We start from the raw sequence: 56287 nt of genomic DNA, 5'->3' as shown, positions 1-56287 counted from the left end.
GACGAAGTGCGCGCGGACCGCATGGAGCTGACGCCTGCTCTGATGTCGGTCTTCTTCCGCTCGGCTGACCAGCTGTCGGACCTCGTCGAAGCCGCTTCGGTTGGCGATTCGGTCGATACCGAACGCATGAACGCGATCATGCTCGAACTCGACGCGCTCATCGATTCCGACGGGTCCGATGCCGGCGAAGTGGAGTTCGAAGCCATTCCGCTCGATTTCTCCATGGATTTCGGCGACGTCGAGGATGACCTGCCCGCGCCTGGCGGCGACAGCTGGACGATCAGCTTCAAGCCGCACGCCACGATTTTCGAGCGCGGGAACGATCCCGTGCTCCTGCTGCGCGCCCTCGCAGAGCTGGGCGAGACCGAGGTGACCTGCAACACCGACGCCCTGCCCGACCTGGCGGACATCGACACCGCCCAATCCTGCCTGTCCTGGGACATCACGCTGAAGGGCGAGACCGTCAGCGAAGACGACATTCGTGAGATCTTCGAGTTCGTCGAAGGCGATTGCGACCTGACGATAAGCTTCGGTGCCGCCGCTGACGCGTTGCCAGAGATCGATCTTCCGCCGCTCGGCGCCCCTGATGAGGGCGAAGAACCCGGCTGGGAACTTGCCACGCCGTCACCAGATGCCGATGAACCGGCCGCCATCCCGGACCTGCCCGAGCTGCCGGAACCGGCTGCGGCAGAGGCCGCGCCAGCCGAAACCGAGAAATCTTCCGGCGCCTCGCCCGCCCGCGCCGAGTCATCGCGCGCCGGGCCGACAGCGACCGTCCGGGTCGAGCTGGACCGCGTTGACCGCCTGATCAACCTGATCGGTGAACTCGTCATCAACCAGTCCATGCTGGCCCAGGCCGTGTCCAATTCCGGTGTACCGCAGGATTCACCGCTGATGGATGGCCTCGATGAGTTCAAGCGCCTGACCCGCGCCATCCAGGAAGGCGTCATGGCGATCCGCGCCCAGCCGGTCAAACCACTGTTCCAGCGCATGTCACGCATTGTGCGCGAAGCGGCCGCCGCCACCGGCAAATCGGTCCGCCTGGTGACCGAGGGTGAAGGCACCGAGGTCGACAAGACCGTCATTGAGCGCCTCTCCGATCCGCTGACGCACATGATCCGCAACGCGGTCGACCATGGCCTCGAGCAGACGGCAGACCGTGCCGCCGCCGGCAAGAGCGAGGAAGGCACGGTTCACCTGACCGCGTCTCACCGCTCCGGACGCGTAATCATTGAAATCGCCGACGATGGCGCCGGCATCAACCGCACGCGCGTGCGCGAAATCGCCGTCGAAAAGGGGCTGATCGACCCTGATGCTGCCCTGAGCGAAGCGGAAATCGACAACCTTCTCTTCATGCCGGGCTTCTCGACCGCCAAGAATGTCTCGAACCTCTCGGGGCGCGGGGTCGGCATGGATGTCGTGAAGAAGGCCATCCAGTCGCTCGGCGGCCGGGTGACCCTGTCCTCGACGCCCGGCAAGGGCACGACCTTCACGATCAGCCTGCCGCTGACGCTTGCCATCCTTGATGGCATGCTGGTCCGCGTCGCCGACCAGACGAAGGTGGTGCCGCTGACCGATGTGGTGGAAACGCTCAAGCTCAATCCTTCACAGGTTCACGGCCTGTCGAATGCCGACCGGGGCATCATGGTCCGCGGCGAATTCGTTCCACTGGTCGATGTTGCCTGCGAGCTGGGTTACCGTCCGCCGCTGGACAAGCTCTCGCACCACGTCGTCGTGCTCACGGAAACCGAAGGCGGTTCACGGACCGCCTTTATCGTCGACCAGATCCTTGATCAGCGCCAGGTCGTCATCAAGGGCCTCGAAGAAAACTATCACTCGGTCCCGGGCATCGCCGCCGCGACCATTCTGGGTAATGGCGAAATCGCACTCATTCTGGATGTTGCCGCCCTGGCAACAGGCCGCAACCGGCTCTCAGACGTCATTCGGGCCGCATAGATCGGAGTATGCAAATGGCTGAACAGCAAAACCAGCGTCGTGAACACGAAGACAAGTTCATCTCCTTCTGGGTCGGCGAACAGGAATTCTGCGTCGACATCATGTCCGTGAAGGAAATTCGCGGCTGGACCGAACCGACGCGCATCCCGCGCGCCCCGGACCATATCTGCGGCGTGATCAATCTGCGCGGTGCCATCCTGCCGATCATCGATTTCGCAGCCCGCGTCGGCATGCCCGTGCGCGAGCCGGACGCGTCGACCGTGATCGTCGTGACCCAGAACGCCGATCAGCTGGTCGGCATGAAGGTCGATGCCGTTTCTGACATCCTGTCCCTGAGCACCGAGAGCATGCAGCCGATCCCGGACATCGCCTCGGAATCCGCCAAGGAGTTCTTCAAGGGCGTCGTGACGCGCGAAGAAGGCATGATCCGGATCGTCGACCTGTCGCGCATCGCGCACGTTGAACCGGAAAACCTTGCCGCATGAGCGCTAGCGTAGCGAACGCCGATCCGTCTGTTTCCGCCACCCGGATCGAAGGGCTGGGCGACAACGAATTCACCCGCATCGCCGACTCGATCAAGACAGAGGCTGGCATCTGCCTGCCGGAGAGCAAGCGAACGCTGGTCCACTCACGCGTGTCCAAGCGGCTTCGCGCGACCGGCATGACAAGCTTTCGCGAGTATTGCGACTTCCTCGACACCCCACAGGGCAAGGCAGAGCGGCTGGAACTCCTCTCGGCGCTGACGACCAATGTCACACGTTTCTTCCGCGAGCCGCACCACTTCGAAATTCTCAAGACAGTGACGCTGCCACCCTTGGTCGAAAAGGCCCGCAAGGGTGGACGGGTGCGCATCTGGTCGGCTGGCTGCTCCAGCGGCGAAGAGCCCTACTCGATCGCCCTGACGCTGCTGTCGCTCCTGCCGGACGCCGGCAAGCTGGATGTCAAGATCCTGGCCACCGATATCGACAAGCATATCCTTCATCAGGGCCGTCAGGGCATCTACGATGCCGAAGACATCGAAATGATCCCGGCCGATATGCGACGCAACGCCTTCAGCGCGGCCCCTGATGGCGACGCATCGAAATACGAAGTTGGCGCCGCGGTCAAACAGCTGGTCGCCTTCAAGCCGCTGAACCTGATCAGTCCGGCCTGGCCCGTCAAAGGCCCGTTCGACATCATTTTCTGCCGGAATACCACGATCTACTTCGATGCCCCGACGCAACACGGTGTCTGGAACGGCTTCGAGCGTGTGCTGGCCCCCGGCGGTTACTTGTTCATCGGACACTCCGAACGCGTGAACGGTCCAGCTGCGGCAAGGTTTTCTACAGCTGGCCTTACAACCTATAGAAAAAACAGCTGAACCGCTGAGTGAAGCGGCAAATCTACACTGTCTGTTTTCCACTATTCTCGCTCTTAGATGGATTACAGTTAGCGCAATACTTGTTTTACGTTTGCTTGCGTAAGGTCAGCAATTAAACGGCTTCTATACCTTTCGAACTGGAGAATAAGCGGTGTCAAACAAGGATTCTCTGAGAGTCTTGGTGGTGGACGACATGTCGACCAGCCGGGGTATTCTTCAAAACACGCTTGAATCCTTTGGCATTCGGAATGTCTTTACCGAGGCGGACGCGAACGCCGGGCTGAATTTCATGCTTCGCACGCCGGTGCACCTTGTCATTTCCGATTACAACATGCCCGGAAAGAACGGGCTGGAATTCCTGAAGGCCATCCGCACCAACAAGCAGACCGCCCGCGTCGGCTTTATCCTCGTCTCCGGATCCAGCAGTCCCGACATCATCCGCGTCGGCCGCTCCTACGGCATGAACAACTTCCTGCCCAAGCCTTTCAACGCGGACTCGCTGCGCAAGACCGTCGAAGCGGTTGTCGGAAAACTATAAGAATGTCCAAGACCGCCACCGCCAGACGCGACCCTGTTTCCTACGGCCACTCTTCCGATTTCTGGCAAGGCGCCGCTCGCCTGCTGACCGATTGCCAGGCGCACTGCCTGCATATCCAGGACACGCTGTCGACCTATATCGCCGACCACTCAATCCTCTCGGTCGAGGAATCGCGTCACATCCAGAATGTCGACCGCCTGACGCAGACGCTTGGCGCCCTCGCCGACGTCATGCGCTCGGCCCATGCCGCCGGCCTTGAAGCGCCCGAAGGGCTCGAGCCGCTGGTCGAGGCCAGTACGCTTGCCGTGGTGCGCGACATGCTGCTCCATCCCGGCGAGCAGCCCGGCATGCCGGACGAGGCCGACACCGTCACTCTTTTCTGACGCGCCCGCGCGTCTCCCCGCTTTTCCATTGTCGAAGGCCTACACGCGCGCCTGCCAGGCCGGCAGGGCGCGTTTTTTGTCTCAGAGAGGGTTGTTGTTGCCGCCGGCATCGCAAGGCGCGCCTTGGCCGCGTTCTGAGCCGGCACAGACCGGATGGAACGCCGCGCGGGGCCTCTAGAAGAGTTCGATATCGTCGCCCGGCACATGACGCGGCGGCGGCGGCGCGACCGGCACTTTCACGGCATCCGGCGCCAGCGCCACGAAGGCATGCTGCACCCGTCCCGTTGCCGGCCAGAAGCGCAGCTTGCGCGCCCGTGTGCCGCCGATGCATTGCGACACGACGGGTATGCCCTCCATCTGCAGGAATTTGAGCGCGAAGCTCGAATTGCGCTCGCCGATATCCGACAGGCCGGCAATCATCCGGGCACCGCCAAAGACCTTGGCCTCCATCCGGATGCGCGAGGCGCCCTGCTTCAACAGGTCGTTGATGAGCAGTTCCATCGAGTTCACGCCGTAGGACAGGTTGGCAGTGTCTGCATTGCCCGTCTCAGGCAGCAGGAAATGGTTCATTCCGCCGACATGGACCGTCAGATCGTACAGACAGACCGCCACACAGGAGCCAAGCAGCGTGGTCAGCATGACACCCGGATCGCCCGACGTCGCGAACTCGCCCTGGATGATGTTGTGCCGGCTCGCCAGTATCGGCTGGGTGGGTTGCAGTGCGGTCATGCTGTGATCCATTCGCCGGCGGCCTTCAAGGTCTCCGCGGCGATCATGTTGAGGGGAAGCTGGATATTCACCGCACCGATTTCGGCGGCAACACGCGGCATGCCATAGACGACACAGGTCGCTTCGGACTGGGCGATCGTATAGCCGCCCCGGTCGCGAATGGCTTTCAGGCCGTCAGCGCCGTCGCGCCCCATACCGGTAAGCAGCACGCCCACAGCCCGAGGCCCAAGCGCTGACGCTGTCATAAAAAGTCTGTCCACTGATGGACTATGCCCGCTCACAGGCGGCCCGTCGACAAGAAGGCAGGTCGGCTCGTGCTTGCCGGACACCTCCAGGTGCCGGTCGCCGCCCGGTGCAATATAAACGTGGCCGGGCCGCAACACGGTGCCATGCGTCGCTTCCCGGACGGTCGGCGCGCAATGATGGTTCAGGCGGGAGGCGAAACTCGCGGTGAACCCGGATGGCATGTGCTGCACGATCAGCGTTGGCGGACAGCTGGCCGGAAATGAACGCAGTATACGGAACAATGCATCCACACCACCCGTCGAGGCGCCGATGAACACAACCTTGTCGGCAGGATTGTAGGCTTCTCGCCGAACCGTTTTCTGCTCAGCATACTGTACATTTGTGGATGCGCGCGCTGCATTCTTGAGGATGGCGGGCAGCTCAAGGAAGGGATTGGGCGTGTCGCCGCCAACAGGCTTGCCGATGCAGTCCACAGCACCAATTGCCAGCGCGTCGATGGCTTTCTCGCTGCCGGCTGCCGTCAGGCTCGATACCATGACAACCGGCATCGGGCGAAGCTGCATGATCTTCTTCAGGAACTCGACGCCCGACATACGCGGCATTTCCACGTCGAGCGTTATCACATCGGGATTGAGGCGCTTGATGGCCTCGCGCGCCTCGTAGGGGTCTCCAGCTTCTCCGATCACTTCGATTTCGGGATCCTGGCGAAGCACCGACTTCATGATCGCCCGAATGACCGGTGAATCATCTACAATGAGAACACGAACGGGCATGGATGCTACTCGATGAAGAGGGAAACGAGACGTGCTGCGTTCCCGGGATGGAACGCAGCAGCGTCAGTCAGATTGATTTAAAAATCGTTCCAGTCCTCATCGTCCACTGATGTGTCCGGCTCGAATTTCAGAGCGCTCGTCCCCCGTGAAGCAGGCTTCGGAGCGGCGGCGGGTGCCTGGCTCAGCTGGGTCTCAGCGAAGGCCTTCACCCGTTGCTGCTGCTCGCTGACCGCATTGACCGGCTTCTTGGTAACGGTCGGTGCCGGTGCGGCCATGGCCGTCTGGCCAGCGCGGTTGAACCGGAAGCGGGCCACGAACTGCATCAGCTTTTCGGCATCCTGGGTCAGCGCATGGCTTGCCGCGGTCGACTCTTCGACCATCGCTGCGTTGGATTGCGTGACCTGGTCGAGCTGGTTGACCGCGGTGTTGATCTCCGCGACGCCCGTCGACTGTTCCTGCGCGGCCGCTGAAATCGAGGCGACGGATTCGCTGACTTTCGCGACAGCCTCGACGATTTCCTTCAGCACCTTGCCGGTCTGGCCGACATTCTCGACGCCGTCCGACACATGGCTCGAACTCTGCGTGATGAGGTCCTTGATCTTCTTGGCGGCTTCCGAAGACCGTTGGGCCAGAGCCCGCACTTCAGATGCGACAACCGCAAACCCGCGGCCTGCATCGCCAGCCCGGGCCGCCTCAACGCCAGCATTCAGCGCCAGGAGGTTGGTCTGGAAGGCGATCTCGTCGATGACGCCGATAATCTGGGCAATCTCATTGGACGAGGATTCGATGTTGCCCATGGCCGCCACGGCATCGTTGACGACCTTGTTGCTCGACTCCGCGCTGTTGCGGGCCGAGGAGACAAGATCGAAAGCCTGCTTGGCGCTCGACGCTGTGGAGGACACGCTCGAGGTGATCTGCTCCAGCGCGGCTGCTGTTTCTTCCAGCGTAGCCGCCTGGCTTTCGGTGCGGCGCGACAGGTCGTCGGCTGCATGGCTGATTTCCCGGGCACTGTCACCGATCTGGTTGGAACTCAACACGACCGAGCTCAACACCTCTTCGAGGTTGATCATGGTCGAGTTGAAGTCGCGGCGCAGCTGCTCATATTTCGGATGGAAGTCATTCTCGATGCGGTAGGTCAGGTCGCCGCCGGACAGTGAGCCGAGCGCCTCGCCGAGCGCCTCAACCGTCTTTGCCGTTTCCTGGTCCATCAGGTCAGCTTCAGCGAGCTTCTCCTTGAACGTATCGAGCGTCTTCGCCATGTCGCCGATCTCATCTTGACGATCCGTATGCGGAATGGCGAGTTCGAACTTCTTGTTGGACACATCTTCCATGGCCTGGCGCACAGCTGTCAGCGGGCGCGTTACGCGGCGGGCCACCATGACCCCAAGCACGCCGAGCACCAGCGCCGTGATCCCTATCTGGATCACCATGTGATTGCGGACCGTTGCCGCCGGTGCGTTGATCTCAGCCTTGGTCTTGCTGGCAAGATAGGCCCAGCGCACACCTTCGAACTCGAAGGAATCGTAGGCTGTGAACGCGGCCCGCCCCGCAAGGTCGGGCGTCGCCATCACGCCGGACTGCCCGGCCAGCGCCTTGCGGACCGCTTCATTGTCGACCCGGGTCGCCAGGATGTCGTCCCCGCTGGTGAGCGGCGTGTCGTTGCGCATCAGGAAATCGCCGCCAACAATGACCGAAGAGCCGGTCTCACCGAGGTCTTCGGTGCGCGACACGAGTTCATTCATCCGGTCGATCGGCATCTGGTAGGCTAGCACGCCGATGAAGTTTCCGGCTTCATCGGTAATCGGCGTGGACAGGAAGCTGGCCGGAGCGCCATCGCTTGGTGCATATGGCTTGAAGTCGAGGAAAGCGAGATCACCACTCGACGCGTTTGAGCGCGCTTTGCTGTAGGCCTGTGACAGATCGGTCTCGGCAGCCGGCCCGGAAAGCGCATTCGATGCAAAATCAGCCTGCTTGGAAACCGAGTAGATGACGTTGCCGCTGCGGTCCATCAGCAGGATATCGTAATAGCCCTTTTCTTCCAGAAGGCCCTGGAAGTAGGGGTGATAGTCGGCGTGCACGTCGCGATAGTTCACCGACTCGCCGGTTTCAGAGACCACAGCCGGCAATCCGGCCCCATCGCTCTCCGCGCTGGAATAGGCGCGCCGGAGGTCTTCGCTGGCACTCGCGCCGAGCCCGGCAAAGGCCTCGCTGAAACCGCCAATCGCTTCGCGGACGGTCGGGTTTTCGCTGTTTGCGCGAATATCGGCCTCGATCGATTCCAGCCACGCACTGAGAGAATGCTCATGTGCTTTCAGGGTATGATGGAGCTGTTCCTTGGCTTGCTCACGGAACGTATTGTCAGCGCTCATATAGCCGAGCGCCGCCGTGATCGCGGCGGTCGAGACGCTGAAGGCGACAATCGTCATTGGAAGCGTTTGCGAGAGCTTCCGGTTAGCAAAAGGGTTCATTGTTGTGGCTCCACGAAACGGAATGTATTTTGATTTTGGCATGCCTGGTTCACGGACGTCCCGACTGCACATCCTGCGGAGACCGTTTCGTTTTCTGGAACCAGATTGGGTTTGATAGCCGACCGAACGGGGGAAATTGGAGTGCCTTCACGTGCCTGAACGCACGCGTTTCCAGCGCCCCTATCACCGGTAGTTGAATTGCCAAGAAAAATCGCGACTAACGGCGTTGCCGCCTTCGGACCTTCTTGTGCGCAGTTCGTGTACATGGTGACGTTTTGCCTCCCCCCGGGTTGGTTTTCCGACTAGTCAGGGCTGGTTAAAAACTTGTTCACAACCAGTGTCTTGTGGCAGTCGCCCGCCCCGACACGCCGGCGCTTCAGGCGCAAGAATCCGTCCGGCCCTTCACCAGCATGCCATCGTGCAGGAGAGCGCAAGAAAGAGAAATTTGCTGTAAGTGCTACAGAAGGCGTCTGCATTCTGCGTGGCACAAATGCGACCGCCAGACGCTCCAGGGGAGCGTCCGCATAATCCGGCACGGCATGTGCAAAAAAATACTTTTCAGCTGCTAAAAAGTTGCGCGGAGTACAGACGTCTCGCGCCCCCGGCAATTCATCCGGCATGCCACCCCCTGTCGACGATACGCGGGATGCAGAACCACGCCTAGAATCTTGAAACCTTATGGATAATTTTTTCTCTACCACTGGCTGATCTTTTCCTGAATTTGTCGTGATTCGAGCGGCACCACGGAGCCTGCAGGACCACCAGACTGGAATCATACCGTGGCCATACTGGAATCAGACTCTTTTCGTACTGCAGCTGGACCTGTCTTTACCGGTCTCAAGCCAGTCCGCCGAAGAAGGCCGGGACGTCAGCGCCATCCCGAGGCAAATCCATTTCAAGGGCCAAACCCTATGAGCCCGCTGCCTGTATTTCTGCCGCGAATGCAGGCACCGCCGCCCCCCGACACTTCGTCCATGCGGCGCAGCCGTTGCAAATGGTTCGGGGAGTCTCTTTATTCAAAGGCGTGCGCACAAGGACCAGCGATGATCAAGAATCCGTTCGCCGACTATCCCGGCTACCTGCTCAGGCATGCCAGCAACGCCAACCTTAATGCGATTTACGACCGGCTGCGTCCCCTGGACCTGCGCCTGGCGGAAGCGTCAGTCCTGCTGCTGATACAGGCCAATCCGGGTGTCACGCAGAGCGAAGCCTGTCAGACGCTCGGCATCGCCCGCGCCAATATGGCGCCGCTGGTCAACCGGCTCGAAAGCAAGGACCTGGTCAGCCGCACACCGGTCGATGGCCGCTCCTACGGGCTCACTGTGTCACCTCAGGGCAAGGAAGTCGCCAAACGCGCGGATGCGGAATTGAAAGCGCACGAGAAAGAGCTGCTCGACGCCGTCCCGAAGGAGCTGAGGCAGTCATTTGTCGAGGCCCTCGGCTATATCGCCGCGTTCAACGCCGCCGAGCAGACCGAATAACGCGGGCGGAGCCGAAGGACTGAAGTGTAGCGACCGGTTCAGGCGCTAGGCCGTCTCGTCGGCGATCTTCTCATGCAGCCAGGCCGCGTGGCGAGGCGCCTTCTTGGTCTGGGACCACTCGTCCAGCATGTCCTGGGCAACCGATTTCAGCTGGGCCATCTGGTCCGGCGTGCCAATGTCGCAGGCCAGCTCCAGCCGGTGGCCGTTGGGGTCGAAGAAGTAGATCGACTTGAAGATGCCGTGATGAGTCGGCCCGACAACGTCGAGCCCCATCTCCTCGGCCCGCGCCTTGGCGTTCATCAGGTCGTCCATCGTGGCAACCTTGAAGGCGATGTGCTGGACCCATTCCGGCGTGTTGCGGTCACGGTCCATCTCCGGCTTGGTCGGCAGCTCGAAGAAGGCGAGCACATTGCCGTTCCCGGCATCGAGAAAGACGTGCATGTACGGGTCCGGCGCGCCGGTGGAGGGCACCTTGTCCTCCGCGATGGCGAGCTGGAAATCCATGCCGAGCACCTTGTTGTAGAACTCGACCGTCTCCTTGGCATCCTTGCAGCGATAGGCGACGTGGTGAACGCCGCCGAGTTTTGGAGCTTCAGTCATCTTGGCCTCTCCCAAGTCTATATCCAGCGGCGAACGCGCTGGCAGTAGTGTTCATAATCGGCACCGAACCGGCTCCTGAGCGCCGCTTCTTCGGGCAGAATCTGGTTCTGATTTATGTACCAGATCGCGAAAGGCAAAAGCGCGATCGTCACGCTCCAGCCCTGGCCGAGCCCGACCCCGAGGACGAACAGGGCCATGCCGAGATACATGGGGTTCCTGCTAATCCTGTAGATGCCATCATCGACAAGCGCACTGGCTTGGCCGGGATCGAGCGGATTGACGGTTGTCTTCTTGAGCCGGAAGCCGGTCACCGCAAGCAGGAGCAGCCCCACACCACAAAGGAGAATGACGGCCGCAATGACGTCCTGCGCAGCGAATGAAAAGCCAGTCACCGGCCAAAGTCTGTCTGCGGCCCATCCGATGAGGACGGGCAAGGCAAAGACGATGACCGGGGGCAGCTTCATGCGTCTTCCTTGTCCTCGACCTTCAGTGCGCCGCGCTTGATCTGGTCACGTTCCATGCTTTCGAACAAGGCCTTGAAGTTGCCTTCGCCGAAGCCCTGCTTGTAGTCGCCCTTGCGCTGGATGAACTCGAAGAAGACCGGGCCGATCTGCGGTTCTGCGAAGATCTGGAAGAGGAGACGCGGTTCGCCGCCCTCGGTCGTTCCGTCGAGCAGGAGGCCGCGCGTGCGGAGCGCATTCTCGTCCTCGCCATGACCCGGCAGGCGCTCGCTCAGCATTTCGTAATAGGTGTCCGGTGGCGGCGTCATCATCGGCACGCCGCGCGCTTTCAGCTTGTCATAGGCTTCGACGAGGTCGTCGCAAATGAGGGCGATGTGCTGAATGCCTTCGCCATTATATTCACGCAGGAATTCCTCAATCTGCCCTTTGCCACCTTCGGCTTCTTCATTGAGCGGGATGCGGATCTTGCCGTCAGGCGCGGTCAGTGCCTGGGAGGTCAGGCCGGTATACTCACCCTTGATATCGAAATAGCGGATCTCACGGAAATTGAAGAGCTTCTCATAGAAGTCCGCCCAGTACTTCATCCGGCCCTTGTAGACATTGTGTGTCAGGTGATCGACGAGCTTGAAGCCACAGCCTTCGGGGAACTTCTCGACGCCCGGCAGGTATTCGAAATCGATGTCATAGATGGAGAGGCCGCCCTCGCCATCATCGTAGCGGTCGATGAGATAAATGAGCGAATGGCCGATGCCGCGGATCGCTGGAAGCTTCAGCTCCATCGGGCCGGCTGGCACATCGCAAGGCTCGGCATCATTCGCGAGGAGATGATCATAGGCCGCCTTCGCGTCGCGCACGCGGAAACCCATCCCGCAGGCGCTGGCGCCATGCTCCTTGGCGAAATAGTAGGCCGGCGAGCCCTTCTCGTAATTGGTGATCAGGTTGATGCCGCCCTGACGCCAAAGCTCGACATCCTTGGAGCGGTGGCGGGCGACCTTCGTGAAGCCCATCGCTTCGAAAACCGGTTCCAGCTGGCCCTTCTCAGGCGCAGAAAACTCGATGAATTCAAAGCCGTCCAGACCGGCCGGATTTTCAAACAGGTCCGCCATGTGCTTAATCCTCCTGTGAATGACCCGACTCATAATAGTTGCATTTGCAACTAAATCAAGTTCCGGAGCGTGGAGACAGCATGACGAAATCGGCCGACCATCCGCAGGAGACCCTCAGACTCGATGGATTCCTGCCCTACCGGCTGTCGGTGCTGTCGAATGCCGTCTCACGCAAGATCGCCGACATGTATGAGCGCGAGTTCGATATATCGATCTGGCAATGGCGGATTATCGCCGTGCTCGGCGAAAGCGACGGGCTGACCTCAACTGAGGTGGCCAATCGTACCCTGATGGACAAGCCCGCCGTCAGCCGGGCCGCCGCCAGCCTGACAGAGCGCAACATCATCTCGCGCAAGTCCGACGATGCCGACCGGCGCAAGGCCGAGTTGCGCCTGACAGACAAGGGCCGCGAAATCTATGCAGCGATCAAGCCCCGTGCCCTGGCCTATGAGCGCGAACTGCTGGCGTCCCTGTCACCCGAAGAATCCCGCATGCTTCACGGCTTGCTAACCCGGCTTTCGCACATTGCCTCACCGGACCGGAACCTCTGGTCCGAGACAGGCGAATAACGCGATTGGCATAAGCCAGGGGACCGATAGCCATGCAGGCCGCGCTCGACATCTATTTCGACAGTATCAGCAGCAAGCGCCCGGAATTCGAGCCGGCCATCGCTGTGTGGCGCGACGTCCTGCAGCCGCAGCTGGAGCGCATGGAGGAAGAGCGCAAGGCGGTGATCGGCAAGGCCATCAAGCGGACGGCCATTGTCGGCTCGATTGCGCTGCTGTCGGTCATCGCGCTGACCTGGGTACTCGGCTTCCAGGTCATGTTCCCGTTCGGCATCTTTGCCGGGATCGTCTTGACCGTACTGGCTTCTGCGGCCGTCTGGATTCCCGTTTTCTCGATGAAGTCCCAGACCAAGCAGCTCGTCGTTGGCGCTGCCTGCGAATGCTTCGGCTTCAACTATGACACCATGCATCCTGACCTTAGCGGAATTTCCGGCTTCTCGAGCCTCGGCAACTGGGTGAAATCGCAGGCGGGCAACCTCAAGGAATTGAACGAACCGCCGACACCAGCCTTCGAGCGGCTGAAAGCCTATGCCCTGCTGCCATCCTATGACAGCCGCAAATTCGAGGACCTGATATCGGGCACGCGCGCCGAAGCCGACTTCACCATGGTCGAGTGCAAGCTCACCGAACAGCAGGGATCGGGCAAGAACCGCCGCACTGTCACCAAGTTCCAGGGGCTTCTTTTCAATATCGACTATCCCGAACCCTTCCTCGGCCGGACAATCATCGCCCGTGACAAGTGGTGGAAGCGCGGCAAGGGAGCCAGTGACCTGCAGCGGGTCGACCTCGTCTCCAAGGAGCTTGAGGACGCCTTCACCGTTCACTCGACCGACCAGGTCGAAGCGCGGACCCTTCTGACGCCCGACCGGATGGAGCGTTTGATCGCGCTGGAGCGCCATTTCCAGGGCGGCAAACTGCGCGGCATTTTCGAAGACGGGCACATGACGATCGCGCTTGAGGCTGGAAACCAGTTCGAGGCGGGTTCGATCTTCAAGCCGCTGGTCGACCCCGACCGGTTCATCCAGACCCTGACCGAAATCGGGCTGGTCTGCGACATGATCGACGGCTTCCTGACCCGAGAGTGGTACAAGGACCGGATCTAGGCAGCACCTTGGCGGCCAATACGCCTGCAAAATCGCCCGTCTGTTGCCATCATTGCCAATCCGGCACACCCGACACGCCCACTCGATCGATGCAGGAACGGCCGATCCATAAAATTTCACCGATCGGCGAAACCCGATATTGAGCCTGTTCTGGCATGAAGCGGGGACGCAACCTCAGGCAGGTCCTTCCCGCATGGCCGATGGGCTTCAACAACTTGGCATCCCGGCGACACCGGAGCGAACCGAAGATATCGGCGGCGCGGTGCCGACCCCCGTCCTTACGAGCCGGGCAAGCCTCAGCGACGCAGCCGAGCGCATCCGGCCACGAAACCGGACGATCAACCGCCCGATGATGCGCGAGGCCTTGAAGCTGGCTGATATCGCCGTCGCGGCCATCGTCTCCTTCTTGTTCCTGAATGCCGGTGGATACAGCTTGCTGCAGTCATCCGTCGCCGCCGTGCTGCCTTTCGTCTTCATCCCGGTCGTGATGAGCTGGGGCCTTCGACGGGCGGATGCCTACAACCTCTCCTTCGCCCGGCCGGTCTCTCAGATGCTACTGCGCAGCAGCATAGGCTCAGGCCTCGCCCTGGCCGGTCTGGTCGTCGTTGTTTCGCTGCTCTATCCGGCGCGCCATACCAGTATCGTACTTGGTGCAGCCTGCCTCGCTTTCACCTTCGCCGTCGCCGTGCATGCGCATGTCATCGTCCTGTTCAAGGTGCTGACACGCAATGGCGTCCTGTCGGAGAACGTCGTGCTCGTCGGCGCAACGCCCAATGCCCGGCGGCTCCTCCAGCGCAACAGTGAATCACGCGAGCTCAACATTGTCGGCGTGTTCGACGACCGCCTGTCGCGCGCGCCCATTGCCATGGGCGGCGTGCCCGTCGTCGGCCGGCTCGATGACCTGATGAACTGGGACCGCCTTCCCGATATCGACCGCATCATCGTCACCGTGACCTCGGACGCCCGGGTCCGCGTGCGCCAGTTGGTCGACCGGCTCCGTGTCCTGCCGCAGCGCGTAGTCCTGCTGCTGGACCTTGAAGGATTCGACCCGGAATCGGAATCGCTTGCCCGCATCGCCCGCTCGCCAGCCGCCTACATGTCCGGCGCTCCGGACAATCTGCGCCGCGTGGTCATCAAGCGTGCGGCGGACATTCTGTTCGGGTCGCTGCTGCTTGTCCTGTTCAGCCCGATCCTGCTCGCGACGGCGATCGCGGTAAAGCTCGACAGCCCTGGCCCCGTCTTCTTCCGGCAGAAGCGTCATGGCTTCAACAACCAGATCATCCGCGTGTGGAAGTTCCGGTCCATGCGGCACGATCCTGAGGCCGAGAACCGGATGGGCCAGCAGACGGTTCATCGCGACCCCCGCGTGACCCGCGTCGGCAAGTTCATTCGCATGACGTCCATCGACGAGCTGCCGCAACTGCTCAACGTCCTGAGCGGGGAGATGTCGCTCGTCGGCCCGCGCCCGCACGCGATCGGCATGACCACCGAAGACGCAGAAGTGCAGGGCCTGGTGAGCGACTACGCCCACCGTCACCGCGTGAAACCCGGCATTACCGGCTGGGCTCAGATCAATGGCTCAAGGGGCCCTGTTCACTCGCGCGAGGAAGTTCGCGAACGCGTCCGGCTGGATATGGAATACGTGAACCGCGCCTCTTTCTGGTTCGACCTCTTCATCATGCTCGCCACAGCACCATGCCTGCTGGGTGACTGGCGGCGGCAGCGATAGGACACATGAAGAAGATGCCGGACTCTGCCTATCCGTCGGAGAGCGAACCACTCACCTATTCCATTGACCGCACCGAAGCTGGCGAAGCAATCCTGTCGAACCAGGTCACGTGTGACACTGCGATTACGATCTGTGTGCCCTGCTATCGCGACCATGCCGCCCCACTCCTGTCGGGCCTGTCGCGCCTTGCCGAAGCGCCGCAAACGGGGTTGCTGCTATTCGATGACGGGTCTGGCGATGAGACGCTGACCAAGCAGCTGGCCGGCCACATCATGAAGTATCCCGGGCCAGCCCGCCTGATCACGGCGCCGCAGAACGCAGGGCGCGCGCATGCACGCAACCGTCTGGTTGCGATGGCCGAGAGCGACTGGATCCTGCTTGTCGATGCGGACATGCGACCCGACACGGACCTGTTTCTCAGCCGCTACGTGAAGTCGATCGAGCAGGCAGATGGTCCGGCGCTGATCGCTGGCGGATTTACGCTGCGCCAGGTCACACCTACCAAGAAGACCCGGCTGCATGCGGCCCAGTCTGCCCTGTCGGAATGCCTGTCGGCCGAAGCCCGTTGCGAGGAGCCGGGACGGTACGTCTTCACATCCAATATCCTCGTCCACAAGCAGATCCTCGAAACCGTCAGATTTGATGACGGCTTCAGCGGCTGGGGCTGGGAGGATGTCGACTGGGGCCTGCGGGTGGCAGAAACGTATCCCGTCCGGCATATCGAGAACACGGCCACGCATCTCGGCCTGGACGATACCGAAACCCTTCTGGCGAAATTCGGCGGCTCCGGAGCAAACTTTGCACGGCTGGCCGAGCGTCATCCGGACGCTGTCCGGCAGATGCAGCTCTGGAAAATAGCCCGGTTGTCGCAACGTCTGCCCTTCAAGGCCACATGGACGGGTCTTTGCCGGTCCGTGGCGAAAACGGAATGGTTGCCGATCAGCCTGCGCCTGCCTGCGCTGAAGCTGTACCGGGCCTTCCGCTATGGCGAGCATCTTGCATAGGTATCGCTAAAAAAATCGGGGGGACGAACCATGAAACCATACCAGCCAGACCGCTCACTACCGGCCAAAATCGCTCGGCGCATGACGCGCTGGTCGGTTGCCCATCCTTTGCCGGCGACGCCAGAGCACACCAAAATCTGCTTCACCTTTGATGATTTTCCAAAATCTGCTGCCGATACAGGCGCCGAAATTCTCGATGAAGTTGGCGCCAGGGGTTGTTTCTATGCCTGCACCGGCATGGTCGGCACGAAGAACCAGACCGGCGAACTGTTCGATGCGCATGATCTTCGCCGCCTGGCTGCCGCCGGGCACGAAATCGGCGCCCATACCGAAACACACCTCGATTGCGCGCGGACCGGCACCGCCGAAGTGCTCGCCGATATCGATACCAATATCGCCAGGCTGGCAGCGCTTGGGCATACCCTGCCCGTCACGCAGTTCGCCTGGCCCTATGGCGAAACCCGCGCCTCGCTGAAGCCGAAGCTGACCTCGCGCTTCATGGCCGCCCGCGGCGTGCTACCCGGCGCCAATGTGCAGGGCAGCGACCTCATGCAACTGTCGGCCTATGAGCTGGACGAAACCGAATCCAGCATCGCACGCGCCGCTGACGCCATCGAAAAGGCTGCCGCCTCACCGGCCCTGCTCTTCATTTTCACACATGACGTTCGCGAGAAGCACAGCGCATGGGGCACCACGCCGGCTCATCTGCGGCGTCTGGTGCGGCTTGCGCGCGACACTGGCGCGGAAATCGTCACGCCGTCTGTGGCGCTTGCCTCCATCCGCGCTAAGGAGGTCGCATGACCGCTGAAACCGTCACCGTCGTTGTTCCGACCTTCAATCGTCCCGAGAGCCTTCACCGCGCTGTCGAAAGCCTTTTCTGGCAGAGCATGCGCAAGGACGGGTTCAAGGTCCTGATCGTCGATAACTCGCGCGAAGCGACGGCCCGGTTTGCCTATGACGCACTGGAGGCGCGAGCACCTGAAGCGATCGCGCTGACCTATCTTCATGCGCCGGAGCCCGGTGTCGCCAATGCTCGCAACGCCGCCATGGACGCGCTGACCACACCGCTTGCCGCCTTCCTTGATGACGACCAGACCGCCCCGATCCATTGGCTTGAAAAGCTTCTGGAAGCCCACGAGCGGTTCGGCGCGGCCGTTACCTTTGGCCCGGTCCTGACAGCGCTGCCCGACTACATCACCGAGCACCGCGCCTATTTCGAGCACTTCTTCGCCCGCGACCCCGGCCATCGCGATGGCTACATCCACAAGCCATGGGGCTGCGGGAACGCATTGCTCGACACTCGCCAGATCCCGGGCACCAAGCCCTGGTTTGACGCTCGAATGAATGAGGTGGGCGGTGAGGACGACGTCCTGTTTGCCCGCATAGCGGAAGCGGGTGGCAAGTTCGCCTGGGCCGCCAGTGCAGGCGTCAACGAACATCCGCTGCCCCAGCGCATCAGCCTCTCCTATACCCTCCGCCGGGCTTTCGCCTACGGTCAGGGCCCCTGCACGCTCGCGCGCAAGGCCAGCCCGCCGCGCATTGGCAGCCTCCTCATGTGGATGGGGATCGGTGCCGGCAAGTTCGTCCTGCACGGCTCGGCCTGGCTCGGCCTTTGGGCAGCTCGCCAGCCGCGGCGTGCCTACCAGCTGGACGAAGCGATCCGCGGTCTCGGCAAGGTTTTCTTCTGGAAGAAGATGCGCTTTTACGGCGCATCGACCGTTCGCCAGGCCGCAAGACCCGACGACGAAACCCAGGCCTCACATGCCGGCACGCCGGGCGGCGGGGCCATGGCGGCCAACCACTGAAGGTCTCGGCGGCTGCGACTGACGGCTTCGAGCAGGCGCTGACACGCTGAGCGCAACTTTGGACGCCACAGATACAAGCGTCACCCAGACGATTGTGTTCTGCTGAAGGGCGATGCTCTCCGACAGGCTGAACAGCAGGAACTGGCCCGCGACACCGAGCGCAAAAAGGCCGGTCCAGTCTCTTACGGCCAGTCGGGCAGCCCGGAACACAAAAAGCAGATAACTCATGATGAGCCCGGCCAGGCCAACAAGGCCAATCGAGAGGGCAGTCTCCAGCCACCCATTGTGCGCGGTGGGAACGGCCCATTCGGTCGCCAGCCGCACCATGTAGGCAGGCTGCGAATCCACGCCCCAGAACGCGCCATAGCCATAGCCGAGCCATGGCCGCGCGGCGATGGCATCCATCAAAGCGGTCCAGATATCCGTTCGCCCTGTCAGCGTCGCGTCCCGGCCGAGCAGCTGAAAGACAAATTCCGGAGCAAGGACGAGCGCCATGGCCGCGCCGGCGACAAGAACAACGCCCGCCCATAGCATGGACAGGGTCGACACAACGCCGCGACGCATCCATGCGCCAGCGACCAGGACACCGATGCCGAACAACAGGCCGATCAGCGCGGTCTTCGATGTCGATAGCAGGACGAGCGCCACGCACATGACCAGGGCCGCCGCCCACAGCTTGCGCCACGGGCGGTCCATCAGGAGCAGGAAGGCCATGAGGAAACTCGCGCGCGCCATGTGTCCGCCGAGCGCATTCTTTTCCCACCACATGCCGCGCCATGCACCCGTGTGGACGTCCTGCATCACGGCAAAACCTGGCGCAACGATGCCGGAGACGATTGATACGACCGCCATGAACAGCCAGACCGCACCGAACAGACGCAACATGGTGCGCCAGTCATAGCGCATCGCCATGAACAGCCCGCCGAGCGTCGTCGCGACAATTGCGATGGCCCGGCGCTCGGTGACCGCGGAGTCGATTGACCAGCTCCACGAAGCACAGGCCAGGACCAGGATGAAGACCAGGAACGGTATCCGGAGCAGCGCCGAGAAGAACCGCATCGGCATGCTCGCACAGCCAAGCAGGATAAAACCGTAGACCGGCAGCCAAAGCATCCGCAGCAGCGTGCTTTCAGGATCGGTCTCGCTTGCGAAGAGGCGCGGCAGGAGGCCCTCCGTGAACATCACCAGGCAGAGGAAGACAACCGCGTACTCAGAAAAGCGGAAGAAGGTTTCCAGCGGCGTTCTAGCCGGCGAGGCGGTCTGCGAAACGCGCATCGCTTCCCATCCTGTTCAGCACCAGTCCTGCAACGCGCCCGCCACTGGCAGCAATCTCGTCGCGCAGCGCAGCGACTTCCTGGGGGCCTGTAGAATCGGCGCGAACGACAATGAACACGCCGTCGGCCTCGGAAACAAAAGACAGGCCGGCAGATGAGCGGGTAACGGCCGGTGCGTCGATCACGACCCAGTCGGCGGCCTGGCGCACCCGCGACCACCATTCAGGCTGCGACTTCAGGCGCACGCGCTGTCCATGGCCCAGCAATTCGTTGCGAAACCGCGAGACCAGCAGCCGCGTGCGATCGATCTCATGAACACTCAGCAGCTTGTTGGCCACGTCGGCACCGCTCTGCCCCTTCACGGGAGAGGAAACGGTGTAGATCGGCTCCGTCCTGAGCGAGGCATCGTAAGCGCGTCCCGGCCGTCCGACGCCGCGCGCAAAGCCATCCTCGAAGGCGGCAAAGGCCGCGTTCCGGCGCAGGTCGAGATCCAGGAGCCAGGCCGATTTCTGGGCTTTGCGAGCGGCCAGCAGCGCAAATGAGGCGGCGACACTGCTGGTGCCCTCACCCTCGCGCGCGGCAATGAACATGACGCAGCATCCGCCACTGCCTGACGACAGCCTGGACGCGGCGTGCCAAACGCCGTCTATCTGATCCCGTAAATCCCGCATCGGCCCACAATCTGATGGAAACTCGGGCTTACATGGGTCTGGTTAACGCTTTTCTTAACCAAGCCCACTCAGACGCGGCCAACCGCTCCGACAACCGGAACGCCGATGGTCCGCTCGAGCGAGCGCGCGGTCGCAAAGCCATCACGCGTCAATGCCCGCAGAAGACCGGCCATGAGCGCAGTGAATCCGGCAAACAGGAAAGCGAGCGCCGCGATGGGCAGCTTCAGGCTCGAGCCCTGGATCGGCACGCGGGCAGGCTCGAGGACACGCACGCTATCGGCTGACTGGTTGGAGATTTCGGCGAGCGCGCGTTCCTCGATTTCACGCGCCGAGAAGTTCTGCACATTCGCCTCCATGAGCGCCTTGCGTCGCTGCAGCTCCTGCCATTCAGGCTGCAATTCATTGAGGCGCTGAAGCCGGGCTTCGATGCTGTTGAGCTGGCGTTCGAGTTCTGCCCGCTGCAGGGCCAGCGACTGGGCTTCGGCTTCGAGGTTGGCCGCGGCCTGCTCGATCTGCTGGTAGACGGGGTTTGGCCCGCGACGCGTCGTTCCAGACAGGCCATCCCGCGAGTTCAGATAATCTCGCAGCTGGTCGATGCGGGTATCGATCGCCTGAACGGCGCGCGAGTCTTCAGTGTAGCGGGACAGAAGCTCCTCACGCTCCATGCGAAGCTCGCTGAGGCGCTGGGCGGAGTTGTCCTCGACATAGAGGTCCTGCTGCGGCTCCATGGTGGCAAGCTGCTGGTTATTGATATCAAGCTGCCCCTCAACGGCGCTTGCGCGAGACTTGTTGGTCAGGAGTTCGCCGGAAATGGTCGCATACAGCTGCTGGGCCGTCTGGCGCTCGCTTTCGAAGTCACCGATCTGGTTGCGCCTCAGAAAGGCGCGGATCTCGCTCTCGACATTGAGCAGCTCGCCTTCGAACTTCTTGCGCTGGTCACGCAGCGAGTCCGATCCGCCGACCGCGAAGACTTCGCTGCGATAGTCGAGATAGGCGCCGATCATCGCATTCAGAAGCTCGGCTGAGAGCTGGGCATCCTCGTGCGACAGCGCGGTTCCGATCACCGGGGTCTTCGGCGCAGACCCGGCCTCAAAGGATTTGCGAAGCGCCGCCACGCCCTTCTGGAACGTCTGTTCAGCGATAGCCTCCCGGCGGGAGTCCGGCGCCTCAGCGATTTGCTTTTCCATCGCTTCGACAAGGTCTGGAAACACGCGCGACAGCGGAAAGCGTGCCAGCGCGCGCTCGGCAACGACCGGGCTGCGCAAGATCTCGATTTCCGCCTGGATCAGCTGCTCCTGCTCCGGAGTGGCGCCAGCGCCTTCGGTTCCGACCTTCGGCCGGTAGACGCTCTCCTCGCCAAGACGGACATAGAGCCGCGACTGGGCTTCATACTTGGTAGGCATCTGCATGGCCGCCACAAGGCCCAGCACAAAGATCGGGAGGAAAATCACCAGCATCAGCCACTTGGCCCGCCACAGCTGCAGGACAAGCTCGGCCGCACCCATCCAGGGGCGCCGGCGCACGACGCCGACCTCGGAACGGCTGTCGCCGCCCGGACCCCAGTCTTGCGATGCTGCCATGCGTGTCAAAGCCCCACTGTTATGGTTAGCACAGTCCTGACCCAAGGCGCTTGATAATTCCTTAAACATTAACGAAGAGCCTTGGCCGCGCTGCAGCATGCATATTTTGAGCGGACGGAAATGAGACGCGCCTGCCTGATCCTTCCCCTGATTGCGCTTGGCGCCTGCCAGAGCGTTGATCCCGAGCCGACGCAATATTTCCCGGTTGCGGACTGGCGCCATGAAGATGGCCAGGACGCCGCTTACCTGCTGGCGCCTGGCGACACGATCCAGCTGATCTTCCACACGGCGCCCGAACTCGACCGCGAGATCAGGATAGCGCCGGATGGCTCACTGAACCTGCCCTATATCGGATCGCTTCGCGCATCGGCCCGCACGGCTGGCGAACTGCGCGGTGCCTTGCTGCAGGCCTATGCGAGCGAGTTGAAGGATCCCGACATCGATGTGATCCCGACTGGATTTGAGAGCCAGAAGATCTTTGTCGGAGGCGAGGTCCGCAATCCCGGCATGGTGGACCTGCCCGGTCAGATCGACCCGCTGCAGGCGATCATCATGGCGGGCGGCTTTTCCGAAAGCGCCAAGCCAACCCAGGTCGCCGTTCTCAGGCGAATGCCGGGCGGCCAGGTCATGTCGGCCGTGTTCGATGTGAACAAGGGCATCAACGATCCGCGCTATGCCGACTTTACGCCGCTGCGCCGGTTTGACGTTGTCTACGTGCCCCGCTCTGCCATCGCAGAGGAAAACCTGCTGATGCAGCAATGGTTCAGGAATGCGCTCCCGATCCAGTTCTCGCTATACTACGACATATCGGGCGATATCCGGCGCTAAGCCGGACACCGGACTAGTTCATCAGGTTCAGCCAGTCGCGGGCCGATTTCAGCGCGCGCTTGATCTCTTCGCTGGACAGCATGTCGGCCATTTGCTGGCGATATTCCTTGGCTTCTTCCGAGCCCTTCAGCACGGCCAGATTGAACCATTTGTGCGCAGCAATCATGTCGGCATCGACACCCACGCCGGTCGAATAGGCCAGGCCCACGCGGCAGAGTTCCTCGCCCGTGGCGTTGGAACCAATTCCCGTTTCCGGGGCGACATCTACTGCCATATCTGAATAAGGCATTTGACTTCTCCATCTACACCCAGACCCGGTTGGCGCTTCATGCGGCCTGATTTTACCGGGTCTCCAAAAACCATCACGTCACGCCTCGGTGACGGGGTTCAGCCTGCCCTCAGAGCTTTGCGACATGGTTAACAGCGAGACGCTCAAATCGTCTGTGTGTTAACGACCAGCAGGCGGAAATTAACCAAAGGGGGGCTGCAGGCCGGATTCTTCAGAAAACCGGTGCATGCCCGGCTGGGCGGCTTATAATCGCGGCCATGATATTTGTTTTCTGGCTGATCCTCTTTACGCTCAATCTTGTCTGCTTCTGGCGAATTTTCGAGAAGGCAGGGTTCAAGGGCGCCTATGCTCTGATGATGGTTGTTCCCATTCTCAACATTGTCGGCCTCGTCCTGCTGGCTTTCGTCGAATGGCCGGTACACAGGCTGGTGAACTATCTCGACGAGCAGCGCCGGCGCTGAGCCGGCCACCCCGCGTCAATCTTGCTCTGACGAAGCGGCTTGGGCATTGCGGGAACGACGCGTATATTGCGCGCGTCATGACAGATCTCTTTGAACCCATCCCCTATCCGCTCTGGAAGAAGGACAAGCAGGCCTTCGCCGACAAGCTTGGCCGTTCCTTCCGCGAGACCGGCTTCGCCGTCATCACGGACCACCCCGTCGATGAGGCCGTCATCGCCCGTGCCAACCAGGCCGCGAAGGATTTCTTCAAGCTGCCGGAGGCGACCAAGGAGAAGTATCACGACGCTGCCAATGGCCGCCAGCGTGGCTACACCCCGTTCGGCACCGAAAATGCCAAGGGCCAGAAAGCGGCGGACCTGAAAGAGTTCTGGCATACCGGACGCAAGCTGCCGGCTGATTCAAAGTATCGCGCCACCATGAAGGAGACACCCGTCGTCGATGAGGTGCCCGGCTTCGACAGCGCGACCTATGCCTTCTATGAGGCGCTCGACGATTTCGGCGGCGACCTCCTGCACGCCGTCGCGCTTCACCTCGACCTGCCGGAGGACTGGTTCGACGACAAGGTCAATTTCGGTAACTCCATCCTGCGGCTGCTGCACTATCCGCCGCAGGAGAACCCGCCACCCAAGGGCACGGTTCGCGCCGCTGCGCATGAGGACATCAACGTCATCACACTCCTGCTGGGCGCAGAAGAGGCGGGGCTGGAAGTGCTGCACCGCTCGGGCCGGTGGCTGTCAGTCAACCCGCCGCCGGGGTCTCTCGTCATCAATTGCGGTGACATGCTGCAACGCCTGACGGGCGGCGTCCTGCCATCGACGACCCACCGCGTCGTCAATCCGGAACCGGAGCGCGCCAAGTTCCCGCGCTATTCGACGCCCTTCTTCCTGCACTTCAATCAGGACTACCTGATCGAGCAGCTGCAGCAGTGTCTTGCGGAAGGTGGCAAGAAACAACCGCCCATCACGGCGCAGGACTACCTCATGGAACGCCTGCGCGAGATCGGCCTTGTGAAGGCTTAGCCACCCGCATTTCCCGAAGCTGGCCTGGGTACGTGGTCTGACCGCCTTCCGCGCGGAGCAGCCCATGGCGCTGGCCCAGTCAATCAAACTTGCGTTGCGCCACCTCTTGCCCCCAGACGCTTTTGCGCTTCGAATAACGATACAGCCCTTCAGAGGCTGACGGATTCGAGGAGGCAAACGCATGTTCGACAATGATGACTGGTTGAACCAACACCGCGAGGAGGTCATCGACCCCGACCGGGAGATCGTCGATCCGCATCACCATCTCTGGCCAAAACCCAATCCGGCCGGGATTGTCTACGACCTCGACGATCTTTGGCGCGACACGGAAGACGGCCACAAGGTCACGCAGACTGTCTTCATGGAATGCCGCGCCGCCTATCGCGAGGATGGACCCGACCATCTGAAGCCTGTGGGCGAGACCGAGTTTGTTGCAGCTGCAGCCGCCCGCTCAGCGCGTGAAGCGGACAAGGCGACCATCGCTGCCATCATCTCGCATGCGGATCTGCGCCTGCCCATCTCGCAGCTCGATGAGGTGCTCGACGCCCATCTTGAAGCCGCCAACGGATTGTTCCGGGGCATCCGGCACTCCGGCCCGTTTGATCCGCACAGCGAGCACTTCCGGATCCGCCCCCGCTCGCCGGAAGGGCTCTACCGCGACCCGGACTTCCGACGGGGCGTCGCGCATCTCGGCGAACGCGGCTTCACCTATGACACCTGGAACTATCACCACCAGATTCTCGACTTCCGCGACCTAGCCGCTGCCGTGCAGGGCACTGTCATGGTCCTTGACCATTTTGGGACCCCACTCGGCGTCGGGCCCTATGAAGGCAAGCGCGACAGCAATTTCAGCAAGTGGAAAGACGATATCGCGGCTGTAGCCGCCCAGCCCAATGTCTATGCCAAGCTCGGCGGGCTCGCCATGCCGGACAATGGCTTTGGCTGGAATGAGCGCGACACGCCGCCGTCATCCGATGAATTCGTGGACGCGCAAGCGAAGTATTATCACCACGCGATCGAGTGCTTCGGCCCGGAGCGGTGCATGCTGGAAAGCAACTTCCCCGTCGACCGCCTTTCAATTTCGTACCGGACACTCTGGAACGGCTTGAAGAAGATCACGGCGGACTATTCGGAATTCGAGAAGGCCGCCCTGTTTGCCGGGACAGCACGGCGCGTCTATCGCGTCAGCCGGCCAGCTTAACGAGGGCGCAGCACCATGTTCGACGAGATCATCTACGAAGCCGAAAATGGCCGGGCCCGGATCACTCTGAACCGCCCCGACAAGCTCAATGCCCTCACCATGAAGATGCAGGCGGAATTGTCCGAGGCGCTCTGGCAGGCCGACAATGACCGCGATGTCCATTGCGTCATCATCAAGGGCGCGGGACGCGGATTCTCCGCCGGCTATGACCTATCCGGGTCCAGCGCCGTGCCAGTCTCACGGCTCGACTCCGAGACCGGAAACAAACGCGGCGCCCGCAGCGTCGATGATGATATCTGGCAGCTCGAAAGGGCCCAGCGCTACCGCATGGCGATCTTCGACCTGCACAAGCCAGTCATTGCCCAGGTCCACGGCCCATGCGTCGCGGGCGGCACAGACATCGCGCTTCTCTGTGACATCGTCATCATCGCCGATGATGCGAAAGTATCCTTCCCGGCCGGTCGAAATCTCGGCGCGCTGCCCAACCAGATGTGGCTCTACAATGTCGGCCCGCAATGGACCAAGCGCCTCATGCTGACGGGCGACTCGATCACAGGAACGGAAGCCGCCCAGCTCGGCTTTGCCATGAAGGCTGTGCCGGCAGACATGCTCGAAGCGGAAGTCGAAGGCCTCGCTGACCGCATGGCGCTGATCGATCCGGACATCCTCGCCGCCAACAAGCGGGCGATCAATCTCGGCATGGAACTGATGGGCGCACGGACCATGCAGCGTCTCGCCGTCGAGAATGATGTACGCGGACACCAGGCTGCCTCCGCCCATGCCTTCGTCAAGCGTGTGGGCGAAGCCGGGCTGAAGCAGGCCCTGAGCGAGCGCGACACCCCCTTCGGCGACGGACGCGCCCGCGTCAACGGGCCGGAAATCCGCGATAGCGAAGGAAAGCTGCGCGACGACTAGGCGGTGCGGCCCAGCCGCTCGAACCAGACCTCGCGAGTCACTTCCCAGACCTGCGAAGCGCGGGTCGTCCCATCCGGGCGGCGGCTCTCGATATCGCCCTTGTATTCACAGCCCGTCTTGCGGAACAGGCTCTGTATACGGACATTGTCGAGGGCTGTCGTATTGCTGATCAGGTCGAGATCGAATGTCTCGAACATCCAGGTGAACATCGCCGCCATACCGCTGCCGCCCTGCCCCTTGTTCTGCAGGTCAGGCCGCATGGCACCCGCGACTTCACCCGCCGCCCATTCCGGCCATATGTGAACTTCGGAAAAGCCCGAAACCCGTCCCTCTTCATCGAAATTGAGCGACAGGAGAACCTCGCCACGTTCTCGCCGCGAAACACATGTCTCGATATAGGCCCGCACGCCTTCAAGGGTCAGCGGACGCGGAAGCGAATAGATCCAGTCGCGGACACCGGGATGATCTAGAAGTTCGAACAGGGCTGGCGCATCTTCGATCGTTGCGAGCCGGCTACTGGCGCCGGAAGACGGCACCTGGTCGGCTCGCCGGACGGCCTCGCGGATCGCTGCCTCCCGCTCAGGGCTTGTCCGGTTTCGAGTAAGGGGCAGTTCGGCCATCGCTCACGCCTTGTCCGCCAGGAAGGCCTCGACCTCGCTGCGCCAGGGCAGGCTCGGCTGAGCCCCTTCCTTTGTCACGGCCAAAGCCGCCGCACCGGACGCAAAACGCAGCGCGGCGCCCTCCTCCATGCCTTCAGCCAGCGCGACGGCGAGCGCGCCGCAAAACGTGTCGCCTGCCCCGGTCGTATCGACCACAGGCACGGCATAAACCGGCATATGGGCGACTTCCTTGCCGGCGCGATACAGGACCGAGCCATCGCGTCCGAGCGTCTTGGCCACGAGACCGTCGCCCCGGAACAAGGCATCTCCGTAGAAGTCAGCCTCCACTTCATTGACGATCAGCAGATCCGCCGTCTCGAGCAGGCCGGCTGGAACCGGCATGGCAGGCGCGAGGTTGAGCGCGAAAAGCTTTGAGGCGATCTGGCTCGCCGCAATGACCGCGGAGATCGGCACTTCGAGCTGACAAAGCACTGCATCGGCTGGCCCGGCGCCTTCGACATCGCGCGCATCAAGCTCGGCGTTTGCGCCGCTCGCGACGATGATGAAGTTTTCTCCTGACGCATCAACACCGATCAGCGCGACACCCGTTTGCGCGGCCTCGTCCTCGACAATCCGCGACAGGTCAACGCCATCTTTCCGCAACAGCGCGAGCGCCAGCTCGGCGTTCGGATCCTTGCCGACCCGCGCGAGCATTGAAACGTCGGCGCCCAGCCGCCGCGCCGCAAGCGCCTGGTTTGCGCCTTTGCCGCCCGGATATTGGGCGAACGTTGCCCCAGTAACGGTTTCGCCGGGCCTTGGCAGCGTCTCGCAAGCCGCGACAAGGTCCAGGTTGACCGAGCCGACTGTGATTATTCTCGGCGCGCTCATTCTCCATACCTCGCCAGCTGGCCGAGCATCTCCGAAAAGACCGCATCAGCATCGACCTTGTTGTACCAGCGGATGTGGCCGTCCTGGCGGTAGTCGGGCACCGTCCTGCCGAAGCGCTCGCCTGCCTGCAGCTCGACGCTGACTGTCGCCATCGGGCCTTCGAAGAGGTCTGGCCGCAGCAGGGCCAGGATCGTCGACGGATCGTGCAGCGGCGCCTTGCGGCCCTTTCCCTGTTCCTCAAGCTGGTTGGACGCGGCCAGAAGGTCAGCCGCCCTGATCGCAACCGGCGAGCCAAGCGCCCGGACGCGGTCGACCTGTTCGTCGCTTGTCAGCATCTGGTGGGTGACATCGAGATTCAGCACGCGCATGGGGATGCCGGACTGGAACACGGCCTGCGCGGCATGCGGATCGGCGAAGATATTGAACTCCGCATGCGGCGTGATGTTGCCGCCTTCAGTGTCGGCACCGCCCATGACCACAATCTCTTTCAGGCCCTCACGAATATCGGGCGCTATGGTCAGCGCCAACGCGACATTCGTCATCGGGCCCGTCACGACCAGCGTCATTGGGAAGCCCTTTGCCGCGCGCAGGGTCCGCACAAGGAAATTCACCGCATTCGCCCGCGAGGCTCTCACGCGCGGCTTTGGAAACGGAATGCCGCCGAGACCGGTGGTGCCGTGAAAGTCTTCGGCGGTGACCGGATCGCGCAACAGGGGCACCGGCGCACCGCCGCAAACTGGGATTTCGCGCCCCTTGCCGGCAAGCTCGCGAATGATGCGGGCATTGCGCAGGGTCAGTGGCGCGGGAACATTGCCGGCCACGGTAGTAATCCCGACCACATCCATCATGTCGGAGGCTGCAAAAGCAACGAGCAAGGCGACGGCGTCGTCGAGACCCGGGTCGCAATCAATAATAATCTGGCGTTTTCTCATGATACTCGAACTAAGAAACCACTCCGTGCGTTCCGGCAAGGGCTGGCCGTAACGGCCTCACACAACTAAGTGTGCATTCAAACACAAGAAGGAGACACAAAGCATGGCCATTTCCACGAAATCGCTCGACTACGAACAGGCAGGACAGGTCTATGAGGGCTTCCTGGCGATGCCCGAAGGGACGCCGAAGGCGGTCGTGGTCATCGCTCACGCCTGGGGCGGGCCGGGCGAATTCGATCAGGGCAAGGCGAAGATGCTTGCCGAGTGGGGTTACGCCGCCTTTGCGATGGACGTCTACGGAAAGGGCAAGCGCGGCGAGACCGTCGAGGAATGCCAGGCGCTGATGAACCCGTTGGCCTCGAACCGGGCGGAACTCCAGAGCCGTCTCCAGTTCGGCCTTGAGACTGCGAAGAAGGAGTCCGGTTGCGACAAGGCCTCCGCGATTGGCTTCTGCTTCGGCGGCCTGTCCGTCCTGGACATGGCCCGCGCCGGCATGGCCGTCGATGGCGTCGCTTCCTTCCATGGCCTGCTTGGCGCACCCGGAAACACCGACGGAAACAAGGTGAAGGCCAAGGTGCTGGTCCTGCACGGCTGGGACGATCCGATGGCCAAGCCGGAAGACGTGCTGACCTTCTCCAAGGAGATGTCTGAAGCCGGCGCTGACTGGCAGCTGCATGCCTATGGCGGCACCATGCACGCCTTCACCAATCCAGGCGCCAACGATCCCGACTTCGGGACCGTCTACAACCCTGCCGCCGAGCGCCGCTCACTCGCTGCGCTCAAGGACTTCCTGTCCGAAATTTACGGCTAGTCTGGCTGGGACGCGGACCGCGAGGCCGCGTCCCTAGTTCAGCACGTCAGGCGATGTCAGCTCAGACGTGCGAGCCTCTTCCGCCGCACGCAAAAGCCGGAGCATGTTGCCGCTCCATATCTTCTGGATGTCTTCTTTCGTGTAGCCAGCATCTATAAGCGCTGCGGTGACCTTGGGCAGGAAGGTGATGTCCGACATGCCGTCGACGCCGCCGCCGCCATCCCAGTCCGCGCCCATGCCGACATGGTCAGGGCCGACCAGTTCCAGGGCATACAGCATGTGTTCCATGAACTTCTCGAAGGTCGAGCGCGGGGGCGGGAACTCGTCATTGAGCGCCCGGCGCGCTTCCCAGTAGCGGGTCATGGTTTCCTTATCCATGTCAGCGGTATCGCCAAATTCGGCGTCGAGTTCCTCCAGCGCCTGCGTGCGCTCGGGACTTGGCTCCAGCGCTTCGAGATATGAACCGTAAGCGTTGATCTGGATGACACCGCCATCCTCCGCGACAGCCAGCAGCAACTCATCGGGAATGTTCCGGAAGTGCTCGTACACGCCATCGACACCGGTATGGGACAGGATGAGCGGCGTCGTCGACAGTTCGATCATGTCGTAAACTGTTGTGTCCGCGGCATGGGACCCGTCGAGGATCATGCCCAGCTCATTGGCCTTTTTCACCAGCTCCTCACCCAGCGGCGAAAGGCCATCGAACTTCTCACCCGTCACGTCGGTTGCGCTGTCGGCGAACTGGTTGTTGCGAAAGTGAACCGGCCCGACCATGCGAAGGCCGCCAATATAGAAGGTTTCCAGCAGCGAGACGTCCGTGCCGAGCGGGTAGGAATTCTCCATGCTCTGATAGACAACGCGCTTGCCTTCGCCTGCGATGCGTTCAGCGTCGTCGGCCGTGAAGGCCAGCTCGACCTCGTCAGCGTATTTCGCCGCCATTTCACGGATCGCCATCTGTCGAAGCAGCGCGCTGTTGCGGGCCGAATGATATGAGGCTTCGTCAAGTGGCCCTTGCGGCGTGAAGATCACCCAGAAGCCACCATCGAGCCCGCCTTCCTTCATCCGCGGCAGGTCGACATGCGTCCCATCGGCCTCGAATGTCTGACGTTTCGAAAAATCATATTTCGCCGAGTGGAAGTAGGCCGGCGTGTCGAGGTGGGTGTCCATGACAAGCATGTCGTTGTGCACCTCGAGAACGTCCTTAGAGACGCCGACGCCGTGGCCGTGTGTGGACATCTGCGCCTCTGACTGCGGAATGATCTCGCTACCGCTTTCCTGGTGAAAATCGTTGCAGGCGGTCAGGGCAAGCAGGCTGGAAGCAGCGAGCAGGCCGGCCAGTGGACGCAAGGTCATGGGAGGGCTCCGATAGTTTTTTGCTGGCTGGATACGAGCAGAGTCTGGCACGAACCGCAATTGCGCCAAATCAGCTCCCTTTCTGGCGGCGCAGCTCTGCCCACTTTTTCAGCCGTTCGGCGATCGGCCCTTCCCGGCCCTCGCCTTTCGGCTGGTAGAACGCTTCCCGTTTCATTCCATCAGGGAAATAGTTCTGCCCCGAAAAGCCCTCTTCGGCATCGTGGTCGTAATTGTAGCCCTTGCCGTAGCCCTCTTCCTTCATGAACGCAGTCGGCGCGTTCAGGATATGCTTCGGCGGCATCAGCGAGCCCGTCTCCTTGGCGGACCGTTGCGCGGACTTCCAGGCGACATAGACAGCATTCGACTTTGGCGCCGTTGCCAGATGCACGACCGCATGCGCGAGCGCCAGTTCGCCCTCGGGGCTGCCAAGGCGTTCATAGGTGCGGGCCGCTTCTGCGGCGATCATGAGACTGGTCGGATCAGCAAGGCCGATATCCTCGCTCGCCATGCGGACAATCCGGCGGGCGAGATAGAGCGGGTCTTCTCCGCCGGTAATCATGCGGGCAAGCCAGTAGAGTGCCGCATCCGGGTCCGACCCGCGCACGGACTTATGCAGGGCGGAGATGAGATTGTAGTGCTCTTCCCGGTCCTTGTCATAGGCCGGTGCGCGCTTCTGGAGCGCATTGGACAGCTGCTCGGCGGTGAGCTGCTTGCCATCGTCGGCCAGCGTGAAAGCCTGCTCGGCGAGGTTCAGCATGTAGCGGCCATCGCCGTCTGCCATGTCGATCAGCGCTTCGCGGGCGCGGGCGTCTAGCGGCAGCTTCCGCTTCTCCAGCGCTTCGGCGCGCTGAAGCAGCTCCTCCAGCGCCTCTGGCGTCAGGCGTTTGAGCGTCAGCACCGCGCACCGCGACAGCAAGGCGCCGTTGATCTCAAAGCTCGGATTCTCCGTCGTCGCGCCGACCAGCGTCACCACGCCCGCCTCCACGAAGGGCAGGAAGCCATCCTGCTGGGCGCGGTTGAAGCGGTGAATCTCGTCGACAAAGAGCAGCGTGCCCTTGCCCATGCCGCGCCGGTTCTCGGCCCGGTCGAAGGCGGCGCGCAGATCCTTCACGCCGGAGAAGACCGCGCTGATCGCCTCGAATTCGAGATCGGTTTCCTTGGCGAGCAGGCGCGCGATCGTCGTCTTGCCGACACCGGGTGGGCCCCAGAAGATGATCGAGCCGAGCCGCCCCGTCTTCAGCATCCGCCCAAGCGCGCCATCGGGGCCGAGCAGATGGTCCTGCCCAACCACTTCCGACAGCGTCTGCGGGCGCAGCCGGTCCGCCAAAGGCCGCGGCGCCTCATCGGCCATACCGGATGCAGAGAAGAGATCGCTCATGGCGCACACCTAGCCGGTTCGAAGCATGGTGATAAGATGTCAGCTGGAGGAAACAGCAATGCCGAAATTCCTAGCCGTCTATACAGGCACCCCACCAGGTCCTGACGCTGGTCCGCCATCGGCGGAAGTTATCGCCAGGGGCATGAAAGCCTGGCAGGACTGGATGGAGCAGCATGCGAGCCAGATTGTCGATGCAGGCGGCCCGCTTGGCGCGACAAAGAAAGCGTCCAAGGCCGGTGTCACTGACACGAAGAATAATCTCTCTGGTTACGTGATCGTAGAAGCAGCTTCACATGATGCCGCCGCGCGCCTGTTCGAGAACCATCCTCACTTCTCGATCTTCCCCGGCGAGGCTGTCGAGATCATGACCTGCCCGCCCATTCCGACAATGGACTAGCGGCCATCCGAACAGGACGAGGAGGAGAAACATTGACACTCACCATCACACCTAGCGGTCAGGCCTGTGGCGCGAGTATCACCGGCCCTGACCTGTCAAAGCCGCTGGATGCCGAGACTATCGCCGGCATCCGCTCGGTCTGGCTGGAACATCACGTCCTCGCCTTCCCGGGCCAGCACCTCACCGACGACGACCTCGAACGCTTCACGCAATACTTCGGACCATTCGGAGACGATCCGTACATCGCGCCGATTGAAGGCCGCGAGCACATCATCGCCGTGAAACGCAACGCCAACGAGACTGGCCCCGTCTTCGCCGAAACCTGGCACACCGACTGGAGCTTCCAGAAGTCCCCACCCGCGGGCACCTGCCTTTATGGCATCACCATACCGCCTGTCGGCGGCGACACCCTCTTCACCAACCAGCACAAGGCGCTCGCCGAAATGCCGGATGATTTGCGCGGTAAGTTGGAAGGCAAGATGGCCGTCCATTCCGCGCGAAACGGCTACGCCAAGGCCGGCATGTATGGCGAAAAAGATACGGGCCGCAGCATGGACATCCGCCCGTCAGACGAGGCGATGGAGACCCAGCTCCACCCGATCATCCGCAAGCATCCGGAGACCGGTCGCGAAGGCCTCTTTGGCTGCGCCGGCTACATCATCGGCATAGACGGCATGAACGAGGAAGAGGGCTGGGCGCTCATCACCGAGCTTTATCGCTGGCAGACGCGGCCAGAATTCCAGTACCGCCACAAATGGCAGCCGAACATGCTGCTCATGTGGGACAACCGCTCCTGCCTGCACATGGCGACCGGCGGCTATCAGGGCCATGACCGCCTGCTCCACCGCACCACGATTGGCGCCCAAGCCGCCTGAACCGCATCAACTATTTGTCCAGAGCCGGCGGATATTGGCTGTGATCTTGGCGAGCGCCAATTGTTCTGGCGCTTCGATGGGCAGGCTCTTTGACAGGTTGGCGCGCAAATTGGCGAGATCGAACAGGATTTCCCGCTGCTCTGCCGTCCGCACCAGGCTCTCCACCCATCCGACACAGACCATGCGCTCACCGCGCGTCACCGTCTCGACCCGGTGCAGGCTGGTCGATGGGTAGAGCAGCAGCGAGCCGGCATCGAGTTTCATCGAATGCACCATGCCGGCCCAGTCAATGGTCAGCTCTCCGCCGTCATAGTCCTGCGGATCGCTGAGAAACAGGGTGAAGGAAATGTCGGTACGGATGCGCGTGTCGCCGCTGCCCATCAGGACATTGTCGACATGTGTGCCATAGCCTTCGCCCTCTCCGGTCCGGCTGACCATGAGCTTTGACAGCTTCCTCGGTTGCGCGGCGGCCTCGAAAATCGCATTGCCGGTAATTGCGTCATAAAGCCGCCGATGCAGTTCAGCGCCAGTTCGGGTCGAGAGGTCAGCCTGCCGATTGGACTTTACGCGCGCAGCCTGAACGCCAGCAGTGATGCGGCCATCGCGCCATCCCACCGTCTCAAGTGAGGTCCGGATTCCAGCCAGGGCATCAGGGTCGAGAAGTCCGGGAATTGTGATCAGCATGGCTTGCACTTGCGAATGGTTTGCAGTTACCGGTATCGCCCATACTCAACTGCGTAAGCCTGAACATTGAAAGTGCGACCAAATGGCGACCTCCTACAAATCCTGGGCCGTTCTCGGCCTGTCGACGACCCTGCTTGGCGGCATAGGCCTCGCAGCGTGCGGCAATGACCAGGGCTCCGTATCGCCTGAACGTGAAGCATCACAGCCGGCCGAAGCGACGCCGTCCAGTGCCGGGCTTGCCGACGAAATCGACGTCACCTCAACACCTGTTCGCGCCGAGGGCGGCGAAGGCGAAGGCGGGGTGAATATCGCACAGGCAGGCGAAGACCCAGCCGTCTATCTGAGCGCCCTGGCCGTAGTCGAGGCGCACATCCGCGCAGGGATAGACGCGCTGGACGCTGGCGAACGCAAGGCCGCCGCCGAAATGTTCGCCCATCCGGTCAGCGAGATCCTCTTCGATCTGGAACCAGTTCTCCGTCAGCAAGGCGTGGCCCCTTTCGAGCAGAAGCTGATTGATGCCTCCCACGGTGTCTTCGGCGGTGAAAGCGATGACGCTTTGCGGGCGCGCGCTAGCGACATCATCGCCACCATCCGCCAGGCCGGCGAGTTTGCGCCCAAGGGCCAGGCTGATGACGTCACGATAAAGGCGCGGGTGATCGCCGACGAGATCGACCGGGCCATCGCACAATACATGTCGGCCCGAAACAGCGACGCTTATGAGCCGTATCTGGACGGCTACGGATTTTACAAGACGGCTGAATCCTTGATGATCGACAATGCCGAGGCGATCGCGGCCGACGCACCCGCCTTTCACCAGCAGGCTGAAACCGTGCTGAGCGCTCTCTCCGAGGCCTATCCCTCAGCCCGCCGCCCCGCTGCGCTGGGCGCCGATGCATCGCACCTGGCGGTCCTGAACTCGGGGCTTCAGCTCGAACTCAGTGGGCTCTAAATCAAAGAAGGCCGGGTTCTGGCCCGGCCTTCCCCAACTCGCCAATCGAAGCGCGTCTATTCCGCCGCATTCCCGGAAGGTGCCGGGTCCTCGTCAGGGGCCTCACCCTTCAGATAGGTATTGAGGAAATCGACATAGGCCTCGGACGCCTTGATGCGGTTTTCACGTTTCTGGAAGCCGTGTCCCTCGTCCGGGAAGAGGACGTACTCGACGGTGGCACCATTGGCGCGGGCGGCCTCGACGAGTTCGTCGCTCTCGACCTGCAACACGCGTGGATCATTGGCGCCCTGAATGACCAGCATTGGCTTGGTGATCTGGTCGGCATGGAAGAGAGGCGAGATGCGGCGCAGCCGCTCAATGTCGGTGGCCGGGTCACCCATCTCGTCATAGAGCGCATCGCGGAACGAGCCCCACCATGGCGGAATACTTTCCAGGGTACGGACCCAGTTGGTCACCCCGAAAATATTGACACCGACATCGAAGACCTCAGGCTCGAATGCGAGGGCGGCTGCAACCATGAAGCCGCCATAGGACCCGCCGAGAACGCCGATCTTCTCGGGGTCTATGCCCTCCACGCCTTCCAGGTATTTCCGCCCATAGACGATGTCCTGCAGGTCCTTCTCGCCATGGTTCTTGTCGTCCATGTGAAAGAAGGTCTTGCCGTAGCCCGACGAGCCGCGATTGTTGGCGGCCAGCACCGCATAGCCGTGATTGACCAGGTGCTGGATGGTCGCCGAATAGCCTCGCGTACTCTGTCCGCCGGGCCCGCCATGGACCCAGACCAGCGCCGGGACAGGATCGTCCGCCGATGCCTGTTTGGGCATGTAGAAGATGGACGGGATTTCAAGGCCGTCGAAGCTCTCATACCGCACGACCTCGGCGGTCACGAGATCATCCTCGTCAATCGCTTCAGGCAGCGCGTTGGTCAGCCGGGTAGCCTCGCCATCATTGAGGCCGGCGACGTAGAGATTGAAAGGTGAGGTGTCGGTGTTCACGCCGAAAGCAATCGTCTCTTCGTCGCGGTCGAAACGGATCTGGCCCAGCTCTCCGTCAGGAATTCCCTTCAGTTCAACCGCTTCGCCGGTTTCATTGTCCATAATCGTCAGATCGGTCATCGCGTCCGCATTGATGGCAGAAACGAGGTAGCGTCCCGTCGGGCTGTCGAACACAAACGAGACATCCCAGTCCGCTTCGATCAGCGGATGCTTTTCTCCGCTGGCGAGATTGTAGGTCCAGGCCTGATTGAATTCGCCATGCTCATTGGTGGCGTAGATCAGCGTTTCGCTGTCTGCCGTGAAATCGTAGACGCCATAAGAGATATCGCCCTCATGTTCGGTGATGAGCTGAGGCTCGGTATCGTCCGCCAGGAAATCCACGAGATAGATATTGGAGTCGGCATTGGTGCGGTCTTTCGACAGGGCCAGCCAGCGCCCGTCCGGTGAGACGTCGGCAATATCCTTGCCATCGTTCTCGAAGATCATTTCCCGTGAATAGTCCGCCGTGCTGTAGGCATAGAGGTCATTGGTCTGCGGATCGCGCTCATTGGTCTGGATGTAGAAGACCTCGCCATCGTCGCGCCAGCCGACAAAACTCGCACGCACCTCCTCACCAGGCGTGAGATCGGTCAGGGTGCCGTCGGTTTCGCGGACGTAAACGTGATAGATTTCGTTGCCGCCGCTGTCGGAGGTGATCAGAACGCGGTCGTCATCGGGGAAGAAGGATTGAGCGTAGACGGCATTGTCGTCAGAGCTGGTCAGCGGCGTGATCGCCCCCGTCTTGTCCATTGCGACTGCGTTGAAAATGCCGGTTTCATCTGTCGAGACCAGGATGGCATCATTGTTGTGAGAGAAAACGTAGCCATTGTTCGACCCCAGCCCGTAACTGGTCGTCTCATGGAAGAGCGACGCCGGATACTGCTGGACCGAGACAGGCTCAACCACCACATCCGCGACCTGCTCAATATCGTTCGCAGGCGTGGACACCGCCTCTTCTGCCGCGTCTTTAGCAGGCGTCTGGGCGCAGGCCGCCAACAGGGCCGATGCGCCAATCAACAGGGTTTGTTTCAAGTACATAAATGCCTCCCGCAACCAAGATTGCGGAAAGCTAGCACTCGCCTTTCAGGATAGCGAGACCGTAAGGCCGGTTTTACAGGGTTACCGTTCCGGCAATCCGGCGGCCATTGCGATCAAGCTCGATCGCCCAGCGCGACGCATCGGTATCGAGGGCCTCGTCCAGCTGCTCCAGGGTCTTGATCGGCGCATTGTTGACCGAGACGATCAGGTCGCCGGGGCGCACAACCCTCCAGGCGTATGCGCCGCGCAGGATCCGGGTCACGAGCACCCCTGTCACGAATGGATCGCGGCCCATCTCCTCAGCGAGGCGGGGGGAAAGCTCGGCAACTTCCGCACCGGAAAACGGATGGCGGCCTTCCAGCAGCTCAAGTTCAGCCTTGGTCGCTCCCGGTGGCGGTGCGAGCGTGACACCGACCGTCTCATAGCGCCCGCCATGCAGGACTTTCAGCTGGGAGACCTCTCCGGGTGAACGCGTCGCGGCCAGGAATTTCAGGCCATTCTCGTCAAAAACCTCGCGGCCATCGATCTCCGTGATCAGGTCGCCGCGCTTCAAGCCCGCCTCGTCGGCCGGGCCGTCATCGAAAACTTCCGTCACCATCACGCCGACCGGCCGGTTCATGCCCTGCGACTTGGCGATGTCATAGGTCACCGATTGCGCCTTCAGGCCGAGCCATGGGCGGACAATACGCCCCTCGTTGACCGCAGCATCGACGACCCGCTTGACCATCTCGGCCGGGATGGCAAATCCAATGCCGTTCGAGCCGCCAGAGCGCGAGAAGATGGCGGAATTGATGCCGACCAGCTCACCCTTCGTATTGACCAGCGCGCCACCGGAATTGCCAGGGTTCACTGCCGCATCGGTCTGCAGGAAGAAGGCGTAGTCGGACACGCCGACATCGGTCCGCGCCGTCGCGGAGATGATGCCGCTGGTGACCGTCTGTCCCACGCCGAACGGGTTACCGATGGCCAGAACGATGTCGCCGACTTCCGTATCACGCGTGTCGCCATACTGTACGGTCGGAAGCGGATCGCCTTCGGTGTCGATGCGCAGCACGGCAAGGTCGGTACGCTCATCAGCAAGGATGAGCTCTGCCTCGTATTCGCGGCGATCCGAGAGGACGACGAGCAACTCGTCGGCGTCGGCCACAACGTGGTTATTGGTGACGATCACGCCGTCATCAGAGACGATCACCCCGGAGCCGAGCGAATTCTGGACACGCTCCTGAGGGGCTCCGAAAAACTCCCGAAAGATCGGGTCATTGGCAAAGGGGGAAACGTTCTGGCGAACGACTTTCTTTGTGTAGACGTTCACCACCGCCGGCGAGACCTTCTTGACGAGTGGCGCATAGGACAGCTCCACCTGCGCGTGGGTCTGAGGCACCTGCTTGTCGGTATCGTTGCCGAAGAAACTGACGCCCTGCGCGCCAGCCTGTCCGGCTGAGAAGAGCGGGCTGATAAGAACTGCAAGCAGGGCGAGCACAGCGACCACACTCACCAGAAGCAGTTTCGAAACATGGCGGGTCATGGTGTTGGTTTGCATCATGAAAATGGCTCTATTGCGGCGCCGCAGGGGGCGCAATCAGGCAATTCATGACAATTCAGAAAGACGTTCCGGCCGCAGCAATCAAGTGGCCTGGTCGCGCTCTGCCAATGCCCGCAGATTATTCTCGTGGTCCTCGCGGCTGATCCGGTAAAAGCTGACGCACACGATCATGATCATCCATAGCGACAACAAGGTCAGCGCATAGCCCCAGCCGAGTGTCCGCACGGCTTCGTCGCTTGCCTGCGAAGCCCGCATGCCGGGCGTGATGGCAGCAACGGCAAGGATGAAGGACGCAGTCAGCACACCCACGCCCTGGGCGAGCTTGCGCATGAAGCTGATGCCCGCGAAGTAGATGCCCTCGGACCGCCGCCCGGTCACGAGTTCGTTCTGCTCGACAATATCAGCCACCATGGACGCGGCGAGCATCTGGTAAGCGATGATCAGGGCCAGGTCGAAGACGGTGATACCAAGCACAATCATGTAGAGTTCGTCTGAGCCATTCGGCGGCAAGAGACCGAACTGGCGTGCGATGACCGGCATAGGCGCTATCGTGAACGCGAGGATGCCGATGGTGATGGCCGCGCGCTTCTTGCCGAAGATGCGGCCGGCGATCGGCGCGAGAACGAGCGCGAGGATCGACGAAACATAGACGGCTGCGGTCAGTCCGGTGATCTGGGTATTCGAGAACTCCCAGAAGAAGCCATTGATGTACTGGTTCAAGGTTGCCGAGACGCCAGATGCCAGCAACCCGAACAGCGTTGCGAGAAACAGGGCCCGGAACGAGGGGTTGGACACCGTCTCCCAGATCTCACCCAGCACTTTCAACGGGGTGAGCTTGCGAGGCGCAGGGGGCGCCTTGAGGTGGGGAATATGCCGGTGCGTCCCGAAGGACGTGACGGTGATCGACGCCAGGATACAACAGGCCCCAAGCAGGCCATAAGTGTGCCAGCCGGTAATATGGAAGAAGCCCGAGGGGTCGCCTTCGCTCGGCTTCAGAAGGAACAGGAACAGGACGATCTGGACGGTCAGGCCGCCAACCCAGGCAAAGAAATAGCGGAACGACATCAGTGATGTGCGCGCGTCGTAATCCTGGGTCAGCTCCGCTGCGAGCGCTGTGCTCGGCACTTCGAACAGGGTGTACATCAGGCGCACAGCGACCGTGAATCCGAGGAGCCAGGCAAACAGGCCGAGCCCGGAAAGGTCTCCGGGCGGATTCCAGACAAAGAAATAGGCGATCGTGACCGGGATCATCGCCGTGTACATGAGCGGGTGGCGGCGGCCCCACTTGGTACGCAGATTGTCCGACCAGTAGCCGACAATCGGGTCGGAAACGGCATCGATCAGCAGCGCAATCCAAAGCGCCGCTGCCACGAGAACCGCCGACAGGCCGAGCACCTGGCTGTAGAATAACAGCAGCACATATTCGAAGCCGTTATTCTTGATGCCACCTGCCGCGCCGCCTACGCCATAGGCGAGGCGGGTGAGAAATCCGGGGGCTTTATGCTCAGCCATTATGCGCGCCGAACCGGCTCAGCGCCTATTCGACGATGTCGAAATATTCGATTTCCGGGCGACCTGCGAGACAGGCGCCCAGTTTGGCGCCGGCAGCCTTGAAGTAGTCGGTCTGGCCGTGTGCCTTGAGTGCATCCTCGGAGGCATACTCCTCCATGAAGATGTAAGTCTGCGGGTCGGATTTCGATTTGTAGAGCTGGTAGGTCAGCGTGCCGGATTCGTTTGCCTTGACCTTTGCCATGAGATCCTTGCCGACCTCTTCAAACTCGGCGTTCTTCCCTTCGGCGATGGTCAGTTTCGCGACAACTCCGATCATGCAGTCCTCCCAGTGATTTTTCTGTTTGTAGAACCATAACCAACTGTTTCGGCCGGGCAAGCCATGACGTCGCGGATGCGGGCGCTCAGCCCCGAAAGGCCGTCACCTCGATTTCGATCTTCATTTCCGACGCAATCAGCCCGGCGACCACCATGGTCGCGGCCGGGCGGATCGTCCCGAGATGCCGGCCGAGTACGGGCGCGATAGCGTCGACCAGGCCTCTGTCGACCACTGTGTACTGGACACGGACGATGTCACTCATTCCGAAGCCCGCTTTATCCAGGACGCGCGAAATGGTGGCAAAACACGCTTCGGCCTGCGCGGCAGCATCTTCTGGCATGGCCATCGTCGCATAGTCGTAGCCGGTCACGCCGGACACGAAACACCAGTCGCCCTGCACCACCGCGCGCGAATAGCCCAAAGTCCCTTCAAAGGGCGAACCGGTAGAAATCAGGCGGCGCGGCGACGGCATGGCGGTCAGGCTATTTGCCTTCAAACTTCGGCGCGCGTTTTTCGAGAATGGCGTTCACGCCTTCCATGTGGTCCTCGGTCTCGTGCATGAGGGCTTGCGAGGCCGCCGACAGCTCCATGATCGTGTCATAGGAGGCGCTCTGGCCGTGACGCAGCAGCGTCTTGGCGAGGCGCAGGGACTGCGGCGGCTGGACAGCCATGCGTTCGGCGAGCTTCATGGTCTCGTCCATCAGCTGGTCACCCGGCACGACATCGGAGACCAGCCCCCATTCCTTGGCCGTCTGTGCGTCGATAACGTCACCGGTAAAAAGCAGCTGCGCCGCGCGCGAGTTGCCGATAATGCGCGGTAGCAGCCAGGCCCCGCCATCGCCGGGAATGAGGCCGAGCTTCAGGAAGGTCACACCAAATTTCGCATGATCGGCGGCGATCCGGACATCGGCCATGCAGGCGACGTCGCAGCCAAGGCCGATTGCGGCACCATTCACCGCAGCAATCAGCGGCACTTCGAGATTGTAGAGCGACTTGACCACCAGGTGGATGTTGCGGCGATAGCCATTGCGGATGTCGTTCGGGCTGCCGCCAAAGGCGCCTTTGCGGTCACGCATGGCCTTGACGTCGCCGCCGGCCGAGAAGGCCTTTCCCTCGCCCGTCAGGATTGCGACACGGATTGCCGGGTCTGCCTCGATCTCGGCGCAGGCCGCGGCCACGGCAGGACCGTCGCCTTCCTGGCCAAGCGCGTTCATCATGTCCGGCCGGGTCAGCGTCAGGGTCGCAATCGGGCCGGATTTTTCAAGTTTGATGACGGACATGGTGCAGCGCTCCCGGATAATCTGATGAAGGTTCCGGGATGGTCTATGGCAGGCTGGCTGCCCTGATGTCGAGCCCTGACCTTACGACTTCCGGTAAGTTCCGATGAACCAGTCGTCCCATTCCTCGGTTTCGGGATTGTACTGCTCGAAGTGCTGCGTGACCGAGCCGTCATCATTGGGGACCCAGCTGCCCCTGAAGGGGAAGGTCGTTCCATTGCGGTACTTGATCTCACCTTCGAGCAACATGTGGCCTCTCTGGTTGATCCCGCCGGAATACTCGATGACCGAGCCGGCGCTGACCCAGAGCTGGTGCCACTTCTTGTCGCCCGGGTCGTAATAATTGTAGCTCTGCCCGGTGCCGCCAGCCGTGTTCGTCCAGTGTTCGACGATCAGACAGCCGCGCTCTTCCTTCGTGATGATATTCGTTCCAGCCGGCTGCTCGGCCAGGTCGGTCACGGTCCATTCGCCGAGCCAGAAGTCAAAAGCCTCGTAGGGCGGCGAGCTGCATGGTTCGGGCTGACCACTGCCCTGTGCATTGGCCCCCGCAGAGAGCCCAATCGCCGCCAGCGCCGTGACGAGAGATTTCCTGTACATGTATCCTCCCGATAAAAAAGACCCGCCCTGCCAGCTTGGGCAGGACGGGTCCTTGCGTCAAATGAAAGCTTTTGGACGGCTTACTCGGCAGCGACCTTCTCGACCTCGCCACTGAGCGCCGTGTAGCGGCGCATATGGTGATCGATATTGCCAAACTCGCTGTCGATCATGGTCAGGCGCTTGAAATAGTGGCCAACAGCCAGTTCGTCCGTCATGCCCATGCCGCCATGGATCTGGATCGCTTCCTGGCCGACAAAACGCCCGCCCTGGCCGATCCGGACCTTGGCACCGGAAACCGCCTTCTTGCGTGTGACTTCATCCTCATCGAGCTTCAGCGTCGCCATATAGGTCATGGAAATCGACTGCTCATGCTCCATGAACATGTCGACCATACGGTGCTGGAGAACCTGGAACTTGCCGATGGCGATGCCAAACTGCTTGCGCTGCTTGGAATACTCAACGGTCATCTGGTGGGCGACGCCCATGGCGCCCATGGCCTCGGCACAGACGGCGACGGTGGCTTCGTCGACAACCCGCTCGATCAGCGGCAGGGCCTTGCCTTCCTCGCCGATGAGGGCATCGGCCGGCACTGTCACATTCTCGAAGTAGACCTCGGATGCACGGCGGCCATCGACTGTCGGGTAGTCACGCGTCGTGACGCCATCGGCGCCTTTCTCGACGATGAAGACGGAAATGCCGTTCTTGTCGCGACGGTCGCCCGATGTGCGGGCGGTCACGATGAGGTGGCTCGCCCACGGCGCGCCAATCACAACGGCCTTGTGACCGCTGATCACATAGCTGCCGCCTTCCTTCTTCGCCGTCGTCTCGAGGTCGTGCAGGTCATAGCGGCCACGCGGCTCAGCATAGGCGAAAGCGAAGACACGCTCACCGCCGATGATCGCCGTGAGGTGCTCTTCCTTCTGGGCCGGCGTGCCCGCGTGCTTCAGGAAACCGCCAGCGCAGACGATCGTCGGGACATAGGGTTCGACGACCAGAGCCTTGCCGAATTCTTCCATGATGACCATGGAGTCGACGGCGCCGCCGCCAAGACCGCCATCGTCTTCTGAAAACGGCGCAGCGAGAAGGCCGAGTTCGGCGAATTGCTGCCACATCTCCGGACGCCAGCCTGCATCACTTTCCGAGACCTTGCGGCGGGTGTCGAAGTCATATTGATCGCGAAGCAGCCGTGCCAGGCTGTCGCGGATCATTGTCTGTTCTTCTGAAAAGTTGAAATCCATCGGTTTCCTCCAAATTCCCTTTGTTCAATATTCGTCGAGTATGGCCGCACAGGCGCCGAGCTGGCTTGCGGTGGGCGGCGTGATCTTGGTCGTTTTGGCACCAGACACCATCATCACGCGGTCCTGGCTGCTATCATCCCAGTCGATAACCACCGTCAGCGGATAGTCATCAAGGACAACAAGTTTCTCATTCAGGTCTTCATCCCCGTAGTCGATCAGGACCTCATGGGCCGGATGCGTCTGCCCCATAAGAAAGTATTCCGTGGCGGCTCCAACCCGCACCACGGGATCGTCTTCCAGCGATGCGAGTTCGACCGTTGCACCTTCGCTGAATGGCCGCAGCGCCTTGATGGCGTCACGTTCGGCTTCGGTCGGCAGCGGCGTGTCAAAGCAGCTGCGATAGTCGATGCCGCCATAGAGCAGGAAAAGGCTGTCGGGTGACATCGCCTCGTCTTCTTCGGTGTCGAAGATGCTCTGGTACAGTACCCAGTCGTCTCCAGTGAGAACCACGCGCTCGCGGAACGTATCCGCGCTGCCGCCGGTGCTGGACGACCAGAAGACAGACGAACCGGCCTCCAGTTCCGGCAAGGCCGGCTCGTCCGCCGAGGCGGGACAAGACAGGCTTGCCAGGACAGCAGCAGCGGCGACCGGAGCAACCGGAAACAACCTGAAGCCCGATGCCGCGCCTTTGGGTATCTCGTTCACTTTCACTCCAGAAGCTCCGAGCAGTATCCAAGGTCCTGGCCAGCCATGTCGGTCGGACTCAAGCCCCCCTGAGGCTCGATCACTTCCAGCACCTGGCCCTTGTCACCCGATGCCCAGACAACCTGAACCGGCATACCGAGAACAGGCGAGACAGCAAGGGTCATCTCGGCCTCGCCATACGCCGTCTGGACCGACAATGCATCACCGGCCCCCTCGATATTGGAAATGAGCTCAACCTTCACAGGCTCTGCAACGCTGTAGGCGCTGTTGACCCCTGTGCGCACGGAGGCCGAAGCACCCGGAATCAGGGGCCAGATCGCCGACAGCGCCGCCCGGTCTTCATCGCCGGGCAGTGGCTGGTCGCACGACTGCGAATGCACCCCCGAAAACTCGACGATGTAGTCCGCCGCTTCACCGCTGGAGCGCTGAATGTCCGGATCGTAAATGATGAAGTCTTCTCCGGAGATGACGACTTCATTCAACCGGATATAGGTCTGGTCGCCGAACTCGTACTTCCAGGTAATCATGGTGCCCGGCTGCGGAGACTGGAATCCCTGCTGGGCGGCACTCACCTGCGCAGATGCAATCGACATGACAAGCAGGATGAGTGCACGCACCATTGGGTCTACAGCCCCAGGATCATCTTGGTGATGATGTTGCGCTGGATCTCGTTCGAGCCGCCATAGATGGACGTCTTGCGCATGTTGAAATAGGTCGGCGCGGCCTGATGGGCATAGTCCGGCCCGATCGGGAATTCGTTCGAGCCGTCCTCGGGGAAGCCGCGGAAATACGGGTGGCCATAATGGCCGACCGCTTCCAGGGTCAGCTCGGTCAGGCGCTGCTGGATTTCCGTGCCCTTCACCTTGAGGATCGAGCTTTCCGGGCCGGGGCCCTTGCCCTGCGCTTCGCCAGCCAGCGTCCGCAGCTCGGTGAACTCGAGCGCTGTCAGGTCGATTTCGAGCTGGCTGATCTTGCGGATGAAATCGTCATCCTTGATCAGCGGCTTGCCGTCGAGCAGCTCCGTCGAGGCGATCGCACGCAGCTTTTCGACGCCGCGCTTGGAACGGGCCACGCCAGCAATGCCGGAGCGCTCATGCGCGAGCAGGAACTTGGCATAGGTCCAGCCTTCATTCTCCTTGCCGACGAGGTTCTCCACCGGCACGCGAACATCGGTCAGCCAGGTCTCGTTGACCTCATGGCCACCATCGATGGTCTTGATCGGCTTCACCTCGATACCCGGCGTATTCATGTCGGCGAGGATGAAGCTGATACCTTCCTGCGGCTTGGCAGCGTTTGGATCGGTGCGGCAGAGGAAGAAGCCCCAGTCTGCGTGCTGGGCGAGCGTCGTCCAGGTCTTCTGGCCGTTGATCACATAGTGGTCACCGTCGCGCACGGCCGTCGTCTTCAGCGAAGCGAGGTCGGAGCCTGCGCCCGGCTCTGAATAGCCCTGGCACCACCAGACCTTGCCGGAACGGATACCCGGAAGGTGCTTGGCCTTCATTTCCTCGGAGCCGAAGGTGTAGATCACCGGGCCGACCATCGAGACGCCAAAAGGCAGCGGCATGATGGTGTCCATGCGGGCATTCTCTTCAGACCAGATGTAGCGCTGGGTCGGGGTCCAGCCCGTGCCGCCATACTTCTCTGGCCAGGCCGGAACAGACCAGCCCTTTTCGCCGAGAATCTGGTGCCAGGCGAGCATGTCGTCCTTGCCGAGATCCTCTCGTGCCCCGACACCGCGCAGGTGCTTGGGGTAGTTTTCTTCGATGAAGGCCCGGACCTCCTTGCGAAACTCGACTTCCTCCGGGGTGAATTCCAGGTTCATACGCTTATCCTCGCGATCGATTTTCTTATTTGGTATTTCGTTCCCTTCTGCCTGCACGATGGAACGAAAGCAAGTTGACGCGGACGTCAACGTAAGCCTTGTCGCACCCGATTTAGCAGTTTCTCCGGACTTAATTCGCCGGCTGCCCCAGAAAAGGCGCGCATGCTGTCTTCAGAACACCGACAGCGGCAGCCGACCCCATGCCCCCGCCAGTATTGAATTCGAACGGCAGGAGCGGCCTCATGGCGATGCGCTCAAGCGCGGCCTCATGGGCTGGACGTTTCGTCACATGTCCCGACAGCACATGCGCCACGGCATCCGGATTGATGGCATGGACAACGCCAGCCGCAATTGTCGTGGCGAAGCCATCGAGGACGACCGGCACAGACTGGATGCGCGCGGCCAGGATGGCACCAACGCAAGCGGCCAGCTCACGCCCGCCAAGGCAGCGCAAAGCCTCCAGCGGATCATCCAGGTGGCCGCGATGCGTCGCCAGGGCCTTGTTCACGAGTTCGGTGCGAGATGCGCTGACATCCTTGGGAGTCTGGGGCCCGGGGCGAACCCAGTAATTGGCGGTGCCGCCATAAAGCGCGCAGGCCACGGCCGCCGCAGACGTCCCGATTCCGGCACCGATGACACCGAGGGCGAGGAGGTCCGGCTTTCCCTCAAGAGCCTCGAAACCATAGGCAATCGTCGCCGCGCACTCGCGTTCGGACATCGCCGGGACTTCCGCGAAATCCGCCGTCGGTTTGTCGAGGGCAAGTTCGAAAACCCGGATGTTTACGCCAACCTGTGCAGCGATTGCCGAAAGCGGCGCCTTTCCTTCGCGGAGGGCTTCCACCTTGGAGCGGGTACTGTCATCGCTGGAAAGCGTGATCTCTTTGCTCGAGATACCGTGCGAGCCAGCGAACAGGGCAAGCGTTGCGTTCTCGATGCGCGGCGGAAACCGGCCTTGCCAGTAGGCCAGCCATTCGGCGGCTTCACCGAGGCGCCCGAAATCGCCCTCTCGCCCCATGCCGAGCAGCGCCTGCCTTACGCTTTCTGCAGGGGCCGGATCATGTTCGACCTTGCGAAGTGCCAAATCGCGCACATCATCAAAAGGCGTTGCAGGAGAGGCTGCGTCACTCAACGTATTCACTCACACATAGGAATGGGGGCAAACCGCCTGAAAGACCCGTTGAAGTCAATGAAAGATTCGTGATTTTTTGCCAATCTACGACAAAAGTCGCACAGTGAAATTGAAATGACGAAAAAGCCAATTCCCATCATGTCGCCCTGTCAGTCCGTCTGCGCCGTGGACGGCCAGACCGGATTTTGTCTTGGATGCGGTCGGACGCTGATGGAAATCGGCACCTGGACCAAACTCACCCATGAGCAGCGCCAGGACGTGATGAGCGTGCTGGGCGACCGGATGGATCATCTCAAATCGCTCGGAAAGCTTGGCCCGAACGCATGAGCGCGCGCCTGGTCTCCACGCTGATCAGCGCAGCCGCGATTGCCGGCGCCGTCGCCATCTTCGTCGTGCCGAAACTCGACGAAACGCCTGAACCTGATTCCAGCCGGCCAGCCGCTGAAATCAACTCGGCGACCACAATGCCCCAGCCTGCCGACACAACACGGCGCCAGGCCGTGCTCTCCATCCGGGACGATGGCCACTACTGGGCGCGAACGCTGGTCAACCGCAAGGCCAGCGTCGACTTCATGGTGGATACCGGCGCCAGCACGGTCGCGATCACCCAGGACGATGCCCGCAAGATGGGGCTCTCGCCCGATGAACTCGAATATATCTGGGAGATCCGCACCGCTGGCGGCCTTACTCATGGAGCGAGCGTGCGGATCGACTCCATCAAGATCGGTCAGGTCGAGGTGAAGAATGTCAGCGCCATGGTGATGCGCGAGGAGCTGACGCAGTCGCTTCTTGGCATGAGCTTCCTGCGCGAGCTTTATTCCTATGAGTTCCGCGGCGATCGCCTGATCATCCGCCAATAACCTTCCAGACCATCCGAACCGATACGACCACCAGCAGCACGCCAAAGAGCTTTCGCAACAGGCCGGCATCGAGCTTGTGAGCGAGGGACGCGCCGACCGGCGCCATGGTCACCGTGCAGATCGATATCAGCGCGAAGGCGGGCAGGTTCACATGGCCCAGCGAGAAAGGCGGGAGACCGGCCTTCCCAATGCCATTCCCGATCGCAACGGCCGCCCCCGGCAATCCGATGGCGACACCGAAGCCGGCCGCTGTGGCAACAGCCTGATGGATCGGCCGGCCGCAGACGGTCATCAGGCTTACGCCGAACGTTCCACCGCCAATCCCCATAATGGCCGAGAGCGTCCCAAGCGCGCTGCCAAGCCCCATCCGGGCCGGGCCTTTGGGCAGGTCTTCAGCCAGCCGCCAGCTGGGACGTCCGAAATAGAGCTGCATTGCCAGCACCAGAAGCAGGGCGCCAAAAATGAACGTCAGGACGTCCTTCGACACATAGCCTGCAATGGACTGGCCAATAACGGCGCCCAGCACGATCCAGGGCGCCCAGCCGCGGATGACAGCCCAGTCGACCGCCCCCCGCCTGTTGTGCGCCATGACGGAGCGGATCGATGTCAGGATGATGGTCGCAAGCGACGTCGCTATGGCAACGTGCATCGCGGTTTCGCCATAGCCGAGCGCCGTCAGCAGGAAATAGAGGACAGGCACGATGACCGCTCCGCCACCGATCCCGAACAGGCCTGCAGCCAGCCCGGCGGCAAGGCCGGCGGCGATCAGGGAGACAAGCAGGATGCCGTATTCCGAGACGAACGCGGCCATCATGCCGGAACAACGTGCGGCGAAACATGGGACAGCGCTTCGTCCAGCACTTCGAGCCCCGCACCAGCTCGAACGGCTTTTTCAGACAGCGTACGCCGCCAGCCTCTTGCGCCAGGCTGGCCTGCGAAGAGGCCCAGCATATGCCGCGTCATGGAGGACAGTTTCACCCCCTCCTCCAGGCGCGCCGCCATATAGGGACGGTAAGCCTGCAGCCCGTCCAGACAGGCCTGCATATCGAAAGCGTCATGCCCCTGCCCGGTCTCGAGCAGCCGGTCGACATGCGTCAGGACGTGGGGCGTCTGGTAGGCGGCCCGCCCAAGCATGACGCCGTCGAAAGTCTTTAGGTGTTCAGCGCTCTCGCCGAGCGTCTTTATTCCACCATTGAGGACAATCGTGAGCTCGGGCCGCTCGGCTTTGAGGTCGGCCACCAGGCCATAATCGAGCGGTGGAATGTCCCGGTTCTCCTTCGGGCTGAGCCCGGAGAGCCAGGCCTTGCGCGCATGCACGGTGAAGACCTCACAGCCGGCATCGGCGACCTGATCGACAAAGCCGAACAGGGTTTCGCGCGGCGGGTCATCATCGACAGCAACCCGGCACTTGACTGTCACGGGAATGGATACCGCCTGCCGCATCGCGCTGACACAGCTGGCCACGGTGGCCGGCTCCTGCATCAGGCAGGCACCAAACCGGCCGGACTGCACACGGTCCGATGGGCAACCGCAATTGATGTTGACCTCGTCATAGCCGAAGCTTTCCGCGATCCGGGCTGCCTCGGCGAGCTTGTGCGGGTCCGAACCGCCAAGCTGCAGCACAACCGGGTGCTCGTCAGCGCTGAAGCCAATCAGGCGGTCGCGATCACCGTGGATCACGGCATCTGCGGTCACCATTTCGGTCCAGAGCAAGGCGCGCTTCGACAATGCACGATGGAACATCCGGCAATGCCGGTCCGTCCAGTCCATCATCGGGGCAACAGAAAATCTATAGGCTTGATTTATTTGCATTTTTTCAGTAGTTTCAAAGGGCTAAAACAAGAACGTGTGCACTTTTTTGGACAAATTTGCACACGCTTGTACCGGTTTTGATCTGTCTGTGCACACGGAGCGCACACGAAATGGCGACGATTGTAAAACTTCCCTCCGGAAGCTGGCGGGCCCAAGTGCGGCGCAACGGGCGGTATGTCTCGAAGAGCTTCAAGCGTCGCCGTGACGCGGACGGTTGGGCCGTGGACATGGAACGCCGCATCGACCGTGGCGAAAGCGTCTCCAAAGCTCGTCCCAAACATCTCAATACACTTTCTGATCTCGTCGACCTCCACATCGCGGACATGCACGAGTCCCGCAAGCCCCTGCGCCGGTCGAAGTCCTACTCGCTGAACAAGCTAAAACTCGATATCGGCCACATGCGCATCGATCAGATTGATCGCGAGACCGTTGTCGAATTCGGACGCCAGAGATCTCATGAAGGCGCTGGCCCTCCGACGATCGCGATGGACATATCCTATCTGAAGACAATCCTTCTTCATGCAAAAGCCGTGCATGGCGTCCATACACCAGTCGAGGAAATCAACCTTGCGCGCGTTGCACTCAATAGGCTCGGCCTGATCGGGAAAAGCCGGGAACGGGATCGCCGACCCTCGCAAGAGGAACTCGATGATCTGTTCGAGTTCTTTGACGCCAATGAGCGCTACCGCGCTCCGATGAGCCGGATTGTTCGCTTCGCGATCGCAACGGCAATGCGTCAATCTGAGATTTGCTCAATCCAGTGGGATGATGTCGATATGAGGCGGCGCATAGTTACGGTCCGTGACCGAAAGGATCCCAGGCAGAAAGACGGCAATCATCAGAAAGTGCCTCTGGTCGACCTCACTGGGTATGACGCCTGGGAGATCATCAATGAGCAGCGCCGGTCCAGTAACAGCACCGGCCGCGTCTTTCCACACAACCCACGCTCAATCGGAACCGCCTTCAGGCGCGCATGCGCCGACCTCGATATCGAGGACCTGCACTTCCATGACCTACGCCACGAAGGCACAAGCAGGCTCTTCGAGGCAGGGTTGAAAATTCAACAGGTCGCCTTGGTCACAGGCCACAAGGACTGGAAGATGCTGAAGCGCTACACACACCTGAGTGCGGATTCCATTGTTGCTCTCGCCTTGGGCAATACACGATAGCCGGTGCCTGTGCCGAGCGGCCGGATAGCGCATCCGGTACTATCCGGCGAATTCAAACCTCAATTCCAACTGGCTTTGTAAGAAACATTGCGCGAAATCGCCCTTCAGTCAGCTGCCGCCTCGGCAATGGCCAAATCGAATAGAGCCAATCCCCAATTCGCAGCGAAGTGCGAAGGTGAATCCGACACATCATTTGTCAAACGCTCACACAAGCGGGTATCTACAGGCACTGTAGAAATCTCATCATCCAGGCATTGCTGAGCTTGCAGTAGTAATCCTATCGCGACACCGAGCACATCGGATAGATGAGTTTGCATCGCATCGCTCAGGCTGCTCGAACTGTCAGAAAGACCCCGTATTGCCGCGTCAAATGCGATGGCCTCAGCCTCATGCAATTGGTCAATAGCTCTCCGTGCTGCGATCATAGAGATGAAACAGGCGCTTTCCATCGCCTGCCTAGCTTGTCGGGCCAGAGGTGTGTCGGCGAACCGATCGCGGAGAGTGTCTGACCAGTATTCTCCGAAGGCGGCATCCTGGCTTGCTCTACCGCTAATAAGCCGCATCGCCCAATCCTGAAGGATACGACCTGAAACCACAGGCACAATTGTGACCTGCTGCGGGTCGTCAAATTGCTCGGAAACAACCCGTATCCCTTCCTCAAGCGCTTGTTCAGCGAACTCGTGGTCCCCAACATCCAGGAGAACAGTCACGCGATCGATCGGCCAAGTGTAGACATCACCATCGTGAGCTTTTCTGAGAATCTCGGTCTGCAAACCGGACGCTTCCATGGCGCTGCCCAGCTTGTTGAGATCCGCATTCATCTGCTGATTCAAACGCCTTGATGCCAGGTTGGCAGCAAACTTCAGCGCATTCTGGCTGGTCTTCGATGTGTTCTGATTAGATTTCCGAGAGCCGAATTCTGACTCGAGCGCGAGCGTGCGAATCTGGCTGCACCGCTCTGACATGTCTTGAAGGGCTTTATGAGGCGGTTGTTCTGTATGCTTCCATAGTGGGTGCGAGAGATGCGCCAATAATCTACGCGAGCCCTCTCCAGCGGCCAGGGCAAGCAGAAGTGGCCGACCATTTTGTTCGCTTCCAAGTGCGTCAAGTTTTGCGAGCACGTGATAAAAGATATCCACAATCGTATTCGCGAGCGACGGAACAGTTTTCCCGTCAGAAGCGCAGTGTTCGACTTTATCCGCTGGAAAGGCCTGCAGCGACTCAATCAATTTGATTGCATCCTCCCGAAATCCACCCGAGAACGCAGGCCGTTTCCCCTTTCCCCATTTTTCCGTTACCCGCCTGAGCAGGCTTTCCGTGGTTCTTGTGGCATCCGCCAGTCGTGCAGCCATCTCCGCCGGGGATTCAGAGTCCGACACGACACGGACTTTTGATTGGAAAGCTCTGTTCCACGCCGCTTCACTCGGAGCAGGCAGATTGCTACGGGGAATCGTCTTGGAAGCGAGGACGTGGCCATCGATCAGCATAGATCCGCCATTCGGCATGATCGCTTCGCAATCGCATCTGACGGCATTTGGGAATAATCCGGCCATTGCATCGCAAACCTCTACCAAGACATCATTGAGGTCCTGCTCACCAAGAGGGCCAGCTAGTAATCTGTCGCACCTCGCGACAAGACCGATCTCTTGTTCCTGAAATTCGACGGGCAGCAACCATGGCCGCTCACGTGCCAACCGCTCTCCCAAAGCGGCAGGCCCACCGAGTTGCTCTGACAAACCAAGTGCCGCGGAATGATCATGGGCCGCCAAAGCACGCATGAATTCTGCAACACGCAATATGGGTGCGGAGCCAAAATCAACTTGGCTAAACTCGATGTCGACTGGCAAAGATTGCGAACCGATCATCGGTGAGACAGCGGTTACAAGCGCTAACACTTCATCTACTGTTTTCGGCTGCGGAGTGTTGGGTCTTGTTTTCAGGCGATCGACCAGTTCGCGCCGAAGGTCGCCTGCCGGCCTCGCTCGGAAAGCTTCTACGGCAGATTTAAACTTTCCGAGATCGCCAAGGCCCTTGAATGCATTCATATCGACGCTGGGGGCCGCAAACATCGACATAACGTCCAGAAACCCGCGAGCGATCTGATGAGTCTCAGCCACCTCGATCATGATCCTGGCACGTCTCTCCAGACTCGCGTGCCCTACCCCCAGGAAGACTTCAGCCCAGATTTTCGCGCTATCTGCTTTTCTAAGAAGATCGGCCAGTGCGTCCAGTACCAGATCACTCGGAAGCAAACTTTCGGCGGCAAACAGGCGGTCAACAAAACGGCTGAGCGTATCGGATGTCACCACCCTCAGGGCTGGTGCCAAAGTATCGATGCGGAGATAGACCAATTCATCATGCAGACGGTTGTCCAGAGCCTGCGAGCGCAGGTCGTGTAGCCCGCCCAACACGCCAGGCGATCGCTCCCGAATGACATGCTCATCGACAAGTCGTACAAGCGCCTTGGCGGCACTCGACGGATCGATTCCGGTTTCGGTGGCGAGCCTTTTTGCATTCACTTCACCGCCATTGCGATTCACAAAAGCGGCGAGCCGCAGTAGTGCCAGCTCATCAGCCCGCCCTTCCTCTTCGCGCCTTGTGATCTGGTCACCAACGACTTCAGCTAACCGCTTGCCGCTGGTAAGCAAGGAGAGGTACTCCATGACCAGGCCAGAGGCCTCATCAAAAGCAGTCCGCCAGTGCGGCGCGCTTGTCTCTCCACGGGCCTGAAGTGCCTCATAGAGATTGCGCGCCAGAACGTCATCAAGGCCAACCGGAATATTCACCGTACCGGCTGTGCCCGTAAGCAGTCGCAAATCCTCGTTTCTCGCGGATGCGACAAGCCGGACATGTGCCCGGGACGCAAGATCTGCACTCAAATCATTCCACAGATCTGGAGCTGCGCCCGCATCATCAAGAAACACAGCCACCGGCGCCGAAGAACGAGGTCGCCGGGAATCAATGAATGCCACTATCGACGGCACATCCAGCGAGCCTGCCAAGTCTGAAACACGGAAGACCCGATGCGTGTCCGCCAGACGGCGAGCAATACGCCAAAGTGCTGAGGATTTACCTGCGCCGGACGGTCCACACAACAGCGTTCGGCGTCCTGCTTCTGAATTCAGCGCCACCGCCTCCAGGTCGGCGCGTTCCAATACAAGCCCTGCAGCCACGTGACCCGGCTGGGCTTTCACGCCCCTAAAGAACCCTGGCTCGTCGAGCGCTTCATTGAAATCGATGGGTTCAATGAGGCCGCCGAACAATGCCCTGTTTGTTGCCGCCGGATCGACTGCGGTGAGTCGTCCTTCAAGACGGCGTTCGACTGAAGATGGCGTCAGACGGACGCGGTTTGCATAAGTGACGTTTGCATTGGCTTGAGCGGTCTCCGCAACAAGCTGGTGGAGATCGGCTGCCAGCAATTCCGCGACCGCATCGGAAACTTCGAACCCCTGAACAAGCGCCTGTCTCAGCAGGTCAAACGCATCGCTGACCTGAACGGTATCGGCGGGCATGGTTTCAAACACCGCTTCGAGACCGGGCTGGACGATATCTCCTACGGGCTTTTGAAGGCAGAGCGCGACGTAGCGGTCGGGATGACCATCACCGTGTCTGGACTTCTTGAGCGCCCCCTCCAGGAAGCGAGCGCGTTCGCTCTCGGAGAAGCGCGCCTTGTCCGTTGACTTGATCTGCAACCAGAGTGGCCGCTCCGGCAGATCGACCACACAATCCTCTTCACCTTCAGGAACGACAGCGCCCAGCGGAAAATCCCCGATCGCCTGGCGCGCGAGGATCAGCGCAGTTACCAGCCACTGATAGTGGAAGCCCTTCCCTGCATGTGCGCCTGATCGGCTATTTCGCCAAATCGCTTCGCTGGTATTTGCATTAGAGTCTGTCATGGCGTGGCAACGATTTTGAAGATTGGATCACAGCGCAGATGTTCATGGTTTGTTTATGGGGCGATTCGGTGTAATTAAACGTAGTGGTAGAAAAGATTTTTGACCGGCCCATGAGTGTGAAAGCGACCTCAGCTATGGAACGCGACTGCCGCAAGGACTTGTCTGGCATGACGCTTTTGCGACCGGGGATCATGCCGGCACCTTACGTGGTCGTCGAAGGACGCTTGCACAGAATGCATGACGAAAGCTCGGAGCCGCGCGATTCAGGCATGTCCCGCCATACAGCGAGAGACTTCAAGCATTCACTCAAGTCGACGCTCCGGAGTGCAGATGGCTAAACGCCCGATCATTCAACTCGATCGTCGATTTAAGTCCCTCAGCGCAGGTGAAAAAGATGACAGCGAAACAAACGCCTTGCGTTTGGCGCTTGACCCCCGTGCCTACGGCGAAACCTGGGAGACGGTGAGAAGCCATGTGATAGCGGTGGTTCGGGCAGGTGCCGGCTCCGGTAAAACCGAAGAGTTCCGAAGCCAGATCGCTCGCCTGAGAAATGAAGGGAAGACTGCATTTTTCGTCCGTCTTGAAAAGCTCGCGCGCAGCTCGCTCGCAGACGCTATTTCGAATGAAGATGGTAATCCAGATGGTGCGTTTGTGTCCTGGAAAAAGCGCGGGGGGCCCGCGACCTTTTTCCTAGACGCACTCGATGAAGCCCGGCTCCCACGGGGCGCCAATGGTGTTGTTCTCGATGGAGCTCTAAGAGCTTTCGAAAGCGGCGTTGCACCCTGGGGCAAAGATGTCCATGTTATGTTTTCGACCCGCAGCAGCGAGTGGCGTGATGAGATTGACCGGCTCAAGATCAGATCCTGTTCGCAACGGTTACGCCAATTAGAGCGCGATGATCAACTGGAAGCGAACGCAGTTGGTGTC

General features: G+C 61.1%; 57 protein-coding genes (2 of these 57 cut by a window edge). 25 read left to right on the top strand and 32 right to left on the bottom strand.

Features of this window, described 5'->3' with window-relative positions:
- From D1223_RS02935 to D1223_RS02915, 5 genes are all read left to right on the top strand, one after another.
- Positions 1-1956 carry the 3' portion of a chemotaxis protein CheA gene (locus D1223_RS02935; protein WP_119374900.1) on the top strand. It extends 216 nt beyond the left edge of the window, so only the last 1956 of its 2172 coding nucleotides appear in the window; its start codon lies off the left edge, out of view; its stop codon occupies positions 1954-1956.
- Between the two features lie 14 nt (positions 1957-1970).
- On the top strand, positions 1971-2441 hold the full coding sequence (locus D1223_RS02930; RefSeq protein ID WP_119374899.1) for a chemotaxis protein CheW: 471 nt from the start codon (positions 1971-1973) through the stop codon (positions 2439-2441).
- Positions 2438-3316, top strand: a complete 879-nt coding sequence (locus tag D1223_RS02925; protein ID WP_119374898.1) for a CheR family methyltransferase — start codon at positions 2438-2440, stop codon at positions 3314-3316. Before D1223_RS02930 ends, D1223_RS02925 begins: the two co-directional genes overlap by 4 nt.
- Positions 3317-3467: 151 nt before the next feature.
- Positions 3468-3854, top strand: a complete 387-nt coding sequence (locus tag D1223_RS02920) for a response regulator (protein WP_119374897.1) — start codon at positions 3468-3470, stop codon at positions 3852-3854.
- 2 nt (positions 3855-3856) lie between these two features.
- Positions 3857-4237, top strand: a complete 381-nt coding sequence (locus D1223_RS02915) for a hypothetical protein (protein WP_119374896.1) — start codon at positions 3857-3859, stop codon at positions 4235-4237.
- A gap of 174 nt (positions 4238-4411) precedes the next feature.
- Here the strand turns inward: D1223_RS02915 and D1223_RS02910 are convergent, their stop codons facing one another.
- From D1223_RS02910 to D1223_RS18700, 4 genes are all read right to left on the bottom strand, one after another.
- Positions 4412-4966: a chemotaxis protein CheD gene (locus D1223_RS02910; protein ID WP_119375259.1), complete on the bottom strand. Its 555-nt coding sequence runs from the start codon at positions 4964-4966 to the stop codon at positions 4412-4414.
- Positions 4963-5985: a protein-glutamate methylesterase/protein-glutamine glutaminase gene (locus tag D1223_RS02905; protein ID WP_119374895.1), complete on the bottom strand. Its 1023-nt coding sequence runs from the start codon at positions 5983-5985 to the stop codon at positions 4963-4965. Before D1223_RS02905 ends, D1223_RS02910 begins: the two co-directional genes overlap by 4 nt.
- Positions 5986-6062: 77 nt before the next feature.
- A complete protein-coding gene (locus tag D1223_RS02900; protein WP_158588383.1) occupies positions 6063-8453 on the bottom strand; it encodes a methyl-accepting chemotaxis protein in 2391 nt (796 codons plus the stop codon).
- A gap of 302 nt (positions 8454-8755) precedes the next feature.
- Positions 8756-9073 carry a hypothetical protein gene (locus D1223_RS18700; RefSeq protein WP_147372651.1) on the bottom strand — a complete coding sequence of 106 codons (318 nt, stop codon included), beginning with the start codon at positions 9071-9073 and terminating at the stop codon, positions 8756-8758.
- Between the two features lie 423 nt (positions 9074-9496).
- Here D1223_RS18700 and D1223_RS02895 point away from each other — a divergent pair, with 423 nt between their 5' ends.
- A complete protein-coding gene (locus tag D1223_RS02895) occupies positions 9497-9934 on the top strand; it encodes a MarR family winged helix-turn-helix transcriptional regulator (RefSeq protein ID WP_158588382.1) in 438 nt (145 codons plus the stop codon).
- 45 nt (positions 9935-9979) lie between these two features.
- Here the strand turns inward: D1223_RS02895 and D1223_RS02890 are convergent, their stop codons facing one another.
- From D1223_RS02890 to hppD, 3 genes are read right to left on the bottom strand one after another with little or no spacing between them, the layout of a single operon-like run.
- Positions 9980-10534, bottom strand: coding sequence for a VOC family protein (locus D1223_RS02890; RefSeq protein ID WP_119374892.1), 555 nt, complete (start codon positions 10532-10534; stop codon positions 9980-9982).
- 17 nt (positions 10535-10551) lie between these two features.
- Positions 10552-10998: a methyltransferase family protein gene (locus tag D1223_RS02885; protein ID WP_119374891.1), complete on the bottom strand. Its 447-nt coding sequence runs from the start codon at positions 10996-10998 to the stop codon at positions 10552-10554.
- A complete protein-coding gene (gene hppD, locus D1223_RS02880) occupies positions 10995-12101 on the bottom strand; it encodes a 4-hydroxyphenylpyruvate dioxygenase (RefSeq protein ID WP_119374890.1) in 1107 nt (368 codons plus the stop codon). The genes D1223_RS02885 and hppD overlap by 4 nt, the downstream gene beginning before the upstream one ends.
- An 80-nt stretch (positions 12102-12181) precedes the next feature.
- Here hppD and D1223_RS02875 point away from each other — a divergent pair, with 80 nt between their 5' ends.
- From D1223_RS02875 to D1223_RS02850, 6 genes are all read left to right on the top strand, one after another.
- Entirely contained in the window at positions 12182-12670 is a 489-nt protein-coding gene (locus tag D1223_RS02875) for a MarR family winged helix-turn-helix transcriptional regulator (protein ID WP_119374889.1), read from the top strand.
- Positions 12671-12702: 32 nt separating this feature from the next.
- The gene (locus D1223_RS02870; protein WP_119374888.1) at positions 12703-13770 is read left to right on the top strand and encodes a DUF3137 domain-containing protein; all 1068 of its coding nucleotides are present in this window, start codon (positions 12703-12705) and stop codon (positions 13768-13770) included.
- 193 nt (positions 13771-13963) lie between these two features.
- On the top strand, positions 13964-15499 hold the full coding sequence (locus tag D1223_RS02865; RefSeq protein WP_119374887.1) for an exopolysaccharide biosynthesis polyprenyl glycosylphosphotransferase: 1536 nt from the start codon (positions 13964-13966) through the stop codon (positions 15497-15499).
- A 5-nt stretch (positions 15500-15504) separates the two neighbouring features.
- Complete coding sequence (locus D1223_RS02860) at positions 15505-16503, top strand: glycosyltransferase family 2 protein (protein WP_119374886.1); 999 nt, start codon at positions 15505-15507, stop codon at positions 16501-16503.
- A gap of 30 nt (positions 16504-16533) precedes the next feature.
- Complete coding sequence (locus tag D1223_RS02855) at positions 16534-17304, top strand: polysaccharide deacetylase family protein (protein ID WP_119374885.1); 771 nt, start codon at positions 16534-16536, stop codon at positions 17302-17304.
- Positions 17301-18308, top strand: coding sequence for a glycosyltransferase family 2 protein (locus D1223_RS02850; protein WP_119374884.1), 1008 nt, complete (start codon positions 17301-17303; stop codon positions 18306-18308). Before D1223_RS02855 ends, D1223_RS02850 begins: the two co-directional genes overlap by 4 nt.
- Here the strand turns inward: D1223_RS02850 and D1223_RS02845 are convergent.
- From D1223_RS02845 to D1223_RS02835, 3 genes are all read right to left on the bottom strand, one after another.
- Positions 18261-19583, bottom strand: a complete 1323-nt coding sequence (locus D1223_RS02845; protein ID WP_119374883.1) for an O-antigen ligase family protein — start codon at positions 19581-19583, stop codon at positions 18261-18263. The genes D1223_RS02850 and D1223_RS02845 overlap by 48 nt on opposite strands.
- The gene (locus tag D1223_RS02840) at positions 19552-20172 is read right to left on the bottom strand and encodes a P-loop NTPase family protein (RefSeq protein WP_233350163.1); all 621 of its coding nucleotides are present in this window, start codon (positions 20170-20172) and stop codon (positions 19552-19554) included. The genes D1223_RS02845 and D1223_RS02840 overlap by 32 nt, the downstream gene beginning before the upstream one ends.
- Positions 20173-20321: 149 nt before the next feature.
- A complete protein-coding gene (locus D1223_RS02835) occupies positions 20322-21833 on the bottom strand; it encodes a GumC family protein (RefSeq protein WP_158588381.1) in 1512 nt (503 codons plus the stop codon).
- Between the two features lie 120 nt (positions 21834-21953).
- Here D1223_RS02835 and D1223_RS02830 point away from each other — a divergent pair, with 120 nt between their 5' ends.
- Positions 21954-22661 carry a polysaccharide biosynthesis/export family protein gene (locus D1223_RS02830; RefSeq protein WP_119374880.1) on the top strand — a complete coding sequence of 236 codons (708 nt, stop codon included), beginning with the start codon at positions 21954-21956 and terminating at the stop codon, positions 22659-22661.
- A gap of 13 nt (positions 22662-22674) precedes the next feature.
- Here the strand turns inward: D1223_RS02830 and D1223_RS02825 are convergent, their stop codons facing one another.
- A complete protein-coding gene (locus tag D1223_RS02825) occupies positions 22675-22950 on the bottom strand; it encodes an SEL1-like repeat protein (RefSeq protein WP_119374879.1) in 276 nt (91 codons plus the stop codon).
- Between the two features lie 257 nt (positions 22951-23207).
- On the opposite strand from D1223_RS02825, the gene D1223_RS02820 reads away from it, so the two are divergent.
- From D1223_RS02820 to D1223_RS02805, 4 genes are all read left to right on the top strand, one after another.
- Entirely contained in the window at positions 23208-23411 is a 204-nt protein-coding gene (locus D1223_RS02820; RefSeq protein WP_119374878.1) for a hypothetical protein, read from the top strand.
- Between the two features lie 77 nt (positions 23412-23488).
- Positions 23489-24430 carry an isopenicillin N synthase family dioxygenase gene (locus D1223_RS02815; protein WP_119374877.1) on the top strand — a complete coding sequence of 314 codons (942 nt, stop codon included), beginning with the start codon at positions 23489-23491 and terminating at the stop codon, positions 24428-24430.
- Between the two features lie 181 nt (positions 24431-24611).
- On the top strand, positions 24612-25631 hold the full coding sequence (locus D1223_RS02810) for an amidohydrolase family protein (protein WP_119374876.1): 1020 nt from the start codon (positions 24612-24614) through the stop codon (positions 25629-25631).
- A 15-nt stretch (positions 25632-25646) separates the two neighbouring features.
- On the top strand, positions 25647-26546 hold the full coding sequence (locus tag D1223_RS02805; RefSeq protein ID WP_119374875.1) for a crotonase/enoyl-CoA hydratase family protein: 900 nt from the start codon (positions 25647-25649) through the stop codon (positions 26544-26546).
- Here D1223_RS02805 and D1223_RS02800 read toward each other — a convergent pair.
- Genes D1223_RS02800 through D1223_RS02790 form a run of 3 tightly spaced genes read right to left on the bottom strand, consistent with a single transcriptional unit; the run spans position 26543 to position 28965 of the window.
- Entirely contained in the window at positions 26543-27166 is a 624-nt protein-coding gene (locus tag D1223_RS02800; RefSeq protein WP_119374874.1) for a GNAT family N-acetyltransferase, read from the bottom strand. The two genes, D1223_RS02805 and D1223_RS02800, sit on opposite strands and share 4 nt — an antisense overlap.
- Before the next feature lie 3 nt (positions 27167-27169).
- On the bottom strand, positions 27170-28033 hold the full coding sequence (locus D1223_RS02795) for a ribokinase (RefSeq protein ID WP_119374873.1): 864 nt from the start codon (positions 28031-28033) through the stop codon (positions 27170-27172).
- A complete protein-coding gene (locus tag D1223_RS02790; protein ID WP_119374872.1) occupies positions 28030-28965 on the bottom strand; it encodes a nucleoside hydrolase in 936 nt (311 codons plus the stop codon). Before D1223_RS02790 ends, D1223_RS02795 begins: the two co-directional genes overlap by 4 nt.
- Positions 28966-29068: 103 nt before the next feature.
- Between D1223_RS02790 and D1223_RS02785 the strand changes: the two genes are divergently transcribed.
- Positions 29069-29776: a dienelactone hydrolase family protein gene (locus D1223_RS02785; protein ID WP_119374871.1), complete on the top strand. Its 708-nt coding sequence runs from the start codon at positions 29069-29071 to the stop codon at positions 29774-29776.
- Positions 29777-29809: 33 nt separating this feature from the next.
- Here D1223_RS02785 and D1223_RS02780 read toward each other — a convergent pair whose 3' ends face one another.
- Together D1223_RS02780 and D1223_RS02775 are read right to left on the bottom strand one after the other, a co-directional pair.
- A complete protein-coding gene (locus D1223_RS02780; protein ID WP_119374870.1) occupies positions 29810-31129 on the bottom strand; it encodes a dipeptidase in 1320 nt (439 codons plus the stop codon).
- 70 nt (positions 31130-31199) lie between these two features.
- Positions 31200-32507, bottom strand: coding sequence for a replication-associated recombination protein A (locus D1223_RS02775; RefSeq protein WP_119374869.1), 1308 nt, complete (start codon positions 32505-32507; stop codon positions 31200-31202).
- Positions 32508-32565: 58 nt separating this feature from the next.
- Here D1223_RS02775 and D1223_RS02770 point away from each other — a divergent pair, with 58 nt between their 5' ends.
- Positions 32566-32904: a YciI family protein gene (locus D1223_RS02770; protein ID WP_119374868.1), complete on the top strand. Its 339-nt coding sequence runs from the start codon at positions 32566-32568 to the stop codon at positions 32902-32904.
- A 32-nt stretch (positions 32905-32936) separates the two neighbouring features.
- Positions 32937-33779, top strand: coding sequence for a TauD/TfdA dioxygenase family protein (locus D1223_RS02765; RefSeq protein ID WP_119374867.1), 843 nt, complete (start codon positions 32937-32939; stop codon positions 33777-33779).
- Between the two features lie 6 nt (positions 33780-33785).
- Here D1223_RS02765 and D1223_RS02760 read toward each other — a convergent pair whose 3' ends face one another.
- Positions 33786-34463, bottom strand: coding sequence for a Fe2+-dependent dioxygenase (locus tag D1223_RS02760; protein ID WP_119374866.1), 678 nt, complete (start codon positions 34461-34463; stop codon positions 33786-33788).
- Between the two features lie 82 nt (positions 34464-34545).
- On the opposite strand from D1223_RS02760, the gene D1223_RS02755 reads away from it, so the two are divergent.
- Positions 34546-35412 carry a hypothetical protein gene (locus D1223_RS02755; RefSeq protein WP_119374865.1) on the top strand — a complete coding sequence of 289 codons (867 nt, stop codon included), beginning with the start codon at positions 34546-34548 and terminating at the stop codon, positions 35410-35412.
- Between the two features lie 56 nt (positions 35413-35468).
- Here D1223_RS02755 and D1223_RS02750 read toward each other — a convergent pair whose 3' ends face one another.
- From D1223_RS02750 to D1223_RS02695, 12 genes are all read right to left on the bottom strand, one after another.
- Entirely contained in the window at positions 35469-37484 is a 2016-nt protein-coding gene (locus tag D1223_RS02750; protein WP_119374864.1) for a S9 family peptidase, read from the bottom strand.
- 73 nt (positions 37485-37557) lie between these two features.
- Complete coding sequence (locus D1223_RS02745) at positions 37558-39027, bottom strand: Do family serine endopeptidase (protein ID WP_233350162.1); 1470 nt, start codon at positions 39025-39027, stop codon at positions 37558-37560.
- 81 nt (positions 39028-39108) lie between these two features.
- A complete protein-coding gene (locus D1223_RS02740; protein WP_119374862.1) occupies positions 39109-40539 on the bottom strand; it encodes an MFS transporter in 1431 nt (476 codons plus the stop codon).
- Positions 40540-40564: 25 nt separating this feature from the next.
- Positions 40565-40855 carry a putative quinol monooxygenase gene (locus D1223_RS02735; protein ID WP_119374861.1) on the bottom strand — a complete coding sequence of 97 codons (291 nt, stop codon included), beginning with the start codon at positions 40853-40855 and terminating at the stop codon, positions 40565-40567.
- Between the two features lie 85 nt (positions 40856-40940).
- Positions 40941-41327, bottom strand: a complete 387-nt coding sequence (locus tag D1223_RS02730) for a RidA family protein (RefSeq protein WP_119374860.1) — start codon at positions 41325-41327, stop codon at positions 40941-40943.
- A gap of 10 nt (positions 41328-41337) precedes the next feature.
- Entirely contained in the window at positions 41338-42135 is a 798-nt protein-coding gene (locus D1223_RS02725; RefSeq protein WP_119374859.1) for a crotonase/enoyl-CoA hydratase family protein, read from the bottom strand.
- An 81-nt stretch (positions 42136-42216) separates the two neighbouring features.
- A complete protein-coding gene (locus D1223_RS02720) occupies positions 42217-42729 on the bottom strand; it encodes a hypothetical protein (protein WP_119374858.1) in 513 nt (170 codons plus the stop codon).
- Between the two features lie 80 nt (positions 42730-42809).
- A complete protein-coding gene (locus D1223_RS02715; protein WP_119374857.1) occupies positions 42810-43967 on the bottom strand; it encodes an acyl-CoA dehydrogenase family protein in 1158 nt (385 codons plus the stop codon).
- A 24-nt stretch (positions 43968-43991) separates the two neighbouring features.
- Entirely contained in the window at positions 43992-44672 is a 681-nt protein-coding gene (locus D1223_RS02710) for a hypothetical protein (RefSeq protein WP_147372647.1), read from the bottom strand.
- 2 nt (positions 44673-44674) lie between these two features.
- The gene (locus D1223_RS02705; protein WP_119374855.1) at positions 44675-45292 is read right to left on the bottom strand and encodes a hypothetical protein; all 618 of its coding nucleotides are present in this window, start codon (positions 45290-45292) and stop codon (positions 44675-44677) included.
- Between the two features lie 5 nt (positions 45293-45297).
- The gene (locus D1223_RS02700) at positions 45298-46494 is read right to left on the bottom strand and encodes an acyl-CoA dehydrogenase family protein (RefSeq protein WP_119374854.1); all 1197 of its coding nucleotides are present in this window, start codon (positions 46492-46494) and stop codon (positions 45298-45300) included.
- Between the two features lie 130 nt (positions 46495-46624).
- Positions 46625-47632: a nicotinate-nucleotide--dimethylbenzimidazole phosphoribosyltransferase gene (locus D1223_RS02695; protein ID WP_119374853.1), complete on the bottom strand. Its 1008-nt coding sequence runs from the start codon at positions 47630-47632 to the stop codon at positions 46625-46627.
- A 105-nt stretch (positions 47633-47737) separates the two neighbouring features.
- Between D1223_RS02695 and D1223_RS02690 the strand changes: the two genes are divergently transcribed.
- Positions 47738-47950 (top strand): DUF1289 domain-containing protein, encoded by a 213-nt coding sequence (locus D1223_RS02690; RefSeq protein WP_119374852.1) that lies wholly within the window; start codon positions 47738-47740, stop codon positions 47948-47950.
- Positions 47947-48483 (top strand): retropepsin-like aspartic protease family protein, encoded by a 537-nt coding sequence (locus tag D1223_RS02685; protein ID WP_119374851.1) that lies wholly within the window; start codon positions 47947-47949, stop codon positions 48481-48483. The genes D1223_RS02690 and D1223_RS02685 overlap by 4 nt, the downstream gene beginning before the upstream one ends.
- Here the strand turns inward: D1223_RS02685 and D1223_RS02680 are convergent.
- Together D1223_RS02680 and dusA are read right to left on the bottom strand one after the other, a co-directional pair.
- Positions 48470-49297, bottom strand: a complete 828-nt coding sequence (locus D1223_RS02680) for a sulfite exporter TauE/SafE family protein (protein ID WP_233352891.1) — start codon at positions 49295-49297, stop codon at positions 48470-48472. The two genes, D1223_RS02685 and D1223_RS02680, sit on opposite strands and share 14 nt — an antisense overlap.
- Positions 49294-50295, bottom strand: coding sequence for a tRNA dihydrouridine(20/20a) synthase DusA (gene dusA / locus D1223_RS02675; RefSeq protein ID WP_119374849.1), 1002 nt, complete (start codon positions 50293-50295; stop codon positions 49294-49296). The genes D1223_RS02680 and dusA overlap by 4 nt, the downstream gene beginning before the upstream one ends.
- Before the next feature lie 227 nt (positions 50296-50522).
- On the opposite strand from dusA, the gene D1223_RS02670 reads away from it, so the two are divergent.
- Positions 50523-51464, top strand: a complete 942-nt coding sequence (locus D1223_RS02670; RefSeq protein WP_233353011.1) for a site-specific integrase — start codon at positions 50523-50525, stop codon at positions 51462-51464.
- A gap of 104 nt (positions 51465-51568) precedes the next feature.
- Here the strand turns inward: D1223_RS02670 and D1223_RS02665 are convergent, their stop codons facing one another.
- Positions 51569-55360 carry an ATP-binding protein gene (locus tag D1223_RS02665; RefSeq protein WP_119374847.1) on the bottom strand — a complete coding sequence of 1264 codons (3792 nt, stop codon included), beginning with the start codon at positions 55358-55360 and terminating at the stop codon, positions 51569-51571.
- Positions 55361-55690: 330 nt separating this feature from the next.
- Between D1223_RS02665 and D1223_RS02655 the strand changes: the two genes are divergently transcribed.
- Positions 55691-56287: the 5' end (the start) of an NACHT domain-containing protein gene (locus D1223_RS02655; protein WP_119374845.1), read on the top strand. It continues 3720 nt past the right edge of the window; the window shows 597 of its 4317 coding nt (coding positions 1-597); it begins with the start codon at positions 55691-55693; its stop codon lies off the right edge, out of view.

Source organism: Henriciella mobilis, from assembly GCF_003576285.1.
Lineage (GTDB): Bacteria > Pseudomonadota > Alphaproteobacteria > Caulobacterales > Hyphomonadaceae > Henriciella > Henriciella mobilis.
This window is presented reverse-complemented; position numbering and strand designations above follow the sequence as displayed.

Bases quoted from the DNA above. Each gene is read 5' to 3' on its own strand.
- D1223_RS02930 (WP_119374899.1), top strand. From the start codon at position 1,971: ATGGCTGAACAGCAAAACCAGCGTCGTGAACACGAAGACAAGTTCATC.
- D1223_RS02925 (WP_119374898.1), top strand. From the start codon at position 2,438: ATGAGCGCTAGCGTAGCGAACGCCGATCCGTCTGTTTCCGCCACCCGG.
- D1223_RS02915 (WP_119374896.1), top strand. From the start codon at position 3,857: ATGTCCAAGACCGCCACCGCCAGACGCGACCCTGTTTCCTACGGCCAC.
- D1223_RS02910 (WP_119375259.1), bottom strand. From the start codon at position 4,966: ATGACCGCACTGCAACCCACCCAGCCGATACTGGCGAGCCGGCACAAC.
- D1223_RS02905 (WP_119374895.1), bottom strand. From the start codon at position 5,985: ATGCCCGTTCGTGTTCTCATTGTAGATGATTCACCGGTCATTCGGGCG.
- D1223_RS02900 (WP_158588383.1), bottom strand. From the start codon at position 8,453: ATGAACCCTTTTGCTAACCGGAAGCTCTCGCAAACGCTTCCAATGACG.
- D1223_RS18700 (WP_147372651.1), bottom strand. From the start codon at position 9,073: ATGCCGGATGAATTGCCGGGGGCGCGAGACGTCTGTACTCCGCGCAAC.
- D1223_RS02895 (WP_158588382.1), top strand. From the start codon at position 9,497: ATGATCAAGAATCCGTTCGCCGACTATCCCGGCTACCTGCTCAGGCAT.
- D1223_RS02890 (WP_119374892.1), bottom strand. From the start codon at position 10,534: ATGACTGAAGCTCCAAAACTCGGCGGCGTTCACCACGTCGCCTATCGC.
- D1223_RS02885 (WP_119374891.1), bottom strand. From the start codon at position 10,998: ATGAAGCTGCCCCCGGTCATCGTCTTTGCCTTGCCCGTCCTCATCGGA.
- hppD (WP_119374890.1), bottom strand. From the start codon at position 12,101: ATGGCGGACCTGTTTGAAAATCCGGCCGGTCTGGACGGCTTTGAATTC.
- D1223_RS02875 (WP_119374889.1), top strand. From the start codon at position 12,182: ATGACGAAATCGGCCGACCATCCGCAGGAGACCCTCAGACTCGATGGA.
- D1223_RS02870 (WP_119374888.1), top strand. From the start codon at position 12,703: ATGCAGGCCGCGCTCGACATCTATTTCGACAGTATCAGCAGCAAGCGC.
- D1223_RS02865 (WP_119374887.1), top strand. From the start codon at position 13,964: ATGGCCGATGGGCTTCAACAACTTGGCATCCCGGCGACACCGGAGCGA.
- D1223_RS02860 (WP_119374886.1), top strand. From the start codon at position 15,505: ATGAAGAAGATGCCGGACTCTGCCTATCCGTCGGAGAGCGAACCACTC.
- D1223_RS02855 (WP_119374885.1), top strand. From the start codon at position 16,534: ATGAAACCATACCAGCCAGACCGCTCACTACCGGCCAAAATCGCTCGG.
- D1223_RS02850 (WP_119374884.1), top strand. From the start codon at position 17,301: ATGACCGCTGAAACCGTCACCGTCGTTGTTCCGACCTTCAATCGTCCC.
- D1223_RS02845 (WP_119374883.1), bottom strand. From the start codon at position 19,583: ATGCGCGTTTCGCAGACCGCCTCGCCGGCTAGAACGCCGCTGGAAACC.
- D1223_RS02840 (WP_233350163.1), bottom strand. From the start codon at position 20,172: ATGTTCATTGCCGCGCGCGAGGGTGAGGGCACCAGCAGTGTCGCCGCC.
- D1223_RS02835 (WP_158588381.1), bottom strand. From the start codon at position 21,833: ATGGCAGCATCGCAAGACTGGGGTCCGGGCGGCGACAGCCGTTCCGAG.
- D1223_RS02830 (WP_119374880.1), top strand. From the start codon at position 21,954: ATGAGACGCGCCTGCCTGATCCTTCCCCTGATTGCGCTTGGCGCCTGC.
- D1223_RS02825 (WP_119374879.1), bottom strand. From the start codon at position 22,950: ATGCCTTATTCAGATATGGCAGTAGATGTCGCCCCGGAAACGGGAATT.
- D1223_RS02820 (WP_119374878.1), top strand. From the start codon at position 23,208: ATGATATTTGTTTTCTGGCTGATCCTCTTTACGCTCAATCTTGTCTGC.
- D1223_RS02815 (WP_119374877.1), top strand. From the start codon at position 23,489: ATGACAGATCTCTTTGAACCCATCCCCTATCCGCTCTGGAAGAAGGAC.
- D1223_RS02810 (WP_119374876.1), top strand. From the start codon at position 24,612: ATGTTCGACAATGATGACTGGTTGAACCAACACCGCGAGGAGGTCATC.
- D1223_RS02805 (WP_119374875.1), top strand. From the start codon at position 25,647: ATGTTCGACGAGATCATCTACGAAGCCGAAAATGGCCGGGCCCGGATC.
- D1223_RS02800 (WP_119374874.1), bottom strand. From the start codon at position 27,166: ATGGCCGAACTGCCCCTTACTCGAAACCGGACAAGCCCTGAGCGGGAG.
- D1223_RS02795 (WP_119374873.1), bottom strand. From the start codon at position 28,033: ATGAGCGCGCCGAGAATAATCACAGTCGGCTCGGTCAACCTGGACCTT.
- D1223_RS02790 (WP_119374872.1), bottom strand. From the start codon at position 28,965: ATGAGAAAACGCCAGATTATTATTGATTGCGACCCGGGTCTCGACGAC.
- D1223_RS02785 (WP_119374871.1), top strand. From the start codon at position 29,069: ATGGCCATTTCCACGAAATCGCTCGACTACGAACAGGCAGGACAGGTC.
- D1223_RS02780 (WP_119374870.1), bottom strand. From the start codon at position 31,129: ATGACCTTGCGTCCACTGGCCGGCCTGCTCGCTGCTTCCAGCCTGCTT.
- D1223_RS02775 (WP_119374869.1), bottom strand. From the start codon at position 32,507: ATGAGCGATCTCTTCTCTGCATCCGGTATGGCCGATGAGGCGCCGCGG.
- D1223_RS02770 (WP_119374868.1), top strand. From the start codon at position 32,566: ATGCCGAAATTCCTAGCCGTCTATACAGGCACCCCACCAGGTCCTGAC.
- D1223_RS02760 (WP_119374866.1), bottom strand. From the start codon at position 34,463: ATGCTGATCACAATTCCCGGACTTCTCGACCCTGATGCCCTGGCTGGA.
- D1223_RS02755 (WP_119374865.1), top strand. From the start codon at position 34,546: ATGGCGACCTCCTACAAATCCTGGGCCGTTCTCGGCCTGTCGACGACC.
- D1223_RS02750 (WP_119374864.1), bottom strand. From the start codon at position 37,484: ATGTACTTGAAACAAACCCTGTTGATTGGCGCATCGGCCCTGTTGGCG.
- D1223_RS02745 (WP_233350162.1), bottom strand. From the start codon at position 39,027: ATGATGCAAACCAACACCATGACCCGCCATGTTTCGAAACTGCTTCTG.
- D1223_RS02740 (WP_119374862.1), bottom strand. From the start codon at position 40,539: ATGGCTGAGCATAAAGCCCCCGGATTTCTCACCCGCCTCGCCTATGGC.
- D1223_RS02735 (WP_119374861.1), bottom strand. From the start codon at position 40,855: ATGATCGGAGTTGTCGCGAAACTGACCATCGCCGAAGGGAAGAACGCC.
- D1223_RS02730 (WP_119374860.1), bottom strand. From the start codon at position 41,327: ATGCCGTCGCCGCGCCGCCTGATTTCTACCGGTTCGCCCTTTGAAGGG.
- D1223_RS02725 (WP_119374859.1), bottom strand. From the start codon at position 42,135: ATGTCCGTCATCAAACTTGAAAAATCCGGCCCGATTGCGACCCTGACG.
- D1223_RS02720 (WP_119374858.1), bottom strand. From the start codon at position 42,729: ATGTACAGGAAATCTCTCGTCACGGCGCTGGCGGCGATTGGGCTCTCT.
- D1223_RS02715 (WP_119374857.1), bottom strand. From the start codon at position 43,967: ATGGATTTCAACTTTTCAGAAGAACAGACAATGATCCGCGACAGCCTG.
- D1223_RS02705 (WP_119374855.1), bottom strand. From the start codon at position 45,292: ATGGTGCGTGCACTCATCCTGCTTGTCATGTCGATTGCATCTGCGCAG.
- D1223_RS02700 (WP_119374854.1), bottom strand. From the start codon at position 46,494: ATGAACCTGGAATTCACCCCGGAGGAAGTCGAGTTTCGCAAGGAGGTC.
- D1223_RS02690 (WP_119374852.1), top strand. From the start codon at position 47,738: ATGACGAAAAAGCCAATTCCCATCATGTCGCCCTGTCAGTCCGTCTGC.
- D1223_RS02685 (WP_119374851.1), top strand. From the start codon at position 47,947: ATGAGCGCGCGCCTGGTCTCCACGCTGATCAGCGCAGCCGCGATTGCC.
- D1223_RS02680 (WP_233352891.1), bottom strand. From the start codon at position 49,297: ATGATGGCCGCGTTCGTCTCGGAATACGGCATCCTGCTTGTCTCCCTG.
- dusA (WP_119374849.1), bottom strand. From the start codon at position 50,295: ATGCAAATAAATCAAGCCTATAGATTTTCTGTTGCCCCGATGATGGAC.
- D1223_RS02670 (WP_233353011.1), top strand. From the start codon at position 50,523: ATGGAACGCCGCATCGACCGTGGCGAAAGCGTCTCCAAAGCTCGTCCC.
- D1223_RS02665 (WP_119374847.1), bottom strand. From the start codon at position 55,360: ATGACAGACTCTAATGCAAATACCAGCGAAGCGATTTGGCGAAATAGC.